Consider the following 51807-nt stretch of genomic DNA (forward strand, 5'->3'; position numbering starts at 1 on the left):
GGCGTTCGCGGCGGTCAGCGCACCGTCCTGGTAGGACGCGGTCGCCCGGGCGCCGGCGTTGCGGGCCAGGTTCACCGGCACGTCCGACGGCGGCGCCGGCGGCTTCGGCACGGTCTGCCCGGCGGGCGGCCACAGCGTGAACGTGTTGGCGCCGCCGCGCGCGTTCGCGAACGGGCCGGCCATCGTGTTGGTGGTGGCGACCGGCGCGCCGAAGAAGTCGGTGGTGACGTCGGCCGCGATGCTCTCGTTCGCGCGCGGGATGACGCCGACGCGGCTCCTCGTTGCCGGGGTCAGGCCCGAGATGCCCGTCGCGTTGAGATCGAAGCTGAGCGACATCTGGGTGTTCGTCGCGGTGTACCGCACGTTCGACAGCGCGCCGGTGAAGTTGCCCTCCTTGACGTGCGTCTTGCCGGTCGCGTTGTCGGGCAGCGTCGAACCCTGGACGAGGTTGTTGTACCAGAAGAACTTCTGCGGACTGGTGAGCGCGGTCGACTCGTTCATCGTGCCCGGCTGGAAGTAGTAGGCGTCGCGCCCGCTGCCGTCGATGTTGATGCGGCCGTTGTCGATGAAGAGGTTGTTCGCGAACACGACGCCGGTGGCGTCCAGCGTGCGGATGTCGCTGTTGCCGATGAACACGTTGTTGTCGACGAGGATCGGGCCGTGGATGGCCTCCGCGTAGTACCCCCACGGCGTGTTCATGACGATGTTGCCGGTGACGCGGACGTTCTGGTTGCCCCAGTCGGTCCAGATGCCGGCCGAGTTGCCGCCCTTCGAGCTCTTGATGTAATTGCCCTTGATGAGGCCCTCGTTCATGTAGTGGACCTTGATCGGGGCCGTCTCCGCGCCGCTGAACTCGTTGCGGTAGTTGGTGTCCTCGATCATGTTGTAGAGAATGTCGGAGTTCCACGAGAACACGCCGGCGATCCCGGACTGGCCGGCCTTGCCGATGTAGTTGTTGCGCACCACGTGCGAGCCGTATTTCGCGGTGTCGCGGAAGTGCGTGCGGGTGGTGCCGGGCCGGTTGCCCGCCCACTCGTCGCAGCCGAGGCCGATGTCGATGCCGATGGTCCGCGCGTTGAGCACGACGTTCTGCTCGATGATCCAGCGCAGGCCGCCGTACACGCTGATCGCGCCCGCCTGCCGCCGCGACGGGCTGCTCGGGAAGTCGGAGTAGGTGCCGGCCGCCTGGTTCATGGTGAACCCGCGGACGGTGATGTAGCCGAGGCCCCACACGTCGGGGGCGAAGATCTGCCGGCGCACGTTGATCTCGGCCAGCTTGGCGTTCGGGTCGGCGGTGCCGAAGTTCGCCCAGATGGTGGTGGTACCGCCGGAGACCTGCGAGTACCACGTGTTCGCCGCCGACTGGACGTCGCTCAGGGCCGGCTTCTCGTAGTACGCCTGCTCGCTCAGGTAGACGTCACCGGCGGTGTAGCCGGGGAACGTGGCGTCCCCGCCGCCCTGCGGCTGGCCGGTCGCGTACGGGTTGTACGCGCCGAAGAAGCTGCCGGGCAGGCTGACGCTCCACACGTTGCCGCTGGTGCGCACCCAGCTGTTGATCTCCTCGGATCCCTTGATGACGACGTCGCCGTCGCCGGCGTTGGTGTACGTGATGCGGGCGGTCTCGCCGGTGCCGCCGCGGGCGGGCTTGACGGTCTCGCGGTAGAGGCCGGCGTGCACGACGACGGTGTCGCCCGGCTGCGCGTCCTGGGCGGCGCGGTTGATCGTCAGGTAGGGCGCGGCCTGCGTGCCGGCGTTGGCGTCGTTGCCGTTCTTCGCGACGTGGATGGTGCGCACGGCGGCCGCGGCCGGCTGGGCCGCGAGCACCGGCACCGCGACCGCCACGAGGGCGAACGCACCGGCGACCGCGCACAGCGACGTGATCCTGCGGTGGGTCATGGGGCTCCTTCAGCGGAGGGGAGCGGGGGGCGGGGCATGCGTCGGCAACGTCTTGCCGAGCCGTCCTCGACGAGGCGCCCACGACGGACGCCCACGACGGGCGCCCACGACGGGACGACCTCGGCCGAGGTGTGCTCGACGAGGCGGTGGTGGGTGGCCCCGGTGACGTCAGCGCGCCGTCGCGTCGTCTGCTGCGCGGCCGCCGTGCACCGGCGCCGCGCCCGGAGTGCATCGCCCGCCGGCCCACGGATGGCGGCCGTGCCCGCGGCGCGATTGCAGACTTAAATAATTAATCTATGCTCTCGTACTTGCGAAGCAATCTAAGGGCGCTCCGCCCCCACGTCAACCGGGGGCCGAGGTCGGCATCGGCGCGGCGACCGGACGCCCACCTGCGCCTCGGGTCCGGATGAACGCCGCGACCCGCCGCGCACGGGGAGGCCCGGGGCGCGGGAGGCGGCGACCTAGATCAGGGCGGCGACCTGCGGGCCGTGGCCGGGAGCGACCGAACCCTGCAGGACCAGGGCCGCGCCGCCGATCGCGGCCGAGTCGCGCGGGTTGCTCGACAGGTCGACGTGGACCTCGTGCACGTCGCGGGCGAAGGCCTGGGCCGCCAGCCGGCGGCGGATCTCGGTCACGTAGATCGAGCCGGCCACCGCGAAGCCCGGGCCCGCCAGGACCAGCGTGTCGAGGTCCCACAGGTTGGCCAGGGTCACCGCGCCCTCGGCGAGCAGGGTCGCCGACTCGTCGATGAACGCGCGGGCCTCGGCGTCGCCGTAGATGGCCGCTCTCGCCAGGACGTCGAAGGCCCTCGCGTCCGGGTCGGCCGGGTGGATGCGCAGGCGGTCGGCCAGGCCCCGGGTGGCCCGGGCCCGGGCGACCAGGCGGTGCGGCGCGGCCACCTGCTCCAGGCAGCCGTGGCCGCCGCAGCGGCAGGGCTCGCCGGCGCGGACCACCCGCAGGTGGCCGATCTTGCCCGCGTTGGAGCTGGCGCCGCGGTGCAGGGCGCCGTCGAGCACGACGCCGGAGCCGATGCCCGAGTTCATGTACAGGCAGCCGAACGTGCGGTCGCGCGAGATCTGCCGGCCCCAGAACTCCCCGATCGCGGCGGCCGCGGCGTCGGTGTCGACGAGGACCGGCACGCCGAGCCGGCCGCTCAGCGCGTGCGCCAGGTCGAGGTCGGGCCGGGGCGGCAGGCCCGGCAGCGCCAGGAAGCGGCCCCGCGCCACGTCCACCGGGCCCGGGCCGACGACGGCCATGCCGGCCACGCTCTGCGGTGGCAGGCCGAGGCCGTCGGTGACGTCGCGGTACAGCGTGGCGAGCCGGTCGACCACGGACGCCGGCTTCCCGTCGGCCGGGCCGGCGACGAGCTGCCGGCCGACCGTGCCGCCGCGGGTGTCGGTGACGACGCAGGTCAGGGTGTCGGCGCCGACGTGGATGCCGACCCCGTACGCGGCGCGGGAGTTGATGACGAGCATGGTGCGCGGCTTGCCCCGCGTCGCGACCGTGTCGCCGGTCTCGCGCACGACCCCGTCGTCGATCAGCCGGCGCACGATGTTCGAGATCGTGGGCTGCGTGAGCCCGGTGGCCTTGACCAGCTCGACCCGGCTGATCGGCCCGGAGGAGCGGATGAGGTCGACGATGAGCGCGCGGCTGCCGGGCCCCGCGGCCGCCGCCTCCCGTCGTGCCACCGCCAACCGCCTCTCGTCTCGCCGTACGCTGTCGCACGACTACGGTACGGGGACGAGGCTAGACGATGCGGGAGGGATCATGGCGACAGCAGCGCCCAGGCCGGGGACGCCGGTCGGCCTCGCCCTCGTGCGCGACGCCGAGGTCCTCGGCGCGGAGCCGTTCTTCCACGAGTTCATCGCGGGCATCGAGCGGATCCTGGTGCCGTTGGGCGTTCCGGTGCTGCTGCAGGTCGTCGCCACCGTCGCCCAGGCCGGCGACCGGATGCGGGCCTGGGCCCAGCACGGCCAGGTCCAGGGCATGATCCTCATCGACCTGCTCCCCGACGACGAACGCGTGGCCCTGGTCCGCCGCCTGCGCATGCCGACAGTCGTCATCGGCGACCCGGTCACCGCCGGCGGCCTGCCGACGGTGTGGACCCAGGACGACGTGGCCATGCGCGACGTGGTCACGGCCCTGGTCCGCGGCGGCCACACGCACCTCGGCCACGTCGCCGGCCCGGCCCAGATGGCCCACACGATCATCCGCCGCGGCACGTTCGAGACGGCCGCCGCGTCGCTGGGCGCGCGCACGACGTCGTTCGACGGCGACTACTCGGAGGCGGCGGGGGTCCGCGCGGTCGCCTCCCTGGCCGCCCTCACCCAGCGCCCGACGGCCCTGGTCTTCGACAACGACGTGATGGCCCTGGGCGCCCTGCACGAGGCGGCCCGCCGCGGCCTGGCGGTGCCGGACGACCTGTCCCTGGTCGCGTGGGACGACTCGGCGCTGTGCCAGCTGGCCGCGCCACCGCTCAGCGCCGTGAGCCACGACGTCCAGGAGCTCGGCGAGCTGGTCGGCCACACGCTGGCCGACGCCCTGGCCGGCGCCCCGACCGCCACCGTCAACGCTCCCCCGGCCCGCCTGACGGTCCGCGGCTCCAGCCGCTAGCCGCCGCCCCGCCCCCGCCGAACGCCGCACCGCTCGGCGCCCAGCCCCGCCCCGCCCCCGCCCCGCCCCTGCCCCGCCCCGCCTTGCCCTGCCCCGCCTTGCCCTTTCCCGCCTTGCCCTATCCCGCCCCGCCTTGCCCCGCGTCGCGCCGCGTCTCGTCGCGCCGATCTTGGAGTTGTGGTCCCGGAAATATCCGACAAAGGGGATAAGTTCGGGACCACAAGTCCAAGATCGCGCGCGTCATGCGGCAGCCGGGCAACCCGGCCGACGGCTGCGGGGCGGGACACACCCGGCACGGCCGTTGCCCAACCCGTTGCATGATCACGGACGTTTCCCGTCCCCATACGAGACAAAAACGTCCGCGATCATGAAAGGCGGCTCGGTCGGCACCGCGCCGCCGCGCCATGGGCCGCGCACCGCCGCACCATGGGCCGGAGGCGCGCCGCCGCGCCATGGGCCGCGCGTCGCTGGGCGTGTCTTGCCGCGGCCTTCATCGCCAGCACTTTCATAGATTACTAATCTTTGTTATTGACTTCGGCGGGGGCGTCAAGGAGGCTGTCAGGCGAGCGACGCCGAACAAGGGCAACGAGCACAGCCGACGCGGCACCCCGCAGCGCCCCGAAGGCAGCACCGCGAAGGCAGCACAGCCGACGCAGCACCCCAAAGGGCAGCACCCCGACGACGAGCGGCAACCGCCGTCGACGGACGAGCAACGCCGACCAAAACGCAAGCAGCACCGCCGAAGTACGCACCTGCGGCGCGCGCCCGGTACACCCCAGAACGTTCGCCGCCGAGTACGTCCAGACCGGGTCACACCCTGCCCGGCGCACGCCCCACATGCATCAGCGCCGATCGACCCCGATCGACGGCGCTGCGCCCTGCCCTGCCCACTGACACCGCGTGAAAAGTTGAGGAAGCCCCATGGACCACCGCACCAGGCCACGGTCCCTGCGCACCGTGGCCGCGTTCGTCGTCAGTGCCCTCGCGCTCGCACCCACGCTCGTCGCCTGTGGCGGCGACGACAGCGCGGCCAGCAGCGACGCTATCGACATCGTCACCCGCTGGTCGGCCGGGAACTCCGCCGCGGCCGCCCAGAACCGGGTCCTCCAGGCGTTCACCGCCGAGACCGGGATCAAGGTGAACGTGACCGAGGGACTGGAGACCATCGACGACCAGGTCGAGAACGCCGTCGCCGCCGGCAAGTCGCCCGACGTCGTGATCGTCAACCTGTTCGACAAGACGCTCGGCTGGCTCGACGCGGGCGTCACCGTGAACGCCGACAAGTACGTGAAGGAATGGGGGCTCGAGGGCAAGCTCAAGCCCGCGGCGCTCGACGAGTGGCGGGTCGGCGGGGCCGCCGGCGGCGAGCTGCAGGGGCTGCCGTTCTCCGGGTTCAGCTGGCCGCTCTGGTACAACACCGACCTGCTCAAGCAGGCCGGCGTCGACAGGATCCCGGCCACCACCGACGAGCTCGTCGCCGCGGCGGGCAAGCTGCGCGCCGCGAACATCGGGCCGCTCGCCGTCGGCGGCAACGACTGGACCGGGCAGAAGCTCTTCTACCAGATCGCCCAGTCGTACACCGACGCGAAGACCATGCAGCAGGTCATGCAGAAGGGCGGCTACTGCAGCACGGAGAAGGTCCTCGACGGCATCAAGCTGTTCACGCAGCTGCGCGACGCCGGCGTGTTCGTCGACAACGCGGCCGGGCTCATCGCCGACGGCATGTACGCCGCCTACTACTCGGGCAAGGCCGCGATCATGCCGGCCGGCTCGTGGGCGTACACCGAGTCGACGGCGGCGGGCACCGGCATCGACAAGCGCACGACGCTGGGTGGCTTCCCCGTGCCGAGTGGCTCGACGTTCAAGAAGCCGACCGCGTTCCGCGGCTTCACCGGCGTCGGCTTCATGATCACCAAGCGCGGCGCCGAGCCGGACCGGATCGACAACGTGCGCAAGCTGGTGACGAAGTTCTACGCCGACACGGCGGTCGGCGACTTCGTCAAGGACTCGGGCATCCTGCCACCGACGACCGGCGACTTCGCCTCGTACGCCACCAACCCGCTGCTGTCCCAGTCGCTGGGTCTCGACAGCACCGTCGACTACGCCGTGCTGCCCGACGTCTGGATCGGCTCGGCGTCGGACCGGATCATCCAGGTCCTCACCGGCGCCTACGGCAAGTCGACGCCGCAGCAGATCTGCGCCGGCCTGGACACGGCCACCAAGGGCTGACACCGACGAAGCGGGGGCCGCACGACCCGCGGCCCCCGCAACAGCGAAGGAAAGCGATGTCATCCACCAGCACCCTCGCCCGTCCCACCGCAGTACGAACGCCGACCAGCAAGCGAAGAGGCCCGTCGCACGTCCTCTGGCTGACCGTCCCGGCCCTGGTCTGGTTCGCCGTCTTCGCCGTCGGCCCGCTCGCCGCGATGTTCGTCATCGCCACCCTGCGCTGGAAGGGCCTGCTGTACGAGCCGACCTACACCGGCACCGAGAACCTCCGCAAGGTCTTCGCCGATCCCACCTTCTACGACGCCGTCCGCAACAGCACGATCCAGGTCGCCGTCGTCATCCCGGTGATGATCCCGCTCGCCTTCATGCTGGGGTACCACCTGCACACCAGGCCGCGCGGATACCGCGTGCTGTCGGTGCTGTACTTCTCCCCCGGCCTCATCTCGATCTCCGTCACCGGCATGATCTTCTACGGGGTGCTGTCCCCGGACGGCGGCGTCAACGGCGTGCTGCGCCTGGCCGGGCTCGACAGCCTGGTCACCCCGTGGCTCGCCGACCCGGCCACGGCGCTGCCGAGCCTCATCGCCATCGACCTGTGGCGCGGCGTCGGCTGGACCGCGGTGCTGTTCGCCGCGCGCCTGTCCAGCCTGCCGCCCGACGTCATCGAGGCGGCGCGCATCGACGGGGCCGGGCGCCTGCGGGTCATGTGGCAGATCGCGTTCCCGATGGTCAAGGACTACGTGCGGACGCTCACGATGCTGCAGTACCTCTGGACGCTCTTCACCTCGGCCGCCCTGATCCTGCTGCTGACGAAGGGCGGGCCCGGCACCTCGTCGACGACGCTCTCGTACCTGGTGTACGCGAAGGCATTCGCCCAGCGCGACCTCGGCTACAGCCAGGTGGTCGGCGTCGTCCTCCTCGTCCTCGGCATCGCCGGGATGGCCCTCATCCGCACGCTGCTGCGCAGTTCCCTGGAGCACAACCGATGACCGCCCAACGTCAGCGACACCCGCTCGCGACCGTCCTGTCCTGGCTCTACGCGCTGCTGCTCGCGGCGCCGCTCTACTACCTCGCCGTCAGCGCGCTCAAGACCAACATCGAGATCTTCACGCGGCCGTTCGCGCTGCCGCAGCGCTGGCTGTGGGGCAACTTCGCCAACGCCTGGCGCAGCGCCGATCTGGGACAGGCGCTGTTCAACTCGCTGCTCGTCTCGGCCGTCGCGATCGCCCTCACGCTCGGCCTCGCGGTGCCGGCGGCGTATGCCCTCGCCCGCCGGGACAACCGCCTGTCGCGGGTCATCACCGGGACGTTCTCCGCCGGGTTCCTCATCCCGCCGTTCGCGGCGCTGATCCCGACCGTGGTCCTCGCCATCAAGCTCGACCTGTTCTACACCCGCGAGTTCCAGATGCTCTTCCTGCCGGCCAGCGCGCTGCCGCTTTCGGTACTGCTGCTGACCCAGTTCATGCGGACGGTGCCACCGGCGCTGGTGGAGTCGGCCGCCCTCGACGGCGCCGGTCACCGGCGGCTGCTCGCCAACGTGTACCTGCCCATCGCGATGCCCGGAGTGGTCAGCGTGACGATCCTGCAACTGCTCACCTTCTGGAACGAGTACCTGTTCTCCCTGACCATCACCGGTACCGCACCCGGCGTGCGCAGCGTGCAGGTGGCCCTGCCGACGCTCGTCTCCGACGCTACCAACTTCGGCGTGCTCACCGCCGGCACCGTGCTGACCCTGCTGCCGGTCTACGTCGCGTACGCGCTGGCCAGCCGCCGCATGCAGGAGGCGCTCACCGCAGGGGCGGTCAAGGGATGACGCTCACCACGCAGGCGACGGCCGCCACCGCCACCCGCCTCGACCTCGCGGGCGTCTGGGAGCTCAGCTGGGCGGGCGGCCCCGACGACGCGCCCCCGGCCGTCCGCGGGGCGGCCGTCCCGGCCCAGGTGCCCGGCGAGGTCCACACCGCCCTGCTCGCCGCGGGCCTCATCCCCGACCCGGACAGCGGATGGGGCGAGCTCGCCCAGTCGTGGGTCGGCCATTCGCAGTGGGTGTACCGCAGGAGCGTGCACTGGTCGGCGGCGGCGCCGGGCGCCCGCACCGACCTCGTCGCCGACGGCCTGGACACCGTCGCCGAGGTGCTGGTCAACGGGCGGCTGGTCGGCGCCGCCCGGGACCAGCACCTCGCGCACCGGTGGCCGGTCGGCGACGCGCTGCGGCCGGGCGACAACGTGGTCGAGGTGCGCTTCGCCTCGGCCTGGGACGCCGCCCGGGAGCACGAGCGCGCGCACGGGCCGCTGCCGAGCCCGTACGACGAGCCGTACGCGCACGTGCGCAAGGCCGCCGCGAACTTCGGCTGGGACTGGGGACCGCACTTCGTCACCGCCGGCATCTGGCGCGGCATCCGCCTGGAGACGTACACCGGCCGGATCGAGCACGTCCGGCCGCTCGTCCGGCTCGACGCCGACCACGGCGTCGCGCACGTCACCGCCCACGTCCGGGTCGACGCGCCGGCCGGGGCACGGGTGCGGGTCGAGCTGGCCGACCCGGCCGGCGGGCTGGCCGCGGCGGGCACGGGGGTCGTCGCGGGGGACGAGGTCGCCATCACGCTGCTCGTCGTCGGGCCGGAGCTGTGGTGGCCGGTCGGCCTCGGCGGCCAGCCCCGGTACCTCCTGCGGGCCGAGCTCGACCACGGCGGTACCACACTGGACACCGCGTCCGTCCACATCGGACTGCGATCGGTCGCGCTCGACGAGTCGCCGGACGACGCCGGCACGCGGTGGGCGCTCGTCGTCAACGGCCGCCCGGTGCGGGTGCGCGGGTACAACTGGATCCCCGACGACACCCTGCCCAGCCGCGCCACGCCGGCGCGGGTGGCGGCCCGCATCGACCAGGCCGTCGCCGGCAACGCCAACCTGCTGCGCGTCTGGGGCGGCGGGCACTTCGCCACCGAGGAGTTCCTCGAAGCCTGCGACGAGCGCGGCGTGCTCGTCTGGCACGACTTCCTCTTCGCCTGCGCCGCGTACTGCGAGGACGGCGACATGACCGCGCTCGTCACCGCCGAGGCCGAGCAGGCGGTGGCCCGGATGTCGGCCCACCCGAGCCTGGTGCTGTGGTGCGGCGGGAACGAGACCGTGCTCGGCCGGCACCACTGGGGCTGGGCCGACCAGCTCGGCACCCGCGGCTGGGGCGCCGCCTACTACCTCGACGTGCTCCCGAGCGTGCTGGCCCGCCTCGACCCGACCCGCCCGTACCTGCCGAACTCCCCGTGGTCCGGCACGCTCGATCGGGACCCACTCGCCGACACGCACGGCCCGTCGCACCTGTGGGACGCCTGGAACGCCGCCGACTACGTTCACTACCGCGACCACGACCCGGCGTTCGTCGCCGAGATGGGCTGGTGCGGCCCGGCGGCGTGGACGACCCTCGAACGGGTCCTCGGCGGCGAGACCCCCGGCCCGGACTCGCCGCTCACGCGCCACCACCTGCGCGCGATCGACGGCCTGCACAAGCTGACCCGCGGCCTGCAGCCGCACCTGCCCACCCCGGCCGCCGGGCCCGACTGGCACTTCGCGACCCAGCTCGTCCAGGCCCGCGCCGTCGCCGCCGGCGTGGAGTGGCTCCGCTCCCGCGACCGCTGCGCCGGCGTGGTGATCTGGCAGCTCAACGACTGCTGGCCGGCGATCAGCTGGTCCGCCGTCGACCACGCCGGCATCGAGAAGCCGCTGTGGCACGCGCTGCGCCACTCCTTCGCGCCGCGCCTGGCGACGGTGCAGCCGGTCCGCCCGGGACCGACCCACGACCCGGCCGGCGACGCGGGCCTCGTGCTGGCCCTCGTCAACGACACCTCGACGGCGTGGCAGCCGGACGTCGTGGTCCGCCGCGTCGGCCTGGACGGCCGTGAGCTGGCCCGGACCCGCCTGAGCGTCCCCTGCGAGCCGGGCGCGGTGGTCCGCACGGCGATCGACCCGTCGGTCGCCACGTGCGGCGACCCGGCCGCCGAACTGCTCGTCGTCGAGGCGGACGGCACGCGCACCACGTGGACGTACCGCCCCGACCGCGACCTGTCGCCCCTGCCCCCGTCCCGGCGCCTCGACGTGGCCGTGGTCGAGGGCGCCCTGCGGGTGGCGGTCACGGCGGTGACGCTGCTGCGCGACGTGTGCGTGTTCGCCGACCGGCTCGCCGAGCCGCTCGGCCTGCGACCGGCCGACCTGGTGGTCGACGACGCCCTCGTCACGCTCCTGCCGGGCGAGCGGCACGTCTTCCGGGTCACCCGCCGGGACGGCCGGCCGCTCCCGCCGGCCGCGTCGCTGCAGGACGCGGTGCTCGACCTGGCGGTCCGCTCGGCCGGCGAGCTGACCACCTGACCCGCCCTCGCCGCGGGGCTTCTCCGCGGCGCAGGGCACCTGAAACCGCCGGGCGTGGGGTGACCTCCACGCCCGGCACGGGCCGCTGACCCCGCCGCCACTGCGCCGGCCCCGGCCTGGTCGCCACGCGCTCCGGTGGCGCTGGCGTTCGTCGGGGCGAGCGTCTCGACGCCGCACGCCGCGCAGGCCCGGCTCTGCGCTAGCCCGTCACCGAGTGGCCGCCGGCGCTCAGCCCGACGAGCAGACCACGGCGTGGTCACGGCCGTCGGCGGTCAGGAACAGGTGCCTGAACCTCCCGAGGCCCGTCGTCCGCGACAACATAGCCCCCGGGTACGACAAGATCCCCGCTACTGCTGGTAGCCGTCGTTGTCGCAGGTCCGCCGCTGCTGGACGCAGTTCTTGGTGCGCTTGTTCATCGTCTCGACGTCCCACACGACGAACGCGTCGCCGTGCATCGAGGAGGCGCTCTTGCCCTCCTTGTCGGACGAGAGGTAGTAGCCCTCCGGGGTGCCCTTCGCGCCGTACTGGATGTCGAACGTGATCGCCGGGATCTTCACCGGGTGGCTGGCCGGGCAGGCGTTGCCCGAGCCGAACGCCACGTGGTCCTTGTGGTTGGGGCTGTCCAGGTGCTTGCCGTCCCAGCAGTCCGGGAACTGCATCATGAAGTGCAGGGTCGCGGTGCCGCCGCAGACGGGCCAGTTCCCGTTGGTGCTGCGGGCGATGCCGTCGAGGTCGCCGGGCCCGTAGAAGGCGCAGTAGAACTGGCCCTTCGCGCCCCGCGGGGTCGGCTGCCGCTTCTTCGCGTCGCCGGAGATCATGCGCAGCCCGGTCGGCATCGGCATCTGGCCCGCCGAGGTGTTCATGAGCGAGCGGTAGTACACCCGGAACCCGGTGGTCTCGACCGGCTTGCCGGTGGCGTTGTCGTAGAGCGTCGGCACCCAGTACGCGGAGTGGTCCTGGACCGGCTTGCAGGTCGTGGCCGTGAACTTCATGAGGTCCTCGGGCACCGTGCCCGCGTCGGCGGCCTTGTTTCCGACGAACGAGTGCATGTGCGACGCGCCCGGCAGGCCGGGGAAGACGATCGGGTCGTCGGCCAGCGAGTGGCTGTACTGGCAGTCGGCCCGGAACTCCGGCAGGTTGCCCACCCCGGCCGGCACGGGGTCGGCGGCCAGGGCCCGGTAGGCGTCGGCCTGCGCCTTCCAGGCCGCGGGGTCGACCGGCACCCAGCCGCCGGCGGCGACGGGCGCCTTCGTCGTCGCCGCCGCCGCCGAAGAGGGCGCCACGGAGGCCGGGGCACCGGCCGCCGACAGGGCTGCCGCATCGGACGGCGTGGCAGCGGAAGCGATGCCTTCGAGCGCGCCGGCGGGACGGGGCTCGGCGGTACCGCCGGAGAAATACACCGCGCCGACGACAACGACGACCGCCACGACGGCGGCGACGCCGGCCACCAGGGCCCGCCGTCCGAGCACGCGCGGGCGCGACGGTTCGTGGAACGAGGCGTGCGACACGGACAACTCCCCCAACGGCGGAAACACCACGGCCGCGGGTGATCGTAGGCGGCTCCCGGGGTACCCCCTAGCGTTCTAAAGCAGCCTTAAAACGCGACCCTGAAAAAGTGGCGAAGCGGTGCCACGAATCGCGGTGTGAGCGCCTTCCGCCCGAAGGCGTCGTCCTACTTCCTGCTCGCCCTGCTGCCCCCGGCCGCCGGCGTCGTGGTCGGCTACTACCCGGCGCTGCTGTAGCACCCGTCACATTCCGGAACGATCACCGTTCACGTGCCGGGGGCGTATTCTGACGGTGATCGTTCAGGAATAGGGTGATGGCGATGCGCGCAGCGGCCCCGGGCCGGCCCCGCGACCCTGCGGTGGACCGCCGGATCGCCCAGGCCGCCCTGGACGTGTTCGGCGACGGCGGGTGGGCCGGGTTCGCGATGGAGACCGTGGCGCGGCGCGCCGGGGTCGGCAAGGCCTCGCTGTACCTGCGGTGGAACACCAAGGAGGCGCTGCTCACCGACGCGCTGACGGCCGGGCTGGTCCGCATCAGCGACGTCGACACCGGCACCCTGCACGGCGACCTGGTCGAGCTGGCGACGCAGATGCTCGACCTCTACGCCGGGCCGTCCAGCCGCGCCGCGCTGCGCCTGTCGCTGGAGGCCGGCGGGATCCCCGGCGTCGGCGAGCACTACGAGGCGATGCGGATGGCGCAGATCAGGGCCGCCCGGGCGATCGTGCGCCGGGGGATCGACCGGGGCGAGCTGCCCGCGACGGCGTCGGTGACCCTGCTGCTGGACACGCTCATCGGCGGGGCGATGATGCACGCGCTGAGCACGCCCCCCGACCGGCGGGCCGCGCTCGCCGCCGACACCGCCGGGCACGCCCGGCGCCTCGTCGACTTCCTGCTGCACGCCGTCACCGCGCCGACCGGGGCCGGCGCGTGATCGTCACCGGCACCGCACAGCATCAGGCCTGGCAGGAGCGCGTCCTGCCGCCGGTCGAGCGGGTTCGGCCGGACGTGTGGTCGATTCCCGTGCCGATACCGGACAATCCCCTGCGGTACACCCTGTGCTATGTGTTCCTCGACGACACCGGCGCGGTCGTGGTGGATCCCGGCTGGGACACCGGCGAGGGGCGGGCGGCGCTGACCGCCGGGCTGCGGGCGGCGGGCGCCGGCCTCGGGGACGTCGGCGGCGTCGTCGTCACCCACGTGCACCCCGACCACCACGGGCTCAGCGGCTGGCTGCGCGAGCGCAGCGGGGCCTGGGTCGGCATGCACCCGGCCGAGGCGCAGACGCTGCCCGGCCGGGTGTGGCGCGACCGCGGCCCGGACACCGACCGCGCCTGGCTGGTGCGCCACGGCGTGCCCGCGGCCGACACGGCGGGGCTCGCCGTCACCGAGGAGCGCATCGACGACATGCTCGCCATGGCCGAGCCGGACCGCGCGATCGAGGACGGCGACCTGCTGCCCCTCGCGCGGCACGAGGTGCGGGCGGTCTGGACCCCCGGCCACACGCCCGGCCACCTCTGCCTGCACGAGGCGGGCGCCGGCATCCTGCTCACCGGCGACCACCTGCTGCCCCGGATCAGCCCGAACATCGGCGTGCACGCGGGCACCGACGGCGACCCGCTGGGCGCCTACCTGGCGTCGCTGGAGCACGTCGCGAAGTTCGCCGCGGACGAGGCGCTGCCGGCGCACGAGTACCGTTTCCGGGACCTCGACCACCGCGCCGCCGACCTGGTCCGCCACCACGACGAGCGCGGCGAGGAGATCCTGCGCGCGATCGACGACCTCGGGCCGGCGACCGCCTGGGACATCGCCGCCCGGCTCACGTGGTCGCGCGGCTGGCCCGCCCTGCGGGGCATGCTGCGCCGGATGGCCCTGGCGGAGACCCTCGCCCACCTGCACCACCTGGCCGCCACGGGCGCCGTGCTGGGCACCGGCACCGCGCCGACGCACTGGTCGCACCGCCCGGGCGCCCGCTGACCGGGCGCCCGGGCGGTCCCGGCCACTACCCGAGGGTCAGCGTCGGCCAGCCCGCGAGGTCGGCGGCGGTCGTGGGTGGCGACGACGACCGCCGCCGACACCCCACTCCGGGCCGCCCGCAGCGCCCCCTCCGCGTCGATCTTGCAGTTGTGGTGCCTGACAAACCCGGACATCGTGGGAGGGTCGCGGCACCATAACTGCAAGATCGACGCGGAGGGGGCGGCGGCGCGCGGGGCTGAGGCCTACGCGTGCGCGGCGAGCTCCGACGCGTAGTGGCGGGCCTCGAACGCGACCACGATCTCAGCCACGCCGATCACGAGGGCCGTGATGCCCGTCAGCAGGACCAGCGCCGTGAGCGTCAGGCCCGGCCAGGCCAGGAACAGGATGCCCATGGCGGCCGACAGGGCGCCGATCAGCAGGAGCCAGGTGCGGGTGCGGCCCTCGGCGAACATCCCGAGCAGCAGCTCGGCGAAGCCGCTCATCAACCAGGCCAGGCCCAGGAGCACCGCCACCGCGGTGACGCCGGCGGCGACCTCGCGCAGGCAGGCCAGGCCGATGACGACGAGCAGCACGCCGAAGGCGCCGTCGACGAGCTGCCGCGTCGTGACACGGTGCTCGGCGTCGGCCGGACGCCGGAACATGCCGACCACCCGGGTCAGGCCGATGGCGAGCAGCCAGATGCCGGCCAGCACGCCGAGCAGCCGCAGCGTCCCCTGCGGCCAGACCAGGACGGCCACCCCGAACAGCACGGTCAGCACCCCGGCGGCCAGCAGCTGCCAGAAGGGAAGGGTCACCCGCCCGCGGGCGAGGGTGGCCCGGCTCGGAACTGTGGTCATCAGCGACGACCTCCCAAGAGGAGAGGGCGCGGGAACCCTGCGGGAGCCCGCGCCCCGGTCAGTGTGACTGGTCTGTGTGACTGGTCAGGCCCGCTGCGGCACGTTCCCGTTCGAGCCGAGCAGCACCGCCTTGGCCCGTTCGAACTCGGGCTGGGTCAGCACCCCGCGCTGCCGGAGGTCGGCGAGCTTTTCGAGGTCGTCGCCCGGGCTGGCCGCGGCGGTCGCGGCCGGTTCGCTCGCCACCTCGCGCACGTACTGCCGCACCCGCGCCTCCTGCTGCCGGGCCCGTTCCGCGGCCCGCTCGTTCATCGACCGGCCACGCGCGATCAGGTAGGTCAGCGCGCCGATCCACGGCAACACGATGAGGAACAACGTCCACGCCGCCTTGCCCCATCCAGACATCGACGGATCCCGGAACAGATCCGTCAGGATGCTCACCATCAGCCAGATCCAGGCGAACACCAGCATGAACCACACCGTTGACAGCAGGATCTCGCCGAACGAAATGTCCATCGCCTACCTCCGGGTTCCGAAGTGCGGGCTAGCCCGTGCCTTCAGCGTGGTACTCCCCGCGCCGCCGGGCATCCCCCGCCGTGGGTGACGTGAACGTTTCGCGGGGCGAGGAGGCGGGCGACGTCCGGCGCTTCGTGGCGTCGATCCAGCGCGGGCAGGTGACGGGGCCGGGTGGTCGGCCGGGCGGCGCGGGTGGCGGGCCGTGGCGCGGGTACGTTCCGGGCCGTCGCTCACCCGAGGAGGCGGTCGCCCATGGGCACGTCCGTGTTGCCGGAGACGCAGGAGCCGCCGTTCCACGCGCTGTCGGTCGGCGAGGCGCTCGCCGCCGAGCGCGTCGAGCCGCAGGCCGGGCTGTCCGGCGACGAGGTCGAGCGGCGGCGGGCCGGCTACGGGCCGAATCGGTTCACCGAGGGCAAGCGGGAGCCGCGGTGGCGGGCGTTCGCCCGGCAGTACGCCGACCCGATGCAGATCGTGCTGCTCGTGGCCGGGCTCGGCAGCATGTTCCTGCTCCGGCAGTACGGCACCGGCCTGCTGCTCGTCGCCCTCACCCTGCTCAACGCCGTGCTCGGGCTGCGGCAGGAGGGCAAGGCCGCCGCCGCGGTCAGCGCGCTGCAGCAGGCGATGATCACCCGGGCGCGGGTGCGGCGGGACGGGCGCGCCGACGAGGTGCCCGCCGAGGACCTCGTACCGGGGGACGTCGTGCTCGTCGAGGCCGGCGACCGGGTGCCCGCCGACGGGCGGCTCGTGCGCAGCGCGCGGCTCGAGGTCGACGAGTCGGCCCTCACCGGCGAGAGCGTGCCGGTCGGCAAGGACGCCGCGGTCGTCGCCGCGGTCGCGGCGCCGCTCGGCGACCGGACCGACATGGCATACATGCACACGAACGTCACCCGCGGCACCGGCGAGATGGTCGTCACGGCGACGGGCATGGCCACCGAGGTCGGACGCATCTCCGGGATGCTGCAGGAGGGCAAGGAGCCGCCGACGCCGCTGACCCGGCAGCTGTCCCGGCTGACCAACCAGATCCTGCTCGTCGCCGGCGTCGCCCTGCTGCTGTCGGTGGCGCTGAGCCTGGCCCGGGGCAACACCCTCGACGTCGTCCTCACGGCGGCCATCGCGTTCGCGATCTCGGCGATCCCGACCGGGCTGCCGGCCGTGGTGACCACGATCCTGTCGCTCGGCACGCAGCTGCTGGCCCGGTCCAACGCGATCGTCAAGCGCCTGCGCTCGACCGAGACGCTCGGCTCCACGTCGGCGATCAACTCGGACAAGACCGGGACGCTGACGCTGAACCAGATGACGGTGACGGAGCTGGCGATCCCGGGCCGGCGATACACGGTGAGCGGCACCGGCTACGCCGCCGAAGGGGACATCCGGCGGGTGGCCGGCGATCCCGACGTACCGCTGGAGCCCTTCCTGCTGCCGATGGCGCTGGCCGGCGACGCGGTCGTCACCGACGGGCGGCTCGTGGGTGACCCGACCGAGGGTGCGCTGGTCGTCCTCGCCGGGAAGGGGCACCTCGACGTGGCGGCGACGCGGCAGCGGTACCCCCGCGTCGCCGAGGTGCCCTTCGACGCGGCCTACAAGCTCATGGCCACATTCCACCACCTGGACGGCGTGGTGCGCTGCTTCGTCAAGGGCGCCCCGGACCAGCTGCTCGCCCGGGCCGGCACCGTCGTGACGCCCGACGGCGGGACCGTGGAGCTCGACGACGAGCTGCGCCGGCGGTACCTCGCCGAGAACGAGCGCATGGCCGGCCAGGGCCTGCGCGTGATGGCCACCGCCCGCAAGGACCTCGACCCGCGCAGCTTCGACCCGCACGACGACCTCCTCGGCCAGCTCGACGGGCTCACCCTGCTCGCCCTCGCGGGCATCGTCGACCCGCCGCGCCCGCAGGCGAAGGACGCGATCGCGCGGGCGCACGCGGCCGGCATCGAGGTCCGCATGATCACCGGCGACCACGCGGTCACCGCCGGCGCGGTGGCGCGGCAGCTCGGCATCCCCGGCCGGGCCATCACCGGCGCCGAGTTCGCCGCCATGGACGACGACGAGGCGCTGCGCGAGATCGGCGGCATCGGCGTCATCGCGCGGGTGACCCCCGAGCACAAGGTGCGCCTGGTCGAGGTCCTGCGCCGCAAGGGGCACATCGTCGCGATGACCGGCGACGGGGTCAACGACGCGCCGGCGCTCAAGCACGCCGACATCGGCATCGCGATGGGCATCACCGGCACGGACGTGTCGAAGGAAGCCGCCGCGATGATCCTCACCGACGACGACTTCGCCACCATCGTCAAGGCGGTCGCGATCGGGCGGGCGCTGTACGACAACCTCAAGCGGTACGTCTACTTCCAGATGGGCGCCCTCATCGGCTTCATCGCCACGTTCCTCGGCGCCGGCATCTTCGGCGTCGTGGCCGGCGTGCCGTTCCTGCCGCTGCAGACGCTGTGGGTCAACTTCACCACGCAGGTGTTCCAGGCGATCGGCCTCGGCTACGGCCGCCCCGAGCCCGACATCATGCGGCGCCCTCCCCGCGGCGCCGACGAGGCGCTGCTGCCCGGGCGCACCCTGGCCTGGCTGGCGGTGCTCGGCGTCGTCCTCGGCGGCACCACCCTCGCGGTGCTCGCCTGGGCGGACGCCGCCCACGGCCGCCAGACCGCCCGCACCATGGGCCTGACCACGTTCTCGCTGCTCAACCTCTACCTCTCGGCGACCGTGCGCAGCCAGACCCGCTCGGTGTTCAGCCTCGACACCTTCGACGACCGTCGCTTCGTGGTCGCCAGCGGCCTGTCGCTGCTGGCCATCGTCCTCGCCACCGAGCTCGGCCCCTTCCAGCGGCTCCTCGGCACCGTCCACCTCGACCTGGCCCAGTGGCTGGTCTGCGTCGTGGCCGCCGCGTCCGTCCTCGTCGTGACGGAGGTGCGCAAGGCGGTGCTGCGCCGGTGAGCTCCGGCTGGCTCGCGCGGCTGGGCCGCACCGGGTGGTCGGTCGCCGGCGCGATCGGCGGCGCGGCGCTGCTCGCGGTGGCGGTGGGAGTGCTGGTACCGCTGGTCATGCCCGTCCTCATGATGATCGTCATCGCCGCAACGGTGCAGCCGCTCGTCGCCCGGCTGCGCCGGCTCGGCCTGGCCACGTCGCCGGCGTCGCTGCTCGGCGCGATCGTCGTGCCGCTCGCCCTGGCGATCGTCGGCGCCCTGCTGGTGTGGGTGCTGGTGCAGCAGGCCTCCGACTGGAAGCCCGCCCTGGCCGAGGCCGGCCGCCGGCTGCACGACGCGATCGGCGCCGACCCGGTGCAGACCATCCTCAAGTCCACGACCTGGCGCACCGCGCTGCTCGGCGTCGGCGCCGCGTTCGCCAACGGCGCGATCCTCATCGGTCAGGTCGCGATCGGCATCCTGGCCGGCGTGTACCTGCTGTACTACATGCTGCGCGACGGCCCCCGCTGCGTCGCCGCGATCGAGCGGCGGCTGCCCGCCGCGGCCGGCCCGCCGCACGACCTCGTCGAGCGCGCCGCGACGCAGCTGCGGCGGTACATGCTCGGCACCACGGTCGTGGCGGTCATGGACGCGGCCGTCATCACCCTCGGCGCGGCGATCCTGCGGGTGCCGTTCCTGCTGACCATCGCCATCGTCACCTTCGTGACCGCCTTCGTGCCCTACCTGGGCGCCTGGATCGCGGCCATCTTCGCGGTGCTGCTGGCCCTCGGCGCGGGCGGCGTGACCACGGCGGTGTGGATGGTCGTGATCGTGCTCATCACCCAGAACGTCCTCGAAGGCATCCTGCGCCCGTTCGTCTTCGGCCGCGCCCTGAACCTCCACCCCGTCGTGGTGCTGGCGGCGACCGTGCTGGGCGCGGCGCTGGGCGGCCTGTGCGGGGTCTTCCTCGCCCCGCCGCTGGCCGCCATCGCCCGCTCGTGGTGGTCGGCGCGCCACCAGGCCTGAGCCGGCAGCTGTGCGCGCGAGTGGACCTCCGGCGGCAAGCCCGACCAGGAGGACGGCGGGCGCGTCTGCTGAGCCGGCCGGGGCGGACGGTCGCGGACGCCGCCCGCGTCCAGCGGCCCGGTTCGTAGACCGGCCGGGTGCCCGCGTTGCCGTTGCCCGATCCGTCGCTCGGTGACGGGGTCGTGCTGTTGCGGGCCTGGCGGGACGCGGACGCCCGGCAGCGCTACGAGGCGTTCTCCGACGAGCTGTGCCAGCGGTTCTCGTGGCCGCGGGTCGAGCCGGTCACCGAGGCCGACGTCGCGGCCGGGCACGAGCGCAACGAGCGGGGAGCGGCGGGCCGGGCAGGCGATCGGCCTCGCCGTCGTGGACCATGCCGAGCCGGGGCGGGTCTGGGGCGCGGTCTCCCTCTACGACCTCGCCGAGCGCTGCGGGTTCCGCCGGGAGGGCGTGCTGCGGTCGCACCTGTGGTTCAAGGGGGCGCGCCGCGACACGGTGATGTTCAGCCTGCTGCCGGGCGAGCTCAGGCGTTGAGCTTGGCCGCGATGCGGATCACCCGCTCCGCCAGATGGTCGAGGGCGGCGAGCTGCGCGTCACCCAGGGGGATGTCGTTGGCGCCGCCCGTCACGTGGGACACGCCGTACGGGTTGCCGTCGACGAACTTCAGCGGGTCGGTGTAGCCGGGTGCGGCCAGCACGCCGCCGAAGTGGTGGATCGTGTTGTACAGCGCGAGCAGCGTCGACTCCTGGCCGCCGTGCATGGTCATCGACGCGGTGAAGCCGGCGTAGACCTTGTCGGCCAGCAGGCCCTGCAACCACTGCGGGCCGAGCGTGTCGAGGTACTGCTTGAGCTGGCTGGCCACGTTGCCGTAGCGGGTGGGCGAGCCGAACAGCACGGCGTCCGCCCACACCACGTCGTCCGGCACCGCCTTCGGCTCGTCCTTGGTGCGCTCGAAGTGCCTGCTCCAGGCCGCGTTCGAGGCGATGGCCGCCGCGGGCGCGAGCTCGGCGACCTGGCGCATCCGCACCTCCGCCCCGGCCTTCTCGCCGGCCGCGGCCAGCCGCTGGGCCATCGCGTGCACGGTGCCGGTCGCGGAGTAGTAGACGACGGCGAGCTTGGGCTGGGTCATCACCCGGGTCCTCTCGGTCAAAGCGGCGATCCGCCACCTACCCGCCCGTTCGCCGGAGAAACGGGCCGGCCCGCGGCGCGGCAGCCGCCGCCCGGGGACCGGTCAGCCGGCGATCGAGCGCAGGCGCACGGCCAGCCACAGTTCGGCGCGGACGTCCGGCGAGTCCAGGTCCCGGCCGGTGAGCTCGGCGACCCGGCGGATCCGGTTGCGGACCGTGTGCCGGTGCACCCCGAGCTCGGCCGCCGCCGGGTCCCACTGCCCGTGGTGGCGCAGCCAGACGGCGAGGGTGCCGGTCAGGTCACCCAGCGGCGCCAGCAGCGCGTCGGCGAACGCCCGCCCGGCGGCCCCGGGCAGCAGCCCGAGCAGCCCGCCGCCGGCGAGGTCGGCGAACCGCACGAGCCGCGTCCCGGCCCGCCTCGCGGCATCGGCGGCGACGAGTGCCTGCCGGTGCCCGTCGGCGAGGAACTCCAGCGGTACCGCCTCGGAGACCCCCACCGAGAGTCCCGCCACCGGGTCGCGGGGCACGGCGCCGAGCACGACGAGGTGGTCGTCCAGCTCGGCGAAGAACCCGTCGAGCTGCTCCAGCTGGGCCTCCCGGGCGGCGGCCGGCCCGGTCAGGACGGTCACCGGGCCGGGCGCCGGCGGCGCCTCCCACACGGCGAGCGCGACGTCGGTGGCGAGCGCCGTGTGCCCGTCGAGCAGCAGCCGCAGCAGCCCGGTGCGCAGCCGCCGGTGCGCCCGGTCGAGCGCGGTGGACCGGGCCACGGCCAGGGTCAGCACCGACGCGGCGGCGCCGATGATCTGCTGCGCGGTCCGGTCGAGGGGGTCCGGCCGCCCGACGACGAGCACCCGGCGCCCGACGACCTGCGCCACGACGTGCTCCCCGCCCGCCTCGAAGGCCGCGCTGGCGAGCCGCCCCCGGCGCAGCCGGTCGAGGGCCGGCCCGACACCGGCCCGCCGCAAAGGCGCGGACGTGGCAGGGCGCGCGGGCGCCGCGTGCAGGACCGTGCCCGAGCGGTCCAGCAGCGCCGCCCAGCCGCCGAGGAGCTGGGCCAGCCGGCGGACCACTCCCGCCGGGCCCTGCGCGCCGAGCGCGACCCGGGTCAGGGACTGCTGCGCCGAGTTGGTCGCGACGACCTCCGCGTAGGCGTCGGCGGCCTGCGCGGCCGACACCGCCTTGCTGATCGCGATGAAGGGCACCTCGCGCGGCACCTCCAGCACCGGCAGCCCGGCGGCGTCGGCCGCCGCGAGCAGCCCGTCCGGCGGGGCCGCGTGGCTGAGGCCGGTGCCGAAGCCGAGGCCGCTCACCCCCCGCCCGGCCAGCCGCGCCACGAACGCGGTGAGGTCCGAGCCCGGCGCCAGCCCGAGGCCCGTCGTCAGCAGCAGCTCGCCGCCGTCGAGGAACGGCGTCGGGTCGGCCAGCTCGCTCACGTGCACCCAGCTGACGACCCGGTCCAGCGCGGCGCCGCCGGCCACGACCCGCAGGTGCAGGCGGGCGTCGGCGGCGAGGTCGGCCAGGGTGAGCGGCACGGGCGGGAGCCTCCTGGACAGTTCGGCGAAGTCTCACTGTCAGGTTATCCAGATCGGCCATGCCGCCGGCGGGCGAGGGCACCGATGCTGGCTGCGTGACCAGAGGAATCGGCGCCGCGGCCGCCGGCGAGACGACCCCGTACCGGGTGGCCGGGCGCCCGGCGTCCAGCAAGGACATCGTCGAGGTGCGCAGCCCCTACGACGGCAAGCTCGCCGGGACGACGAGCAACGCCACGGCGGCGGACATCGAGGACGCCGTCGCGGCGGCGGCGACCGCGGACCGGGCGCTGCCGGCGCACGCCCGGGCCGCGGCCCTCGACCACGTGTCGCGCCGGCTGGCCGAGCGGGCCGCCGAGGTCGCCGCGCTCGTCACGGCCGAGTCGGGCAAGCCGGTCAAGTGGGCGGCGGCCGAGGTGACCCGCGCGGTGTCGACGTTCCGCTGGGCGGCCGAGGAGGCCCGCCGGGACTCCGGCGAGCTGCAGCGGCTCGACACCGACCCCGCGTCGACCGGCCGCCTGGCGCTGGTCCGCCGGGCGCCGCGCGGCCCGGTGCTCGGCATCACGCCGTTCAACTTCCCGCTCAACCTGGTCGCCCACAAGGTCGCGCCGGCCATCGCCGCCGGCTGCCCGATCATCGTCAAGCCCGCGCCCGCGACGCCTCTCACCGCGCTGCTGCTCGGCGAGCTGCTCGCCGAGACCGGCCTGCCGGAGGGCGCCTGGTCGGTGCTGCCGATGACGAACGCGACCGCCGCCGAGCTGGTCGCCGACCCCCGGCTGCCGGTGGTGTCGTTCACCGGCTCGGTGCCGGTCGGCTGGTCGATCCGCGACCGGGTGCCGCGCAAGCACGTGACCCTCGAACTGGGCGGCAACGCGGCGGCCGTCGTCTGTCCTGATTGGACGGACCTGGCGGGGGCGGCCCGCCGGATCGCGACGTTCGCGATGTACCAGGCCGGCCAGTCCTGCATCTCGGTCCAGCGGGTCTACGCCCACCGGGCGGTCTACGCCGAGCTCGCCGACCGGGTGGTCGCCGAGGTGCGCGCGCTGCGCACCGGCGACCCCACCGACCCGGCCACCGACGTCGGCCCGCTCATCGACGAGGCGGCGGCCGGCCGGGTCCAGTCGTGGGTGCAGGAGGCGGTCGCGGCCGGCGCCAGGATCCTCACCGGGGGCGAGCGCGACGGCGCGACGATGGCTCCGACGGTACTGGCGGGAGCGCCCGACGACTGCCGGGTCAACGCCGACGAGGTGTTCGGCCCGGTGCTGACCCTGGCCCCGGTGGACGACGTCGACGAGGCGTTCGCGCGGATCAACGCGTCCCGGTTCGGCCTGCAGGCCGGCGTCTTCACGCACGACCTGCGCACGGCGTTCCGCGCCTCGGCCGACCTCGACGTCGGCGGCGTGATCGTCGGGGACGTGCCGAGCTACCGCGCCGACCAGCTGCCGTACGGCGGGGTCAAGGACTCCGGCACCGGACGCGAGGGCGTCCGCGCCGCGATGGACGACCTCACCGAGGCGCGGACCCTGGTCCTCACCGGCATCCGGTGGTGACCGAGCCGGCGTCGGCCGACCTCGGCGCGGCTCCCGCCTCGGCCATCCGGCCATGGTAGGCGGCGGCCGACTCAGGCGGTCTCGCTCCGCGGCCCGAGCAGGGCGCGGGCGAAGCCGGCCTCGACGCGGGCGGCGGCGCGGGTCACGGCGGGCAGGGTGACCGCCAGGACCGCGGCGACGACCAGGTAGAAGACCACGGCCGTCAGGTAGGCGTCGCCGAGGCCGATGAGCTCGGGCAGCTCGTGGTCGTCCGGCCCGTCCGGCAGCGCCCAGCCCCACAGCGACCAGGTGAGGCTGCCGAGCGCGGCGGCCCACCAGCTCACGACGATGCAGAAGGCGACGGTGCTGGGGATCCACCGCAGCAGCGCGTGCGCCAGGTCCCGCCACGACTGCGGGTCGGCGAACATCCGCCACGTCCCGGTGCGGTACACGGGCCGTGGCACCGCCTCGCCGAGCACGTCGGCGACCCGCGCACGCTCGGCGGTGGCGAAGGTGCGCGCCAGGGTCAGCGCGGCGACGGCGAGCGGCACGCCGACCCACACCACGGCCAGCCCGACCCCCATGGTGACGGTGGTGAGGCACAGCACGAACGCGGCGAGCGCGACGGGGAACCCGGTGAGCACGTAGCGGGTGTCGGCGGCGAGGCGCGGCAGTGTGCGGGGGGCCTCGATGTAGGTCGTCGTCGTCATGGCTACGACGCTATGGATCGACGCCCCCGAAACCGATCCGGCGAGCCGCCCGAGGCCGGGTAGGGCCAGCCCCACCCCGGCTCCGGCCGGGGCTCAGTCCAGGCCGCGCTTGCCCGGGGCCCAGAACGGCTTGACGAGGACCGACGTGCGGGGCCAGCCGCGCTCAGCGGTCAGGTGGCGGCGCACCGCCTGGCAGGTGCGGGCCTCGCCGGCGACGTAGGCGGCGCCGGGCTCGGCCGGCAGGTCCAGCTCGCGCAGGGCGGCGACGATCCCCTCGGTACCGCCGCGATCGACCCACCGCAGGTCGTCCGCGCGCGGCAGCGGCATGCGGTCGGCCGGGCCGGCGACCTCGATGACGCCGTGGACGGGCGCGGCGGCCGGCAGGGCCCGCAGCATCGCGCCGAACGCCGGGCAGGCCGTCTCGTCGCCCACGAAGAGGTGGTATGGGGCGCCCTCGCGCAGCACCATGCGGCCCTGCGGCTTGGTGAACGCCACCGGCTGGCCGACGCGCACGTCCCGGGACCAGCGCGCGCCCGGCCCGCCGGCGGGCTGGTCGAACACGCACAGATCCAGGTGCTCGCCGTCGAGGTAGTCCCAGACGGAGTACGTGCGCAGCGTCATGCCCTCGATGCGCACCCGGACGTGCTGGCCCGGCGACCAGTCCAGCCCCCGCAGCGCGTCCCCGGCGAAGCGGATCCGGCGCATGCGCGGCGTGACGCGGTCCGTCTCGGCGACCGTCGTGCGCACCAGGAAGTAGTCCATGAGGTTGCTCATGCGCGCCAGCCTGCCGCATCCCGCCCGCGTCGTGACGACCGATCGGGGGATGCCACTCCGTGTATGCCATCGGGCACGGTGAGCGATGTGCCGCCTCAACGCGAACGGACGTCGGCGTAGCGCAGCAGGGCGGCCACGCCGCCCTCGGCCGGCACCTCGTCCGGCGCGGCGAACACGAGGCCGGCGTCGGAGCACACGACGGCCCGCACCAGCGCCGCGTCCGCACGGTCCCGCTGGGGCGCGGCGACGCCCATGGCCTCGAGCTGGGCGCGGTCGAAGGACAGCTGCGCCGGCCCGGGGCCGACCCACAGCCGCGCCGTGGAGGACGGGTCGTCGGCGATGAGCAGGGTGTCGACCTGACCGCGCTGCAGCGCCCGCACCACGGCCGGGAGGCCGCCGGCGTCGGTACCGCGGAACCGGTTCACGGCGTCCTGCGCGTTCGCGGTGGCCCGCTCGGCGATCGCCCGGACGGTCGCGTCGTCGAGCGTGGCGCCGGCACCGGCGTCGGTCGGTACCACCCGCTCCTGCCAGTACTCCGGCAGCCGCCCGATCAGCAGCGGACGCGCCTGCGGATCGCCGGCCACGACGACGATCTCCGCGTCGCACTGCCGCGCGGCCGCCGTGACCGCCTCCGCGACGTCGCCGGCGTTGCGCTCCCACGACACGTGCGCGGCGCGCTGGTACCGCGGCTGGGACCACCCACCGACCTTGACCCGGTGCAGCGGGAAGACCTCGTGGCCCTCGACCGACGCCGAGTGGACCAGCCGGTCGGCGTCGACCGCCTCGATCCGGCCGCCGGTGCGGTCGACCAGCACGCGGACGTACGGGATCGACTCCCCCAGCTGGGCCAGCAGCGGCATGACGTGCGGCAGCGGACCGAACGCGGCGATCGCGCGCCGGGGCGGGGCCGGCAGGTCGCGCACCAGCACCGCCTGTCCGCCGGTGGCGAAGCCGGCCAGCCCGTACGGCCCGCCCCGCACGGGATGGCCGAGGACGGCGGCTTCGAGGGCGTCGGCCGTGCCCGGGCCACAGCCGTCCTCCTCGATCACCGCCCGGGCCGCCTGCCAGCGCAGCTCGAGCGCGGCGGCGGCGTGCTCGGTGTTGCGGGACGCGTCGAGGTACACCGACGCCCAGGGTCCGGTGCGCTCGTACAACGGGCGAAGGAATGCCACGTGCATGCTGGACTCCTTTCCGCTCACCCCGTCGACTACCCGTTCCCGGGCGGGAAACGCATCCGTGTGGGCAGCCGCCGACCGGTGTCGTCGCGCTGGTGGCGCACGGGAAGCCGCCTGGCTGCCCGGACCTCGGCTGCCACCCGGACGCGACCCTCGCGGGGTGACTCCGTCGTGGAACGAGACGAGCCGCAGGGCGAGTGGCAAGACTGGAAGTCAGCGGAGGTGTCCCATGGACGTCGACATGGTTGTGGAGATCCCGGCCGGGTCGCGCAACAAGTACGAGATGGATCAGGAGTCGGGGCGGATCCGGCTCGACCGTACGCTGTTCACCGCCACCGCCTACCCGGCCGACTACGGCTACGTCCTCGAGACGCTCGCCGAGGACGGCGACCCTCTCGACGCGATGGTGCTGCTGGACGAGCCCACGTTCCCCGGCTGCAGCGTCCGGGTGCGGCCGATCGGGGTGTTCTGGATGCACGACGAGCGCGGCCCGGACGCGAAGCTGCTGTGCGTGCCGGCCGCCGACCCCCGCTGGCAGGCGATCGGTGACCTCGCCGACCTGCACAAGTACCAGTTGAGCGAGATCGGCCACTTCTTCGAGATCTACAAGGACCTGGAACCCGGCAAGTACACCGACGTGCGCGGCTGGCGAGACCGGGCCGAAGCCGAAGCGGAACTGACCGCGGCACAGGACCGGTACCAGGCGTCACGCCGGACGCCGGCTGACACCGCCCGGCACGACCGGTAGCACGGCTCAAGCCCGGCCGGCCCCGCGGCCTAGGATCGCCAGCATGAGCACCTCCCTCGCCGAGCACGTCGACGCGCTGTACTCCGCCGTGGAGCGCGCGGGGCCCGACGCGTTCCAGGCCGCGCTCGAAGGCATCGTCGAAGCCACCCAGCGGTCCGAGCCGGCGGAGGTGAGCGCGGCGCTGGAGCGGCTGGAGCCGATGCTCGCCCGCATCCCGCTCGGCATGGGGCCGGACCTGGCGCAGGTCGCCGGCGCCATGACCGACTTCGGCGGCGACCCGGCGAGCGTGCTGGCGACGCTCGTCGAGCGGGCCGCCGGGGCCATGGAGCAGGCGGCCCGCTTCGCCGAGCTGCACCGCGCGGCCGGCCTCGCGCTGCCCGACCCGGGCGACTTCGACGCGGTCGGGGAGACCCGCGACCGCTTCACCGCCGCCGTCCAGGTCCGCGGCCTGGCCGGCGAGGAGGAGGCCGAGGACCTCCTGCAGGCCTGGTACTGCGGGGACTCCTGGGTCCAGCCGGTCCTCTTCATGAACCAGCGCCGCGACGTGCGCCGCGCCCTGCCGCAACGCGCCCGCCTCCTGAACGGCGTGCGGGCGACCCGCGAATACCTCGGCACCGCGGGCTGGCTGGAGGGCCTCCTCCTGGTCCTGGACGACGAGCCCCTGATCGTCCTCGACCGCGGCTTCGCCGGCACCGGCCGCGGCTTCCGGGTGACGATCGGCGGCATCGGCGACAACTTCCAGCTCCACACGATGCTGGCCGCGGCCCTGATCGGCCACCACCTGCCCGGCCGCGCCCCGGCCCCGGCGGAGGTCGCCGCCGCGACGGACGGCCCGGACCTGACGCCGGAGGGCGGCATCCGCGGCAGCTGGAACCTCGTCGACCACGGCGGCAAGTGGATCTGGAACGAGGGCCGCCCGTCCGACATCCCCCACCTGGACGGCGTCCGCGTGGTGGTCCTGGAGCCGGAGCCGTACCAGCGCTCGTGGAACGCGGGCCGCGCCTACCCGCACATGGCGCCCCTGCTGCGCATCGACGAGCCCCTGTCCCCGCAGGAGGCGGCCGCCTGGCTGTCCCGCTGCACCACCTCCTCATGATCGGTGGAGCGTTCCGGCTGCCATGACGACCGGAACGCTCCATCGATCGTGCGGAGCAGCGGCGTCAGCGCAGCAGGCGGCGGACGACCGACCACTGCGGGTGCGGGGCGAAGCCCAGGCTCTCCTTCGGCCCCGCCTGGCCCTTGCCCGCGACCACGAACGGCCGGCCGGCGGCGATGGTGCGGCGTATCAGGCGGTCCAGGTGGTCGAACCACAGGCCGCTGCGGCGGTCGGGGCCCGGCGGGCGGGCGCCCCACGGGCCGAGCACCGGCGCCACCGGGTGGTCGAAGACGACGCCCGCCGCGACCAGGCCGCCGTCGGCGTCGGTGTAGCGGATCACCTCGACGTCGGGCAGGGACAGCACCGCGGCGAACTTCTCGCTGCTCCAGTACCGCAGCGGCGGCCAAAGCGTGCGGTGGTTGCGCCGGGCGGTGTCGCGGCAGAGCCGGTAGAGCGCCTCGACGTCGATCGCCGCGCCCGCGGCCGGGCCGACCCAGGCGGACAGTCCGGGGTCGGCGTCGATGCGGCGGGCCAGCCGGCGCTGGTCGACCCGGCGGGACTTGGTGAGCGAGCGCAGGTACGCCTCGTGGTCGGCGAACCGGTTGTGCAGCACCGCCACCGGCGCCCCCTCGCGCACGACGGTCGCGCCGCGCAGGACGGCCGGCAGCCCGTCCGACCAGACCTGCCGGTAGGCGACGAACGGCAGCCGGCGGCCGAACTCGCGGCGCAGCGCCGACTCGAAGGCCGCCACCGCGGCCGGGAACAGCGCCGGGTCCACGGCGTCCGGGCGCAGCGCCGCGGGGAGCCCGCCGGCCAGCCCGAGGCCGGTGAACGAGCTGGTGCCGAAGCACTCGACGTCCGCGAGAACGCCACGCACCCGCGCGGTGGCCACGCCGACGGCCTTGTCGCCGTCGCGGAGGATCCCCGCGAAGCACCGGCCGGGGGCGGTCCGCACGAGCGGCCAGGCCCACGCCTGGTGCAGGCCGAGGTCGTGCACGGCGTCCGCCCAGGCCGCCGGCGCCGGGTCCGCCGACGGGTCGAACGGCTCGAACTCCAGGTCACCACTCACCCGATCAACGGTACCGACGGCGCAGTGATCAAATGCCCGGAAAGGTACCCTCGATCATTCCCCTTCATCAATGTTGATCGCTTTCGCGGCGCATTCGATCACGTACGATTCGCGAAACGGTCGAGCCGGGGAGTGAGCCCATGAACCAGATCCTGCGCCGCAATGCGACGTTCCTCGTCCTGGTGGCCCTGGCCGCCGCTTGCGCCGCGGTCGTGTGGTTCGCGCTGCCCCACGACCGGGAGGTCAAGTCGCTGGGGATCTTCCTGTTCAAGCTGGTGCCGTTCGTGTTCGCGATCGAGGCGATCGCCCGGCTGGACCTGGAGCTGGCCCGCCGGCTCCACCTGGTGCGGATCCTGGTCCCGGCCGCGTTCTGCGTGTTCTTCCTGTACTTCGTGCCAAAGATCTTCTTCTATCTGGACGATTTCCCCAGCGTCTACTACCACATTCTCGTGCTGACGCCGATCATCATCTCGGCGCTCGTCCTGGCCTACCGGCTCGGCGGGGGCGGCGCCGGCGAGGTGCGGCGCCTCGGCTACGCGATGCTGCTCGTCATGCTCTCCGGCCTGGAGGACTTCGCATTCCTCACGGTCAATGACCACACCGAGCCGCCGTGGAACACCATCCCGGCGGTGTGGGACTGGGCGTCGCACATGACGGTGTTCCTCGGCCACCCGCCGACCCGGAACGAGGCGTATGCCTTCATCGCCGTGCATGTCGTGCTCGCCCTTTTCATCCTGATCGCCCCCGCCCGGTGGTTCGAGCGACTTCGACCCCGGCGCAGTCAGCCGGAGCAGGAGCCCGCGATCCGGGCCTGATGCCGGCGGAGAGGAGGTGTGCCATGGCGACGTCGACCGTGCTGGTCACCGGCGGCGCCGGATTCATCGGCGCCAACGTGACCCGCTCGCTGCTGGAGGACGGCCATACGGTCGTCGTCCTCGACGACCTGAGCGGCGGCTCGATCCACAACGTCCCGGACGACGCGCTGTTCCGGCAGGGCAGCGCGTGCGACCCGGCCGTCGTCGACGGGCTGTTCGCCGAGTTCCGGTTCGACTACGTGTTCCACCTCGCCGCCTACGCCGCGGAGGGGCTGAGCCACTTCATCAAGCGGTACAACTACATCAACAACGTGCTCGGCAGCGTCACCCTGATCAACGCGGCGGTCAACGCCGGCACCGTGCGGTGCTTCGTGTTCACCTCGTCGATCGCCGTCTACGGCGCCAACCAGGTGCCGATGAGCGAGGACCTGGTGCCCTCGCCCGAGGACCCCTACGGCATCGCCAAGCTCGCGGTCGAGCAGGAACTACGCGTCACGCACGAGATGTTCGGCCTGCCGTACATCGTCTTCCGGCCGCACAACGTCTACGGCGAGTACCAGAACATCGGCGACCGCTACCGCAACGTCATCGGCATCTTCATGAACCAGGCGCTGCGCGGCGAGCCGTTCACGATCTTCGGCGACGGCTGCCAGGTCCGCGCGTTCACCCACATCAGCGACGTGGCCCCGGTCCTGGCCCGCTCGGTGACGAACCCGGCCGCGTACAACGGGACCTTCAACATCGGCGGCGACACGGTGTACACGCTCAACGCCCTCGCCCGGGCGACCGCCGACGCCATGGGCGTGCCGCTGCGGGTCACCCACCTGCCGGCCCGCAACGAGGTCCGGCGCGCCTACGCCAACCACGAGAAGGTGCGCAAGGTCTTCGGGATCACCGGCGACGAGGTACCGCTGGAAGAAGGCCTGGCCGCGATGGCCGCGTGGGTCCGCCGGCAGGGCCCGCGGGAGCCGTCGGTGTTCGAGGCCGTCGAGGTGCGCCGCAACCTCCCCCCGTCGTGGCTGGCGGTGCTGCCCGATGCGCACTGACAGCGAGCTCGGGGGCATGCCGTCGCTCACCGCGTTCATCCCCTGCTACAACGAGGTCGCGCAGGTCGACGCCGTGCACGCGGCGATCGACGCCGAGCTGTCCCGCTACCCCGACCTGGAGATCCTGTTCGTCGACGACGGCTCGACCGACGGCACCCTCGCCAAGGTGAAGGCCCTGTGCGACCGGGACCCGCGCGTGCGGTACGTCTCCTTCTCCCGCAACTTCGGCCTGGAGGCCGCGCACGGCGCCGGCTTCCGCTACGCGAGCCGCGACTGGGTCGTGCAGCTCGACGCCGACCTGCAGTCGCCGCCGGCCGAGGCGCACAAGCTCATCGCCAAGGCCCTGGAGGGCTACGACGTGGTGTACGGCATCCGCCGCGAGCGCCATGACCCGCTGTTCCGCCGCCTCGGCTCGGCGGTGCAGCAGCGGCTCGCCCAGCGGCTGTTCGGCGTCGACCTCGTCTACGGCTCGTCGGTGTTCCGGGTGGTCCGGGCGGGCGTCGCCCGGCGCGCGGTCGACCTGCGGCTGGCCACGCCGTACTTCGTCGCCACGATGCCGCTGCTCGGCGCCCGCTGGGCCACCGTCGACGTCGAGCACCGCCGGCGCCAGGACGGCGGCTCCCGGTGGGCGGTGTGGCGGCTGTTCGCGCACAGCGGCGAGCTGTTCTTCGGCTTCTCCGTCCGGCCGCTGACGTGGATCTATCTCGCGGTCGCCCTGGTCCTGCCGTTCGTGGTGGCGGCCGGGTCGCCCGGTGCCGTCGCGGGTCTGGTGGTACTGCTGGGATCCGTGGCGATCCTCGCCGCCTACGTGCACCGCCTGGTGCGCGGCGGCGTGCGCCCGGCGCTGTACTACGTGCGCGAGGCGAACATTCCGATCGCGGCCGAGGACTCGCTGTACGCCGGCGAGCCGCTGACCCGGGAGCCGGTCCGATGATGCTCATTCTCGGCGCCAGCGAGGACCAGCTGCCGGTGTATCTGGAGGCACGCCGCCGCGGCATCGCCACCATCGCCGTCGACCAGCGCCGCGACCGCCCCGCCCTGGCCCACGCCGACGCCTGGCTGCCGGTCAGCACCCGCGACACCGCCGGCATCGTCGCCGCGCTCGACGGCCGGCGGCCCACGTCGGTCGTGGCCGCGGCCAGCGACGCCGGGCTGCGCAGCTGGCACGAGCTCGGCGAGCTGTTCGAGCTGCCGTACCGGTTCCCGGCCACCGCCGCCCGCGCGTCGCTGGACAAGGCGGTGTTCCACGAGGTGGCCCGCGCCGCCGGGGTTCCGGGGTACCGCTGGTACCAGGGCGCCGACCGGGCCGCCCTGACCCGCGCCGCCCACGAGTTCGGCTTCCCGGTGGTGGTCAAGCCGCCGGACACGTCGGGCAGCAAGGGCGTCACGCGCGTCGAGCACCCGGAGGCGCTGGCGGGCGCGCTGCGGTACGCCGGCGGCTTCACCACGGGCGACGAGCTGCTCGTGGAGGAGTACGTGGCCGGGCGGAACCTGACCGTCGACGTGTTCATGCAGGCCGGCCGGGCCGGCTTCGCCGGCATCACGGAGAAGCGCATCGTCCCCGGGCCGCACTTCGTCATCGGCGGGCACACCGGCCCGGCCCGGCTCGCCGACGCCACCCGCAACGCCCTCGTCGCCGCCGCCGAGCGGCTGTGCCGGGCGATCGGCCTCACCGACGGCCCGGCCAACTTCGACGTCGTGCTGCGCGGCGACGGCACGTTCGCCGTGCTGGAGGTCAACGCGCGGCTGTGCGGCAACGCGTTCCCGCGGCTCATGCACCACATGTACGGCGTCGACACCGTCGCCGCGCTCGTCTCGCTCGCGCTCGGCGAGCCGTTCACGCTCACCCCGACCCGCAGCGACGCCGGCGTCATCCACGTGCTCGCCTCGCCGCTCGCCCACGACAGCGTCCTCGCCGCCGTCCGCGGCCTGGACGAGGCGCGGGCGCTGCCCGGCGTCGTGTGCTGCGAGGTGTACTCGGCGCCCGGCGACCCGGTCCGCCCGTTCGACCAGGCCGCGAACAAGCTCGGCTACCTCATCGTCACCGGGCCCGACCGGCGGGCGGCGCAGGAGCGCCTGGCCGCGGCCCTGGACGTGCTGCGCATCGACTACGAGGAGCCTCAGGGCGCGTACTCGCTCACGACCAGCTGACCCTTGCCGCCGGGCGTGAGCGGGATGCGCTCGCTGAGGTGCAGCTCCAGCGGCATCCCGCCGCCCGCCCGGCGCAGCAGGGTGCGCTCGGTGCCGGCCAGGACGTCCCCGGCCGGCATCGAGCCGTCCGGCACGACGAACACCCGGATCGTGCCGGCGGCGTCCTGGCGCACGTACAGCTCGGCGACCCCCGGCTCCAGCATCGCCACGCCCAGGAACACGTCGCCGAAGACCTTCCGGCCGTCGGGCAGCACGACCGCGTCGTTGGACCGGCCGGTGGTCAGCGTCATCGTCCGGAACCGCCGCCCGCACGGGCACGGGTCCGGCGAGATCCGCCCGACGTCGCCCAGGGCGTAGCGGACCAGCGGCATCGCCCGCTCCTGGAACGCCGTCACGACAAGCTGACCCTCCTTGCCGTCGGGCAGCGGGTGCCCGGCGTCGTCGAGCACCTCGGCGAAGACCCGGTCCTCGGCCAGGTGGCGGCCGCCGCGGTGGCACTCGAAGTAGATGTTCAGCGTCTCGTAGGCGGAGTACTCGTCGCGGACCGGCACGCCGAAGCCCTGCTCCAGCGCGGCCCGGTTCTCCGGCACCAGCAGCTCCGACTCGGTCAGCAGCAGGCGCAGGTGCCGGCGCAGGGCGGCGAGCTCGGCGGCGGTCAGCGTCCGCAGCAGCTCCCGCAGGTGCACGGGATATCCGATGAGTACCTTGGGGCGGTACGCGAGCAGGTCGGCGACCCACTGGCGGGGTGGCTGCGTGGTGAGCACGACGTGCCGGCGGAACAGCCCGACGCGTTCGACCAGCCGGCCGGGCATCGGGAACGGCTTGAGGTGCGCCAGGCGGTCCGTGGGCAGGTACCGGCGGGTGGCGAGGAACCGGCGCACGCAGGCGGCCATGTGGTAGTCGTGGGCGTTCATGTCGTGCCAGCCGGTGACGCGGTGTCCCGTGGTACCGCTGGAGGAGAACGACACGCACGCGTCTGTGTCCACGCCGTCGGCGACGAACTCCCGGTTGGGGGTGGCCCGCATGATCACCTTGGTCAGCAGCGGGACCGACGCGAGGTCTTCCAGTGTCGCGAGCCGCGGCAGCCGGCCGCGGTAGTACGGGACGTACGCGTTGGCGTGGGCGAGCATCCCGTTCAGGCCGCGCAGCTGGTGCCTGCGCAGCCCGGCTCGGCTGCCGTACTGGCGGGCGAGCGCCAGCGGTACATAGGCGATCTCACGCGGCAACATGGACATCCTCCTCGACGGGGGCCGGCGCCGGGCGGCGGGCCAGCCGGTGCCAGAGCGTGGCCGCCTGCGCGACCTCGGCGACGGCGAGCGCGGCGAGCAGGCCGACGCCGCCGGCGAGCGGCACCGCGACCACCCCCGACAGCGCGGCCGCCGCCAGCCCCACGGCCGCCGCCAGGCCGGTGATCCGGGTCGACGCCGCGTCCGAGTTCTCCACCAGGTACCCGGCGAGGATCACGGCCATCAGCATCGGCGTGCGGGCCAGCAGCAGCACCGCCCACACCACCGGCGCGGCGGGGCCGCGGCTGGCGGCGAACAGCTCGGCGCCGGCGGCGCCGAGCACCGCGAGGTACGCCAGGTCGGCGGCGACGACCCAGCGCACGACCCGCAGCGCCGTGCGCCGCCCGCTCGCGCCGCCCGCGCCGACGAGCCGGACCGACACCCACGGCGTGTAGACGCGCAGCACGTACAGCAGGAGATTGACGCCGGCCGACCACACGACGTCGACGACGACCAGCGGGCCCACCTGGTCGCGGAACGCCGACGCGGACAGCAGGGCCACCAGGACGCTCGTGCAGAGGTACAGGCAGACCTCGGGCGTGCCCATGAGCGCGACGGTGCAGGCGATGCGGCGCACGAACGCCGGCCGGTGCCGGATGACCAGCGAGGGCCGGCCGAGCCGCAGCAGCAGCGGCACGCAGAGGGCGGTCTGGGCGGCGGCGAGCGCGGCGAGGTACCCGAGCGGCCCGAGCCCGGCGGCCGCCAGCCCGAGCAGGCCGAGCTGGACGGCGGCGAGCGCGAGGAAGGTGCGCGAGTCGTACCACGGCCGCCCCATGGCCCGGTGCAGCCCGACGAGCAGCAGCACGACCCCGGTCATGGTGGCGGTGGTGGCCGCCCCGAGGTAGACGGCGACGGCGCCGTGCGGCGCGACCAGCGCGCTGACCGCGAAGGCCGCGAGCACGGGCGCCGGCACGGCCCACAGCACCGCGGCCGCGGCCCGGACGATGAGCGGCCCGGTGCGCGGCGCGCGGGGCAGCAGCTTGAGGACGGTCTTCTCGGGCCCGGCGACGAGCAGCGCGACGATCCACGAGAAGGTGGCGACGGCCCCGCCGAAGATCCCGTACCGCGCGGTGCCCCACACGGGCAGCAGCGCCACGGTGGCGAGCAGCTGCGAGGCACGGTAGGCGGAGCGTCCGGCCAGCAGCGAAGCAAGCGTCCGCGGCCGGACCCGGCCGGGGGCATCCACGCCCTTCAGTGTTCCATCGCTGGACGATCGTCAATGTCTCACGACGTTCGGCAAGGGCCAGGAGTAGGGCCGCCCCGCCGGGCCGACCTCCCCCGGCTCCGCACAGATCGATGGAGCGTTCCGGCTGCCATGACGACCAGAACGCGCCATCGATCATGAGGCGGGAGCGGCCGGCGGGTCGGGACGTGCTGCCCGGCCGGCGCTGCGCCGGCGGCGCAGCAGCAGCCAGGCCACGGCCGCCGCGGCGAGCAGGACCGTCGTCGCCGTCAGGAGGCGCAGCCAGAGCGGCCACGGGCCGCGCTGGGCGGAGCCGGCGTCGGCGGACCGGAGGTCCGGGAGCTGGCCCGCGGCGAGTTGCAGGTCGTACGTGGTGCTCGAGCCGGCGAAGCGGGACAGCGGGCGCGGGTTGCCCGGCAGCGGGACTGCCGACACCGTGCGGCCGACCGTCGAGCTGCTCTCGCTGAGGAGCAGCTCGTCCGTGGCGCGCCAGCCCAGCAGGGAGATCTCGGTCGATCGCTCGAGGCCCGGCGGTACCGCCGAATCCCCCGACACCGCGACGAACGTCAGCGTGCAGGGGATCTTGCCCACGCCCGCGTTGTCGACGAGCGCGATCCAGCGACCGTCCGGCGACCATGCGTTCGGGCCGGCGATGCGGGCGCCGAACGGGATCGAGCCCACGGTCACCGGCGCGCCGCCGGCGACGTCGACGATCCGCAGTTCGCTGCGGGTCTCGAGTTGTTCCTGCACCGCCACCCGCCGCCCGTCCGGCGCGAAGGCCGCCTCGGCCGCGCGGACCGGCAGGGTCGCCGACGCGCCGGAGCGCAGGTCGAGCAGGGCCGAGTCGGCGCCCGCCTCGTAGACCAGCCGGGTGCCGTCCGGCGACCAGGCGCGCGGGTGGATCACGCCCGTCGTCGGGGCGGCGAAGTGCCGGGTGTCGCCCGTGGCCAGGTCGACCACGGCCACGTCGCCGGCGTCGCCGAGGCTGCCGACGGCGACCGCCGTGCCGTCCGGGGACAGCAGCGCGGGCGCGTCCTGCCAGGTGCCCAGCTCGACCTTGCCGCCGCGGCGCTCGGCCTCGTCGAGCCGGCGGTACGTGCGCCCGTCCGCCCCGACGACGATCGTCTGCAGCGTATGGAGCACCCGGGGGCCGTTGCTGCCCTGCACGTACACGGCGACGGCCCGCCCCGGCGGCGCGTCCGACACGGTCGCGGTGAGCAGCGACAGGCCGGCGAACGTCCGCGGCAGGACCGGCGCGGCGTCCTTCGGCTGGGCGGTCTGGGCGAGCAGCCCCGGGCCGGCGACCGCGCCGAGCAGCACGGACAGTACGGCGACGGCGCTGAGCACGGGTCGCCAGCGCGCGGGCCGGGCCTCCGCCCGGGCCAGGAGCGCGCCCGGCTCGGGCGGGACGACCGGCAGGGTGTCGGCGACCTCGCGGAGCGCCGCGCCGAGGCGGGTGTGCGGGTCAGCCGGCATCGAGCTCCTCCTTGACCGCGGCCAGCCCGCGGTGCAGCAGCGACTTGACCGTCCCCGGCCGGCAGCCGAGGGCCTCGGCGATCTCCGCCTCGGGCAGGTCGAGGTAGTACCGCAGGAACACGGCCGCCCGCTGGCGCGGGTTCAGCCGGTGCAGGGCCGCCCGCACCGCCTGGGCGTCGGCGCTGTCGGCCGTCCACGCGGGCTCGGCGACGCCGGCGTGGCGGCGCTCCAGCCGGCGCCGCCGCACCCACGACGTGCACCGCGACACGACGGCGCGGCGCAGGTAGGGCACCGGCTCGCGGACGGTGGCGCCGCGGCGGTACCACTCGATGAACGCCTCCTGCACGACGTCCTCGGCGGCGGGCCGGCTGCCGGTCGTCACGTACGCGAGCCGGACCAGCGGCGCGTAGTGCGCGGCGTACACCGCCCGGAAGGCCCCATGGTCGAGCCCTTCCGGCGCGGGTCGGTCGGTCAGCACGGTCACATGGTCCAGGGCGCACGGGTCCCGCGATCGGTTCCACCGACTTCTTGTCAGGCGGCCGACAGCGCTCCGGCCGGAGCGGGGGTGACGTCGTCCAGCGCATCCCACAGCGCCGGGACGCCGGCCAGCGCGGCCGCCGCCACCTCGTCGCGCTCGCGCAGCCAGGCCAGGTGGCGCAGGGCGTGCGCCGCCACCGCGTCCACGGGGACCTGCGCCGGGCTCGGCGCGGCCGGGTCGCCCGAGTGGGCGAGGGCGCGCGACACCAGCGGTGCCGAGTCCGCGGCCGCGGTGCCGTCGAGCACGGCGAGGTAGGTCAGCACCACCGCGCCCGCGTCGAAGCGCCACGACGTCGAGTGCAGCAGCGTGAGCGGCGCCCAGCCGGGGTGAGGACCATCGCGCTGGACGCCGCGAGCCGGCGCGGCCAGGCCGGCCGCCGCCGCGTCCGGGTGCGTGTCCCGCGGCAGCGCCGCGCAGACGCGCCGGTAGTGCACGGTCGCGTCGCGGACGCCCACGACCAGCACCTCAACCCGGACCGGCACGGCCCCGAGATCGTCTCGCCACACCACTGCCACTGTGCAGTATTTGCCACTAAGTTGCAACAACCGCCAGCGCGGCGGCCGGGCGCAACCCCTCCCCCTCGGCGTGGGCGGCGGCGAAGGCCTCCCCGCCCAGCGCCGCCGCGAGGCCGGCGCGCAGCCCCTCGTCCGGCGGGCCGAGGGGGTGACGGCCGGCCGCCGCGCGCTCGCCGTGCGCCGCGCCGAGCAGGACCGCCGCCTCGCGCGGGCGCCCGCGGGCGGCGAGGACCGCGGCGAGCGACTCCAGGGCCGAGACGAGCACGATCGACTGGCCGGCGACGGCCACCGCCTCGGCGCTGCCGCGCAGCAGGCTCTCCGCCCGGTCCAGGCGGCCGGCCGAGCGGGCCTCCTCGCCGAGCATCAACAGGGCCCGGCCGGTGCACCGGCGGTCGCCGAGCCGGCGCAGGGTGGGCAGCAGCGACCCCATGAGCCCGGCGGCCCGGCCGGTCTCGCCGCGGACCCAGGCCAGCTGGGCGAAGCCGACCGCCGCGTGGGCGATGTCGGTCTCGCTGCCGGCCGCCTCCGCGAGCTGCCGGCTCTCGCTGAGCCAGCCGCGGACCTCGTCGTCGCCGATGCCCGCGTTCATCGCCCGCTGGGCCATCATGAACAGGGTGTTGGCGGCGTACACCGGGTCGCCCACCCGGCGGAACAGCGTCACGCCGTCGCGGCCCCACTGCAGCGCCTCGCTGAGCGTGCTGGAGATCGAGACCAGGCCCTGCATGACGAGCGCCCGCTCCCACGCGTGGCCGGCGCCGAAGCCGGCGAGCGCCTCGAGCAGCGCGGGCCGGCTCAGCTCGGGCCGCAGCCAGGTGGCGCTCACGCCCAGCGCATGGGCGGCCCGGGCGCGGCTGACGTCGTCGAGTCCGGCGGCGAGCCGTCGTGCCCGCTCGGCCAGGTCGAGCGCGGTACGCCCGTCGGAGGCGTGCAGCAGCGCGCTCGCGGCGGCCAGGCCGGCGACGACCGCGGGCGACGCGGGCGGCTCGCCGGCGGCCATGGTCCGGTGCAGCCATTCGCTGGCCTCGCGGCGCCGGCCGGCGAGGTCCCAGAACCGCTCCAGGGCGGCGATCCAGCGCCACGCCGCCTCCAGGTCGCCGGCCGCGACGCAGTGGGCCAGCGCGGCCCGGAGGTTCGGCTGCTCCGCGGTCAGCACGTCCAGCCACCGGCGCTGGCCGGGGCCGCGCAGGCGCCCGGCGGCATCCTCGGCGAACGCGAGGTAGTGGGCGGCGTGGTCCCGGCGCGCGGCCTCGGCGGCGCCGCCGTCCTCCAGCCGCTCGGCCGCGTAGGCGCGGAGGGTCTCCAGCAGCCGGTACCGCCGGGCGTCGGCGCCGACCGCGGTGACGAGCGACTTGTCGACCAGCGTCGGCAGCAGCGACACGACCGCGCCCGGGTGCACGGCCCGCACCGCGGCGTAGTCGAAGTCGGCCGGGAACACGCCGAGCCGGTCGAACAGGGCGCGCTCGTCGTCGTCGAGCAGCCGGTAGCTCCAGTCGATCGCGCCGCGCAGCGTGCGGTGCCGCGCGCCGGTGGTGCGGGCGCCGGCGGAGAGCAGGTCGAACCGGTGGTCGAGGTGCTCGACGAGCTCGGCCGGCCCGAACGTGCGGATCCGCGACGCGGCCAGCTCGATCGCGAGCGGCAGCCCGTCGACCCGCCGGCACAGCGCCGCGACCGCGGCCGCGTTGGCGTCGGTGAGCGCGAAGCCGGGTGACGCGGCGGCGGCCCGCTCGACGAACAGCCGGACCGCGGTGCTGTCCCCGACGGCGGCGCCGGCCTCCGGCACGTCGAGCGGCGGCACGGGGTACACCACCTCCCCGGGCACCCCGAGCGGCTCCCGGCTGGTCGCGAGCACCCGCACCGGGCCGCTGCCGAGCAGCTCGGCGACGACGGCCGCGGCCTCGGCCACGACGTGCTCGCAGTTGTCGACCAGTAGCAGGCCGGACAGCTCGGCGGCGGCGCCGCGCAGGATCTCGGCGAGCGACCAGCCGGGCTCCGGCACGACGCCGAGGGCGCGCGCGACGACGTCGCCGACCAGGTCGGCGGTCACCGGCGCGAGGTCGGCGAAGTAGGCCGCCCCGGCCGCGGCGTGCAGCGCCAGCCGGGTCTTGCCGACGCCGCCCGGCCCGACGAGCGTCACGAGGCGGTGGGTACCGAGGCGGTCGCGGACCTCGCCGGCCTCCCGCTCCCGCCCGACGAGGCTGGTCAGCGGGGCCGGCAGCGCCGGGCGGCCCGGGACCGGCCGGCGCAGCAGCCGCTCACCCGCCTCGACCAGCCCGGCCCGGTCGGCGACGCCGAGCTTGCGCAGCAGGGCGGCGATGTGGCTCTCCACGGTGCGGACCGAGACGTGGAGCCGCTCGGCGATCTCGCGGTTGCGCAGCCGCTCGCCGACCGCACGCAGGACGTCGGTCTCGCGGTCGGTGACCCCCGCCCGGGCCAGCTCGTCTGCCATGCACGCATTCTCCACGGCCGCACGCACGCGGCGTCAGTGCGAAGTTCCGTGCGCCGCACGGATGTCCCCGGGCGCCCGGGCGGCGAGGCTCGACGGCGTGAACAACCGCTCCGACGTCGTGATCGTGGGCGCCCGCGCCGCGGGCGCCGCGACCGCGCTGCTGCTGGCCCGGCTGGGCCACGACGTGGTCCTGCTGGACCGGGCCGTCTTCCCCGCCGACACGCTGTCGACCCACCAGATCGCCCGGACCGGCGTGGTGCAGCTGCGCCGCTGGGGACTGCTCGACGCGGTCCTCGCCAGCGGCGCGCCCGCCATCCGGCAGGTGTCCTTCACCACCGGCGACGAGACGGTCACCCACACCATCAAGGACAAGGCCGGGGTGGACCTGCTCGTCGCGCCCCGCCGGCACGTGCTCGACACCCTCGTCGCCGAGGCCGCGGCCGACGCCGGCGCCACCGTCCGGTTCGGGGTGACCGCCACCGGGCTGTGCCGCGACGGCAGCGGCCGGGTGGTCGCGGTCACCGGCCACGACCGGCGGGGCGAGCCGGTGCGCTTCGACGGGCGGTTCGTCGTGGGCGCCGACGGCCTGCGCTCGATGGTCGCCCGCGCGACCGGGGCCGCGGTCGTCGAGGAGCACGCCGCCGGCGGGGCCGCGCAGTACGCCTACTACGACGGCGTGCCCTGGAACGGCGTCGAGCTGGTCATCGCCGACCGCTCGCTCACCGGCGTCTTCCCGACCCACGACGGCGCGGCCTGCGTGTGGATCTGCGGGCCCTCGGAGGACGCGCACCGGGCCCGCCGGGCCGGCGCCTCGCGGGCCGAGGCGTTCACCGCCTACCTGCGCCGGACCGCGCCCGAGCTGGCCCGGCGGCTGGAGCGCGGCCGGCGGGTCTCGCCGGTCACCGGCATGCTCCGGACCCCGAACGTGCGGCGCGCCGTGCACGGCCCGGGCTGGGCCCTGGTCGGCGACGCCGCCTACCACCGCGACGCGGTGACCGGCCACGGCATCAGCGACGCGTACCGCGACGCCGAACTGCTGGCCACCGCCCTCGACGCGGCGCTGCGCGGTACGGCCGACGAGCGCGTCGCGCTCGCCGGCTACCGGCACCGCCACGAGCTCGCCCTGCGCGAGCTGTTCGACCTGACCCTCGCCCTGGCCGCGTACCCGCCGGTGCCGCGCTTCGTCGAGCTGCAGAAGCGGCTCGCCGTGGCGATCGACACGGCGGCGGCCGACCTGCTCGCCCTGACCCACTGATCCGAGAGGACCGTCATGTCCACCGCACTCAACGACTCGACCCGCAACGGCGTCGACACGGCCACCCTGTTCGCCACCATCGACGCGGTGAAGGCCGCGCCGGAGGCCGCCCGCTTCCAGTTCCGGGCGCACAACGAGTGGCTCAGCGGCACGCACAACCGCAGCACCATCCACGACTACTTCGGCGTCGGCGACGAGCGCACCCACGAGCGGACGTTCACCTTCGAGGCCGACCACCCGGCGGTGCTGGTCGGGCGGGACAACGGCCCGACGCCGGTGGAGTACGTCCTGCACGCCCTGGCCGCCTGCCTCACGGCCGGCCTGGCCAACATCGCCGCCGCCCGCGGCATCCGGCTCTCCGAGGTCCGCTCCACGGTGAGCGGCGACATCGACCTCAACGGCATCCTGGGCCTCGACCCGGCGGTCCGCAACGGCTACCAGGGCATCACCGTCCGCTTCACGGTCAAGGGCGACGCCCCGGCCGAGGACCTGCGCCGGCTGGTCGAGCAGTCGCAGGCCCGCTCCGCGGTCCTCGACGTCATCACCAACCAGGTCCCCGTCACCGTCGAGGTCACCACCGCATGAAGACGACCGCGCTGGTCGCCGCCGCCGTCCTGTTCCCGGCGACGGCGACCGCCTCGGCCGGCCCGGCCCACGCCGACCCGGCCGTCCAGCCGCCCGCCGGAGCCGTCCGGGTCGCCGCCTACCGGGTCACCACCGGCTTCCAGATCTACCGCTGCGCCGCCGGGGCCTGGACGCTCAAGGGCCCGGCCGCGATGCTCCGCGACGGCCGCCGCACGGCCTACCACTCGGCCGGCCCGTCGTGGCAGTCGATGACCGACGGGTCGTCCGTCACCGCGGCGAAGAAGGCCGAGTCGCCGGTGCCGGGGGCCATCCCGCAGCTGTTGCTGGAGGTCACCGGCCACGGCGGCACCGCCGGCGGCGAGCTGGCGGCCGTCCGGTACATCCAGCGGCTGCACACGAGGGGCGGCCTCGCCCCGACCGGTGCCTGCACGGACGGCGCCGAGCAGCCGGTCCCCTACGACGCCGACTACGTGTTCTGGGCCTGAGCCAGCCGGCGGGCCGCCAGCTCGGCCAGCAGGACCGCACCGTCATGGAGGACGGCGTCGTCGAACCGCGCCCGCGGTGAGTGGTTCGCCGGCATGGCCAGGTGGTCGTCGCCCGCGGCGGCGCCCAGGAACAGGTAGGCGCCGGGCACGCGCTGGAGCACCCGGGAGAAGTCCTCGGACCCCGCATCCGGGTGCTCCATGAGCCGGAACCGGTCGGCGCCGAAGAGGTCGCCGACCGTGTCGGCCACGAACGCGTACTCGGCGCCGTCGTTGACCGTCACGGGGTACTCCATCTCGAACCGCACGTCGGCGCGCAGCCCGTGGGCCGCGGCGATGCCCTCGCAGAGCCGCACCGAGTCGCGGGCGACCTGCTCGGCCGCGGCGGCGCTGAACGTGCGGACCGTGGCCTCGAAGACGGCCTCGTCGGGGATGATGTTGCGCAGCGTCCCGGCGTGGAAGCTGCCGACGGTGAGCACGATCGGCTCGAACGGGCTGAAGCGGCGCCCGACCATCGTCTGCAGCGCCGTCACCATCTCGCAGGCGGCCGGGATCGGGTCGTGGGCGTCCTGCGGCGCCGAGCCGTGGCCGCCCGCGCCGACGACCCGCACGAACAGGCCCGCCGCGGCCGACATCAGCGGGCCGGGGCGGCTGGCGAAGACCCCGCGCGGGAAGTCGGCCGACGTCACGTGCAGGCCGTAGGCGAAGTCCACCGGGCGACCGGCGGCGTCCAGCACACCCTCGTCGATCATCAGCCCGGCGCCGTTGTGGCCCTCCTCGCCCGGCTGGAACATGAAGACCACGTCGCCGGCCAGCTCCTCGCGCCGCGCGGCGAGCAGCCGGGCCGCCCCGACCAGCCCGGCCGTGTGCAGGTCGTGGCCGCAGGCGTGCATGACGCCCGGGACCGTCGAGGCGAACGGCACGTCCGCGGCCTCGTACACCGGCAGCGCGTCCATGTCGCCGCGCAGCAGCACGACCGGGCGGGAACCCCCGGGCCGGCCCCCGCGCAGCACCGCGGTCACCGACGACAGCGCCGTGCCGGTGGTCACCTCCAGCGGCAGCCCGGCGAGGGCGTCGAGCACCCGCCGCTGCGTGCCCGGCAGGTCCAGGCCGATCTCCGGGTGGCGGTGCAGCTCCCGCCGCAGCTCGATCAGGTCTTCACGCAGTCCCATCCACGGAACGGTACCGGCGGAGCCGCTCGCAGGCCTCCAGGGCCTGATGGAGGGCGTGCTCGGCGGCGCCGAGGTCGTGCCGGTCGAGGGCGTGCCGGACCCGGGCCAGGCAGGTCGCGAGCAGCCGGGCGTCGCCGCGCTGGCCCGGCGACCGGGTGGCGCCGCCCCGGATCCGGGTCAGCGCCCCCGACGTGGCCAGGCGGGCCAGGTCGCGCTGGGTGGTGGCCAGCGACGCGCCGGTCGCGTCGCTGACCTCGGTGACCGTCACGTACTCGCGCTGGGCCAGCAGTTCGAGGATCCGCCGGTGCCGGACCGCGGGGAGCATCGCCTCGTCGTGCCTCACGGACATGCCTTCAGGAGATCGGGTACAGCTGGTCGCCGGTGTCGGCCGCGACGGCCGGGCCGAAGTCGACCTCGCGGCCGTCGACGGTGAACCGGTAGCGGCTCAGCCGCCGGATCACCGGCGTTGCGTCGAGGTACTCGCGCAGGTCCTCCAGCTCGGCCGGGGTCAGCCAGCTCGGCGGGTCGGAGACGGCCCGGAAGCCGCACACGTCGGCGAGGTCCCGCAGCCACCGCAGCTGCTGCGCGGTGAGCAGGTTGAGCTTGCTGCGGAAGTAGACGACGTCGGGGTCGACCTCGACGAGCGGCGACTGCCAGAGCCGGTGGACGCTGTTGACGACGGCGTTGCGGGCGGTGGCGTCGGACGGGTCGACCGAGGCGTAGTTGTCCCACATCGGGGCCACGTCCGGGCCGCTGCGCAGGCCGTCGAGCAGGCCGAGCGAGGGCAGCAGGATCGCGCCCGAGCCGAGCAGGTAGACGTCGTCGCCGGCGACCTCGCGGATGAGGGCGAGCCCGTCGCGGTAGACCTGTTCGCGGTGGCGCCCCGGGAGGTACGCGGCCGCGGCGTTGACGAAGTCGAGCTTGAGGTACCGGAAACCCCACTCGTGCACGACGGTCCGGATCATGCCGGACACGTGCTCGCGCGCGTCCTCGCGGGTGAGGTCGAGCGCGTAGTAGGGGCCGCCCCAGTTGTAGCCGGCGACGACGGGCTCGCCGCCCGGGGAGCGCAGCAGCAGCTCCGGGCGCTCGGTGGCGAGGCGCGAGTCCGGCAGCGCGATGAACGGGGCGAGCCACAGCCCGGGGGTGAACCCGGCGTCGGCGATGCGGTCGGCGAGGCTGCGCATGCCGCTGGGGAACTTCGCATTGGGCCGCCAGTCGCCGACCCGCTCCTCCCAGCCGTCGTCGATCTGCACGACGTCGAAGGGCAGCCCGGCCAGGTCGGCGACGTCCTTGGCGAGCTGGGCCTCGGTGATGTTCTCGTAGTAGGCGTACCAGCTGCACCAGACGTTGCCGGCCCGGCGGCCGCGCACGCCGAAGCGCTCGGCGAGCTGGTCGGTGTACGCGGCGAACACGTCCTCCTCGGCGCCGTAGGCGAGGAACCAGTCGGCGCCGCCCGTCGCGTACCAGCCGGTGAGCGTGTCGCGGTCGGCGACCAGCCGCGGGGTGTCCAGGCCCAGCGCGCCCAGCAGCAGCGTGTTCCCGTCGGCGCCGTGCAGCGCGGCGACCGCCGACGAGTGGTGCCGGGACGCGTCGTCGAACGCGGGGTCGTCCGCGGTGACGAGCCGGGACGGGTTCGGTACACGCAGCGGAGGTTGGCTCAGCGGCCGCCAGCCACAGGGGCTCCACGAGTTCTGCCCGTGCCGGTAGAACGATGCGTCGTCGAGTCCGTGCAGGACCGCGACCCGGCCCGGGGGCAGCAGGACGCCGCCGGGGACCGGCCGCGGTGCGGCGTGGCCGGAGTGCTGGAGGGCGAACGAGCGTCCGCCGAGCTCCACGAGCTGTGCCATGGTTCTCCTTCGCAGCGGTGGGGGCGCCCGGGGACGCCCCCACCAGGTGGTCTACTTGAACAGGGCGTTGACCTGGTCGTTGGCCTTCTTCAGGGCGTCGGCCGGGGCGGCCTGGCCGAGGGCCACGGACTGGATGGCGTCCTGCACGATCTGGCTGACCTCGTTGCCGTGGTCGCTGATCGGCAGGAAGAAGGTCCCGCCGGGGGCCGCCGCCTCGTCGGTGAAGACGTGCACGTCCCGGCCGGCCGCCTTGTGGGCGGCGAGGGCCTTCTCGGCGCCGGACTTGATGGCGGGGAACACGACCGCCTTCTCGCCGACGATGTCCTGGCAGGCGGACGAGCCGAGGAACTTCACCCAGGCCCACGCCTGGTCGGGGTGCTTGGTGCCGGCGTAGATCGCGTCGGACAGGCCGTTGATGGCGGTCTTGCGCCCGGCCGGGCCGGTGGGCAGCGGGGCGAACGCGTACTGCTGCTTGGCGCCGGTGCCGAGGTACGTGCTGATCGTCCAGGAGCCGACGATGGTGAACGCGGCCTGCCCGGCGTCCATCACGGCGTCCCGGCCGAGGGTGGACTGCTTGTCGAACTTCGGGGCCCAGCCCTTGTCGATGAGCTTCCTGAACCAGGCGACGGTCTCGGCCAGCTTCGGGTCGTCGTACTTGTACTTGGTGCCCCACGGGTTCTTGTCGAGGTACGTGAACCCGTTGCTCACCGCCAGGTCGCCCCAGCCGTTCTGGCCCTGCGAGCCGTCGGCCCACTCCGGCAGGAAGCCGTAGACCTTGACGTTGTTCTTGTCGAAGGCCGGGTCGAGGCCGTTGCGGCCCTGGGCGTCGACCGTCGCCTTGGCGATCGCCTGCTCGAACGTGCCGCCGTCGGTGGGGTTCCAGGTGAGCTTGTCCAGGCCGGCGGCGTCCGACACCAGCTTGGTGTTGTAGACGACGGCCATGGTGTCCCAGTCCTTCGGCAGGCCGTAGCGCTTGCCGTCCTTCACGAAGAGGTCGGCCAGGCCACCCGCGTACTGCGACAGGTCCACCTTGTCGCGGTCGACGTACGGCTGGATGTCGAGGATCTGGTTGCTGGAGACGAACTGCGGGTAGTACGACGCGTGGTCGGTCCAGACGTCGGGCGCGGCGCCGGCGGCCAGCTGGGTGGTGAGGTTCTGCCAGTACTGCGCCCACGCGGTCTGCGTGAACTTGATCGTGACGCCGGGGTTGGCCTTGGTGAACTCGTCGGCGCAGGCCTGGTAGGCCGGCTGCTGCTTGTCGTCCCAGAGCCAGTAGTTGAGCACGACGTTGCCGCCGTCGTCGCCGGACTCGCCCGAGCAGGCGGCGAGCGGCAGGGCGAGCGCCGCGACGGTCAGCGCCGCCACGGAACGGAGTCGTCTGGACATCGGGTTCCCTTTCACGGATGAGGTCAGGGGTGTCACAGGGGGGGTGTCATTTGATGCCGGTGAAGTTCAGCGACTGCACCAGCCGCTTCCCGAGGAAGATCAACAGGAGCAGGACGGGCAGGACGGACAGCGTCGAGCCGGCCATGAGGCCGGTCCAGTCCGGCCGGGTGTTGGGTGACTGCTGCAGGAACACGCCGAGCGCCACGGTGAGCACCCGGTTCTCCTCGCCGCGGCCGACGAGCAGCGGCCAGAGATAGTCCTTCCACGCCCACACCGAGGTGGTGAGGGCGATCGTGATGAGCGGCCCGCGGCTCATCGGCACGATGACGCGCCAGAAGATGCCCCAGCGGCCGGCGCCGTCGATGACCGCCGCCTCCTCGACCTCCCGCGGCACCGAGAGGAAGAACTGGCGGAGGAAGAACACCGCGAACGGCGTCATGAGCAGCGACGGCGCGACCATGCCGGCGAAGGTGTTGACGAGCTCGAGGTTCTTGACGAGGGCGAAGTTCGGCAGCAGCGTGAAGATCGGCGGCACCATGAGCGCCGCGATCATGACCCCGAAGACGAGGTCGCGGCCGGGGAAGCGCAGGCGGGCGAAGGCATACCCGGCCATGGCGCAGCAGAACGTCTGCACGACCGCGATGAGACCGCTGTAGATGAGGGAGTTGACGGTGTACCGCCAGAAGTTGATCTTCGCACCGGACCCTCCGGCGGCGCGGGCGGTCTCGTCGTCGACGAAGCCGAGGACGCGCCAGAAGTTGATGAGCGTCGGGTGCTGCGGCACCAGGCCGGTGCTGTCGGTGTAGAGGTCGGCGGCCGGGGTGATCGCGGTGCGGATCATCCAGTAGAACGGCAGGATCGTGACGACGAGGAACACGACGAGGACGGTCCAGGCCAGCAGCCGGCCGGGCGTCAGGCGGCGGGACATGTGACGGCCCTTCTCAGGTGAGGTCGGAACGTGAGGCGCGCAGCAGCCACATCTGCACGGCGGTGAGCACACCGAGGACGAGCACCAGCACCATGGCGACCGCCGAGGCGTAGCCCATGTGGAAGTACGAGAAGGCCTGCTGGTAGATGTAGAAGTAGATGACCCGGGCCGCCCCGACCGGCACGAACCGGTCGCTGACGGCGACGGTGTCGAAGATCTGGAACGAGCCGATCAGCGACACGACGAGCACCAGCGCCAGGATCGGGCGCAGCAGCGGCAGCGTGATCCGGCGGAACATCCGCAGCTCGCCGGCGCCGTCCAGGGCGGCGCTCTCGTAGAGGTGCGACGGGATCTGGAGCATGCCGGCGTAGAGCAGCAGCGCGGTGTACCCCGTGTAGGCCCAGGTGTTGATCAGCGCGATGGTCGGCAGCGCCTGGCTGGGCGAGGTGAAGAAGCCCTGGCTGTCCAGGCCGGCGGCGGTCAGCAGGTGGTTGACGAAGCCGAGGTTGGCGTCGAGCATCCACATCCACAGCAGGGCGACGGTCACGTTGGGCACCAGCCACGGCAGCAGGAGCGTGGCCCGCAGCACGACCGACCGGGTGAGCCGGTGCATCAGCGCGGCGATGACCAGCGCGAGCAGCGTCTGCGAGCCGATGTTGACGACCACGTAGTAGGCGGTCAGCCGCAGCGACTTCCAGAACTGCGCGTCGGTCGCGAGCTTGGCGTAGTTGTCGGTCCCGACGTACGACGGGGTGTTGAGCAGGCTGTAGTCGGTGAACGAGTACCAGACGCCGCGGACCGTCGGGTACAGGTAGAACACGGCGAAGCCGGCGAGCACGGGCAGCAGGAACAGCCAGGCGACCCGGCGGTCGTCGCGATGGCGGCGGCGCGGGCCGGCGACGGGCGGCCCGCCGGGCGGGTCCGCTGTCGGCGGCGCGGTCACCGCCACGGAGTTACGCATCGTCACGATCCGGCCTCGTTTCATTGATCGACCGCTGTCGAAATTTGCGTCTTGCGGCTGGGGGTGGATGGCCGCTAATAATGATGAAGCTCAGGGAAAGTTTGTCAACACCTCCTCGTATCAGGCATCCCAACTTCCCGGAGGTCCATCCCATGCGCACCGCCCCGCGGCGGCGTCGCCTCGCGCTCGCCGCCGCACTCTGCACGGTCGCCGCCAGTGCCGTGCTCGCCCTCGCGCCGCCCGGCGCCCTCGCCGCGCCCGCGGGCCCGCCGGCCCGGCCGGCCGCGCCCGGCAGCCCGAGCCCGTCCCTCACCGACCACCCGCTGACCGCCGCCCCCAGCCCGCTCGACAACCCGCTCAAGGGCTTCGCCCGGTTCTACTTCCCCGGCGACAACCAGAACCTCGGCTACCCGCGGTCACTGGCCTGGAGCTACTTCGGCCTCTCCGAGGTGATGACCAGCACCACCAACTGCGGGACCTACGACTGGTCGATCGTCGACAACGCGCTGAACGAGATCGCCTCGTACGGCAACCAGGCCGCCATCCGCTTCTACCTGGAGTACCCGGGCGGCACCGGCAGCCACCCGGGCAACGCGATCCCGCACTGCTTCGACGGCCACGTCACCTACCGCACCAACACGTTCTGGGGCACGGTCTCCCCCGACTACGACAGCCCCTACCTGCTCACCGCCGTCACCAACTTCATCGCCGCGTTCGGCGCCCGCTACGACGGCGACCCGCGCATCGGCTTCATCAACCTCGGCATCGTCGGCCTGTGGGGCGAGTGGCACACGTGGCCGTTCGACACCGACACCGCCGACGGATACCCGAACCTGATGCCCACCGACGCGCACGGGGCGCAGATCATCCAGGCGTTCGACACCGCGTTCAACACGACGAAGCTGGAGATCCGCTACCCCGACTCGGCCGGCGGCGCCGCCAACGCCCGCCGGATCGGCTACCACGACGACTCCTTCTGCTACCGGGAGGGCTCGCCGCTGGCCGGCGTGACCCTGCCGCAGTCCATGGGCGGCGCGAGCTACTCGCAGCTGCAGCGCGCGCTGAACCTGGGCGTGGAGAACAAGTGGATCACCGACTCGATGGGCGGCGAGGTCCGTCCCGAGATCCAGAGCTCGGCGTTCACGGCGTGGCCCGGCGGCTCCGGCCAGGTCGACAACATGAAGGCCTGCATCGAGCTCGAGCACACCACGTGGAAGATCAACCAGACCAGCCAGGGCTACTCCGCGTCGGACCCGAACGTGGCGGCCGCGGTGCGGCTCATGGGCTACGACCTCACCGCCACCCACGCCTACTTCACCAACACCGCCTCCGGCAGCGCGACGGTCGGCGTCACCGTCGTCAACAACGGCGTCGCCCCGTTCTACTACCCCTGGACGACGACCCTCGGGCTGAAGAACTCAGCCGGCACGGTGGTGAAGACCTGGGACACGCCGTGGGACCTGCGCACGGTCATGCCGCTGAAGATCCGCGCCTTCCCGGACTGGGGCGTCGGCGCCGACCCGGCGTACCGGGACTTCGGCTACCCGCAGTACTTCCAGTCGAACGTCAGCCTGGCCGGCGTGGCGTCCGGCTCGTATCAGCTCGTCCTGCGCGTCAGGAACCCCCTGGAGGCGCTCAGCCCGGCCGCGAAGAAGCTCCGCTTCGGCAACGCCACCCAGAACGCCGACGGCTGGCTCGGGCTCGGCGCGATGAGCGTCGGCACCGGCGGTGGGACCGACACGACGCCGCCGTCCACGCCGACCGGCCTCGCGTCGCCCGCGAAGACGGCGAACTCCGTCTCGCTCACCTGGAACGCCTCGACCGACAACGTCGGCGTGACCGGCTACCGGGTGCTGCGCGGCGGCACGCAGGTCGGCACCACGGCGACCACGTCGTACACCGACAGCGGCCTCACGCCGTCGACCGCCTACACCTACACCGTGCAGGCGTACGACGCGGCCGGCAACAGCTCGGCCGCGTCGGGCCCGCTGGCCGTCACGACCTCCGCGGGCGGCGGTGGCGGCGGCACCGGCCTGGTGGTCGACGACTTCGACGGCTCGCCCGCCTACCCGTCCGCGGCCCAGAACGACCTCGGCAAGTGGACCGGCGGCAACTGC

The 51807-nt window shown here is 73.9% G+C and carries 44 protein-coding genes; 21 read left to right on the forward strand and 23 right to left on the reverse strand.

Annotation, left to right across the window (positions count from 1 at the left end; all coding sequences use genetic code 11):
* Positions 1 to 1896 (reverse strand): DUF1565 domain-containing protein (locus tag IEZ31_RS26465; RefSeq protein WP_229835863.1); only part of this gene is annotated, 1896 nt, incomplete at its 3' end.
* A gap of 461 nt (positions 1897 to 2357) precedes the next feature.
* Positions 2358 to 3584: an ROK family transcriptional regulator gene (locus IEZ31_RS26470; RefSeq protein ID WP_229835864.1), complete on the reverse strand. Its 1227-nt coding sequence runs from the start codon at positions 3582 to 3584 to the stop codon at positions 2358 to 2360.
* 79 nt (positions 3585 to 3663) lie between these two features.
* On the opposite strand from IEZ31_RS26470, the gene IEZ31_RS26475 reads away from it, so the two are divergent.
* From IEZ31_RS26475 to IEZ31_RS26495, 5 genes are all read left to right on the forward strand, one after another.
* On the forward strand, positions 3664 to 4509 hold the full coding sequence (locus IEZ31_RS26475) for a LacI family DNA-binding transcriptional regulator (RefSeq protein ID WP_190252683.1): 846 nt from the start codon (positions 3664 to 3666) through the stop codon (positions 4507 to 4509).
* Between the two features lie 921 nt (positions 4510 to 5430).
* Positions 5431 to 6738, forward strand: a complete 1308-nt coding sequence (locus tag IEZ31_RS26480; RefSeq protein WP_190252684.1) for an ABC transporter substrate-binding protein — start codon at positions 5431 to 5433, stop codon at positions 6736 to 6738.
* 56 nt (positions 6739 to 6794) lie between these two features.
* Positions 6795 to 7727: a carbohydrate ABC transporter permease gene (locus IEZ31_RS26485; protein WP_190252685.1), complete on the forward strand. Its 933-nt coding sequence runs from the start codon at positions 6795 to 6797 to the stop codon at positions 7725 to 7727.
* Positions 7724 to 8551: a carbohydrate ABC transporter permease gene (locus tag IEZ31_RS26490; protein ID WP_190252686.1), complete on the forward strand. Its 828-nt coding sequence runs from the start codon at positions 7724 to 7726 to the stop codon at positions 8549 to 8551. Before IEZ31_RS26485 ends, IEZ31_RS26490 begins: the two co-directional genes overlap by 4 nt.
* On the forward strand, positions 8548 to 11100 hold the full coding sequence (locus tag IEZ31_RS26495; protein WP_190252687.1) for a glycoside hydrolase family 2 protein: 2553 nt from the start codon (positions 8548 to 8550) through the stop codon (positions 11098 to 11100). Before IEZ31_RS26490 ends, IEZ31_RS26495 begins: the two co-directional genes overlap by 4 nt.
* 347 nt (positions 11101 to 11447) lie before the next feature.
* On the opposite strand, the gene IEZ31_RS26500 is transcribed toward IEZ31_RS26495, so the two are convergent.
* Positions 11448 to 12608, reverse strand: coding sequence for a DUF1996 domain-containing protein (locus IEZ31_RS26500; protein WP_190252688.1), 1161 nt, complete (start codon positions 12606 to 12608; stop codon positions 11448 to 11450).
* A 317-nt stretch (positions 12609 to 12925) separates the two neighbouring features.
* Between IEZ31_RS26500 and IEZ31_RS26505 the strand changes: the two genes are divergently transcribed.
* The gene (locus IEZ31_RS26505; RefSeq protein ID WP_190252689.1) at positions 12926 to 13537 is read left to right on the forward strand and encodes a TetR/AcrR family transcriptional regulator; all 612 of its coding nucleotides are present in this window, start codon (positions 12926 to 12928) and stop codon (positions 13535 to 13537) included.
* Positions 13534 to 14580, forward strand: coding sequence for an MBL fold metallo-hydrolase (locus IEZ31_RS26510; RefSeq protein WP_190252690.1), 1047 nt, complete (start codon positions 13534 to 13536; stop codon positions 14578 to 14580). Before IEZ31_RS26505 ends, IEZ31_RS26510 begins: the two co-directional genes overlap by 4 nt.
* A gap of 242 nt (positions 14581 to 14822) precedes the next feature.
* On the opposite strand, the gene IEZ31_RS26515 is transcribed toward IEZ31_RS26510, so the two are convergent.
* Positions 14823 to 15416 carry an HdeD family acid-resistance protein gene (locus IEZ31_RS26515; protein WP_190252691.1) on the reverse strand — a complete coding sequence of 198 codons (594 nt, stop codon included), beginning with the start codon at positions 15414 to 15416 and terminating at the stop codon, positions 14823 to 14825.
* Positions 15417 to 15500: 84 nt separating this feature from the next.
* The gene (locus IEZ31_RS26520) at positions 15501 to 15929 is read right to left on the reverse strand and encodes an SHOCT domain-containing protein (RefSeq protein WP_190252692.1); all 429 of its coding nucleotides are present in this window, start codon (positions 15927 to 15929) and stop codon (positions 15501 to 15503) included.
* 252 nt (positions 15930 to 16181) lie between these two features.
* Between IEZ31_RS26520 and IEZ31_RS26525 the strand changes: the two genes are divergently transcribed.
* The 3 genes from IEZ31_RS26525 (at position 16182) to IEZ31_RS56840 (ending at position 20395) form a co-directional block, all read left to right on the forward strand.
* Positions 16182 to 18869 carry a cation-translocating P-type ATPase gene (locus IEZ31_RS26525; protein ID WP_190252693.1) on the forward strand — a complete coding sequence of 896 codons (2688 nt, stop codon included), beginning with the start codon at positions 16182 to 16184 and terminating at the stop codon, positions 18867 to 18869.
* The gene (locus tag IEZ31_RS26530; protein WP_190252694.1) at positions 18866 to 19864 is read left to right on the forward strand and encodes an AI-2E family transporter; all 999 of its coding nucleotides are present in this window, start codon (positions 18866 to 18868) and stop codon (positions 19862 to 19864) included. Before IEZ31_RS26525 ends, IEZ31_RS26530 begins: the two co-directional genes overlap by 4 nt.
* Before the next feature lie 363 nt (positions 19865 to 20227).
* Complete coding sequence (locus IEZ31_RS56840; protein ID WP_229835865.1) at positions 20228 to 20395, forward strand: GNAT family N-acetyltransferase; 168 nt, start codon at positions 20228 to 20230, stop codon at positions 20393 to 20395.
* On the opposite strand, the gene IEZ31_RS26540 is transcribed toward IEZ31_RS56840, so the two are convergent.
* Positions 20385 to 20990 carry an NAD(P)H-dependent oxidoreductase gene (locus tag IEZ31_RS26540; protein ID WP_190252695.1) on the reverse strand — a complete coding sequence of 202 codons (606 nt, stop codon included), beginning with the start codon at positions 20988 to 20990 and terminating at the stop codon, positions 20385 to 20387. The two genes, IEZ31_RS56840 and IEZ31_RS26540, sit on opposite strands and share 11 nt — an antisense overlap.
* A gap of 102 nt (positions 20991 to 21092) precedes the next feature.
* On the reverse strand, positions 21093 to 22520 hold the full coding sequence (locus IEZ31_RS26545; protein WP_190252696.1) for a helix-turn-helix domain-containing protein: 1428 nt from the start codon (positions 22518 to 22520) through the stop codon (positions 21093 to 21095).
* 95 nt (positions 22521 to 22615) lie between these two features.
* Here IEZ31_RS26545 and IEZ31_RS26550 point away from each other — a divergent pair, with 95 nt between their 5' ends.
* Positions 22616 to 24067 carry an aldehyde dehydrogenase family protein gene (locus IEZ31_RS26550; RefSeq protein ID WP_229835866.1) on the forward strand — a complete coding sequence of 484 codons (1452 nt, stop codon included), beginning with the start codon at positions 22616 to 22618 and terminating at the stop codon, positions 24065 to 24067.
* A 71-nt stretch (positions 24068 to 24138) separates the two neighbouring features.
* Here IEZ31_RS26550 and IEZ31_RS26555 read toward each other — a convergent pair whose 3' ends face one another.
* The 3 genes from IEZ31_RS26555 to IEZ31_RS26565 all read right to left on the reverse strand — a co-directional run bounded on the left by IEZ31_RS26555 (position 24139) and on the right by IEZ31_RS26565 (position 26708).
* Positions 24139 to 24756, reverse strand: coding sequence for a sensor domain-containing protein (locus IEZ31_RS26555; protein WP_190252698.1), 618 nt, complete (start codon positions 24754 to 24756; stop codon positions 24139 to 24141).
* 93 nt (positions 24757 to 24849) lie between these two features.
* Complete coding sequence (locus tag IEZ31_RS26560) at positions 24850 to 25530, reverse strand: siderophore-interacting protein (RefSeq protein WP_190252699.1); 681 nt, start codon at positions 25528 to 25530, stop codon at positions 24850 to 24852.
* A 95-nt stretch (positions 25531 to 25625) separates the two neighbouring features.
* Positions 25626 to 26708 carry a baeRF2 domain-containing protein gene (locus tag IEZ31_RS26565; RefSeq protein ID WP_190252700.1) on the reverse strand — a complete coding sequence of 361 codons (1083 nt, stop codon included), beginning with the start codon at positions 26706 to 26708 and terminating at the stop codon, positions 25626 to 25628.
* 226 nt (positions 26709 to 26934) lie between these two features.
* Between IEZ31_RS26565 and IEZ31_RS26570 the strand changes: the two genes are divergently transcribed.
* Together IEZ31_RS26570 and IEZ31_RS26575 are read left to right on the forward strand one after the other, a co-directional pair.
* Positions 26935 to 27453, forward strand: a complete 519-nt coding sequence (locus IEZ31_RS26570; protein ID WP_190252701.1) for an inorganic diphosphatase — start codon at positions 26935 to 26937, stop codon at positions 27451 to 27453.
* Positions 27454 to 27496: 43 nt separating this feature from the next.
* The gene (locus tag IEZ31_RS26575) at positions 27497 to 28549 is read left to right on the forward strand and encodes a hypothetical protein (RefSeq protein ID WP_190252702.1); all 1053 of its coding nucleotides are present in this window, start codon (positions 27497 to 27499) and stop codon (positions 28547 to 28549) included.
* A 64-nt stretch (positions 28550 to 28613) separates the two neighbouring features.
* On the opposite strand, the gene IEZ31_RS26580 is transcribed toward IEZ31_RS26575, so the two are convergent.
* Positions 28614 to 29618 carry a hypothetical protein gene (locus IEZ31_RS26580; protein WP_190252703.1) on the reverse strand — a complete coding sequence of 335 codons (1005 nt, stop codon included), beginning with the start codon at positions 29616 to 29618 and terminating at the stop codon, positions 28614 to 28616.
* A gap of 140 nt (positions 29619 to 29758) precedes the next feature.
* Between IEZ31_RS26580 and IEZ31_RS26585 the strand changes: the two genes are divergently transcribed.
* Genes IEZ31_RS26585 through IEZ31_RS26600 form a run of 4 tightly spaced genes read left to right on the forward strand, consistent with a single transcriptional unit; the run spans position 29759 to position 33630 of the window.
* A complete protein-coding gene (locus tag IEZ31_RS26585; RefSeq protein WP_190252704.1) occupies positions 29759 to 30433 on the forward strand; it encodes a hypothetical protein in 675 nt (224 codons plus the stop codon).
* A gap of 23 nt (positions 30434 to 30456) precedes the next feature.
* Entirely contained in the window at positions 30457 to 31479 is a 1023-nt protein-coding gene (locus IEZ31_RS26590) for an NAD-dependent epimerase/dehydratase family protein (protein WP_190252705.1), read from the forward strand.
* Positions 31469 to 32413: a glycosyltransferase family 2 protein gene (locus IEZ31_RS26595; RefSeq protein WP_229835867.1), complete on the forward strand. Its 945-nt coding sequence runs from the start codon at positions 31469 to 31471 to the stop codon at positions 32411 to 32413. Before IEZ31_RS26590 ends, IEZ31_RS26595 begins: the two co-directional genes overlap by 11 nt.
* Positions 32410 to 33630, forward strand: coding sequence for an ATP-grasp domain-containing protein (locus IEZ31_RS26600; RefSeq protein WP_190252706.1), 1221 nt, complete (start codon positions 32410 to 32412; stop codon positions 33628 to 33630). The genes IEZ31_RS26595 and IEZ31_RS26600 overlap by 4 nt, the downstream gene beginning before the upstream one ends.
* Here IEZ31_RS26600 and IEZ31_RS26605 read toward each other — a convergent pair.
* The 6 genes from IEZ31_RS26605 to IEZ31_RS26630 form a co-directional block, all read right to left on the reverse strand.
* The gene (locus tag IEZ31_RS26605) at positions 33600 to 34859 is read right to left on the reverse strand and encodes a phenylacetate--CoA ligase family protein (protein ID WP_190252707.1); all 1260 of its coding nucleotides are present in this window, start codon (positions 34857 to 34859) and stop codon (positions 33600 to 33602) included. The two genes, IEZ31_RS26600 and IEZ31_RS26605, sit on opposite strands and share 31 nt — an antisense overlap.
* On the reverse strand, positions 34846 to 36102 hold the full coding sequence (locus IEZ31_RS26610) for a hypothetical protein (RefSeq protein WP_190252708.1): 1257 nt from the start codon (positions 36100 to 36102) through the stop codon (positions 34846 to 34848). Before IEZ31_RS26610 ends, IEZ31_RS26605 begins: the two co-directional genes overlap by 14 nt.
* Before the next feature lie 153 nt (positions 36103 to 36255).
* Positions 36256 to 37575: a WD40 repeat domain-containing protein gene (locus tag IEZ31_RS26615; RefSeq protein ID WP_190252709.1), complete on the reverse strand. Its 1320-nt coding sequence runs from the start codon at positions 37573 to 37575 to the stop codon at positions 36256 to 36258.
* Complete coding sequence (locus IEZ31_RS26620) at positions 37565 to 38053, reverse strand: RNA polymerase sigma factor (protein WP_229835868.1); 489 nt, start codon at positions 38051 to 38053, stop codon at positions 37565 to 37567. Before IEZ31_RS26620 ends, IEZ31_RS26615 begins: the two co-directional genes overlap by 11 nt.
* Positions 38054 to 38106: 53 nt before the next feature.
* On the reverse strand, positions 38107 to 38619 hold the full coding sequence (locus IEZ31_RS26625; protein ID WP_190252710.1) for a hypothetical protein: 513 nt from the start codon (positions 38617 to 38619) through the stop codon (positions 38107 to 38109).
* 25 nt (positions 38620 to 38644) lie between these two features.
* A complete protein-coding gene (locus IEZ31_RS26630; protein ID WP_190252711.1) occupies positions 38645 to 41074 on the reverse strand; it encodes an ATP-binding protein in 2430 nt (809 codons plus the stop codon).
* 97 nt (positions 41075 to 41171) lie between these two features.
* On the opposite strand from IEZ31_RS26630, the gene IEZ31_RS26635 reads away from it, so the two are divergent.
* The 3 genes from IEZ31_RS26635 to IEZ31_RS26645 are packed head-to-tail and all read left to right on the forward strand — an operon-like array spanning position 41172 to position 43399.
* On the forward strand, positions 41172 to 42329 hold the full coding sequence (locus IEZ31_RS26635) for an NAD(P)/FAD-dependent oxidoreductase (protein WP_190252712.1): 1158 nt from the start codon (positions 41172 to 41174) through the stop codon (positions 42327 to 42329).
* A 15-nt stretch (positions 42330 to 42344) separates the two neighbouring features.
* Positions 42345 to 42914 carry an OsmC family protein gene (locus tag IEZ31_RS26640; RefSeq protein ID WP_190252713.1) on the forward strand — a complete coding sequence of 190 codons (570 nt, stop codon included), beginning with the start codon at positions 42345 to 42347 and terminating at the stop codon, positions 42912 to 42914.
* Complete coding sequence (locus tag IEZ31_RS26645) at positions 42911 to 43399, forward strand: DUF3455 domain-containing protein (RefSeq protein WP_190252714.1); 489 nt, start codon at positions 42911 to 42913, stop codon at positions 43397 to 43399. Before IEZ31_RS26640 ends, IEZ31_RS26645 begins: the two co-directional genes overlap by 4 nt.
* Here the strand turns inward: IEZ31_RS26645 and IEZ31_RS26650 are convergent.
* Genes IEZ31_RS26650 through IEZ31_RS26675 form a run of 6 tightly spaced genes read right to left on the reverse strand, consistent with a single transcriptional unit; the run spans position 43381 to position 49690 of the window.
* Entirely contained in the window at positions 43381 to 44568 is a 1188-nt protein-coding gene (locus IEZ31_RS26650) for a M20 metallopeptidase family protein (RefSeq protein ID WP_190252715.1), read from the reverse strand. The two genes, IEZ31_RS26645 and IEZ31_RS26650, sit on opposite strands and share 19 nt — an antisense overlap.
* Positions 44555 to 44917 (reverse strand): DeoR family transcriptional regulator, encoded by a 363-nt coding sequence (locus tag IEZ31_RS26655; RefSeq protein ID WP_190252716.1) that lies wholly within the window; start codon positions 44915 to 44917, stop codon positions 44555 to 44557. Before IEZ31_RS26655 ends, IEZ31_RS26650 begins: the two co-directional genes overlap by 14 nt.
* Positions 44918 to 44921: 4 nt before the next feature.
* Positions 44922 to 46415 carry a glycoside hydrolase family 36 protein gene (locus IEZ31_RS26660; RefSeq protein WP_190252717.1) on the reverse strand — a complete coding sequence of 498 codons (1494 nt, stop codon included), beginning with the start codon at positions 46413 to 46415 and terminating at the stop codon, positions 44922 to 44924.
* A 51-nt stretch (positions 46416 to 46466) separates the two neighbouring features.
* The gene (locus IEZ31_RS26665) at positions 46467 to 47801 is read right to left on the reverse strand and encodes an ABC transporter substrate-binding protein (RefSeq protein ID WP_190252718.1); all 1335 of its coding nucleotides are present in this window, start codon (positions 47799 to 47801) and stop codon (positions 46467 to 46469) included.
* Between the two features lie 46 nt (positions 47802 to 47847).
* Positions 47848 to 48729 (reverse strand): carbohydrate ABC transporter permease, encoded by an 882-nt coding sequence (locus IEZ31_RS26670; RefSeq protein WP_190252719.1) that lies wholly within the window; start codon positions 48727 to 48729, stop codon positions 47848 to 47850.
* Positions 48730 to 48742: 13 nt separating this feature from the next.
* Positions 48743 to 49690 carry a carbohydrate ABC transporter permease gene (locus IEZ31_RS26675; RefSeq protein ID WP_190252730.1) on the reverse strand — a complete coding sequence of 316 codons (948 nt, stop codon included), beginning with the start codon at positions 49688 to 49690 and terminating at the stop codon, positions 48743 to 48745.
* 152 nt (positions 49691 to 49842) lie between these two features.
* Between IEZ31_RS26675 and IEZ31_RS58920 the strand changes: the two genes are divergently transcribed.
* Positions 49843 to 51807: fibronectin type III domain-containing protein (locus tag IEZ31_RS58920; protein ID WP_190252720.1), on the forward strand; the 1965-nt coding region annotated here is incomplete at its 3' end.

Source organism: Dactylosporangium sucinum, from assembly GCF_014647515.1.
Classification (GTDB): domain Bacteria; phylum Actinomycetota; class Actinomycetes; order Mycobacteriales; family Micromonosporaceae; genus Dactylosporangium; species Dactylosporangium sucinum.

What these genes read in the sequence shown, in the direction of transcription:
- IEZ31_RS26475 (WP_190252683.1), top strand. Translation starts at nt 3,664, where the DNA reads ATGGCGACAGCAGCGCCCAGGCCGGGGACGCCGGTCGGCCTCGCCCTC.
- IEZ31_RS26480 (WP_190252684.1), top strand. Translation starts at nt 5,431, where the DNA reads ATGGACCACCGCACCAGGCCACGGTCCCTGCGCACCGTGGCCGCGTTC.
- IEZ31_RS26485 (WP_190252685.1), top strand. Translation starts at nt 6,795, where the DNA reads ATGTCATCCACCAGCACCCTCGCCCGTCCCACCGCAGTACGAACGCCG.
- IEZ31_RS26490 (WP_190252686.1), top strand. Translation starts at nt 7,724, where the DNA reads ATGACCGCCCAACGTCAGCGACACCCGCTCGCGACCGTCCTGTCCTGG.
- IEZ31_RS26495 (WP_190252687.1), top strand. Translation starts at nt 8,548, where the DNA reads ATGACGCTCACCACGCAGGCGACGGCCGCCACCGCCACCCGCCTCGAC.
- IEZ31_RS26505 (WP_190252689.1), top strand. Translation starts at nt 12,926, where the DNA reads ATGCGCGCAGCGGCCCCGGGCCGGCCCCGCGACCCTGCGGTGGACCGC.
- IEZ31_RS26515 (WP_190252691.1), bottom strand. Translation starts at nt 15,416, where the DNA reads ATGACCACAGTTCCGAGCCGGGCCACCCTCGCCCGCGGGCGGGTGACC.
- IEZ31_RS26520 (WP_190252692.1), bottom strand. Translation starts at nt 15,929, where the DNA reads ATGGACATTTCGTTCGGCGAGATCCTGCTGTCAACGGTGTGGTTCATG.
- IEZ31_RS26525 (WP_190252693.1), top strand. Translation starts at nt 16,182, where the DNA reads ATGGGCACGTCCGTGTTGCCGGAGACGCAGGAGCCGCCGTTCCACGCG.
- IEZ31_RS26540 (WP_190252695.1), bottom strand. Translation starts at nt 20,990, where the DNA reads ATGACCCAGCCCAAGCTCGCCGTCGTCTACTACTCCGCGACCGGCACC.
- IEZ31_RS26555 (WP_190252698.1), bottom strand. Translation starts at nt 24,756, where the DNA reads ATGACGACGACGACCTACATCGAGGCCCCCCGCACACTGCCGCGCCTC.
- IEZ31_RS26560 (WP_190252699.1), bottom strand. Translation starts at nt 25,530, where the DNA reads ATGAGCAACCTCATGGACTACTTCCTGGTGCGCACGACGGTCGCCGAG.
- IEZ31_RS26565 (WP_190252700.1), bottom strand. Translation starts at nt 26,708, where the DNA reads ATGCACGTGGCATTCCTTCGCCCGTTGTACGAGCGCACCGGACCCTGG.
- IEZ31_RS26570 (WP_190252701.1), top strand. Translation starts at nt 26,935, where the DNA reads ATGGACGTCGACATGGTTGTGGAGATCCCGGCCGGGTCGCGCAACAAG.
- IEZ31_RS26575 (WP_190252702.1), top strand. Translation starts at nt 27,497, where the DNA reads ATGAGCACCTCCCTCGCCGAGCACGTCGACGCGCTGTACTCCGCCGTG.
- IEZ31_RS26585 (WP_190252704.1), top strand. Translation starts at nt 29,759, where the DNA reads ATGAACCAGATCCTGCGCCGCAATGCGACGTTCCTCGTCCTGGTGGCC.
- IEZ31_RS26590 (WP_190252705.1), top strand. Translation starts at nt 30,457, where the DNA reads ATGGCGACGTCGACCGTGCTGGTCACCGGCGGCGCCGGATTCATCGGC.
- IEZ31_RS26595 (WP_229835867.1), top strand. Translation starts at nt 31,469, where the DNA reads ATGCGCACTGACAGCGAGCTCGGGGGCATGCCGTCGCTCACCGCGTTC.
- IEZ31_RS26600 (WP_190252706.1), top strand. Translation starts at nt 32,410, where the DNA reads ATGATGCTCATTCTCGGCGCCAGCGAGGACCAGCTGCCGGTGTATCTG.
- IEZ31_RS26605 (WP_190252707.1), bottom strand. Translation starts at nt 34,859, where the DNA reads ATGTTGCCGCGTGAGATCGCCTATGTACCGCTGGCGCTCGCCCGCCAG.
- IEZ31_RS26615 (WP_190252709.1), bottom strand. Translation starts at nt 37,575, where the DNA reads ATGCCGGCTGACCCGCACACCCGCCTCGGCGCGGCGCTCCGCGAGGTC.
- IEZ31_RS26630 (WP_190252711.1), bottom strand. Translation starts at nt 41,074, where the DNA reads ATGGCAGACGAGCTGGCCCGGGCGGGGGTCACCGACCGCGAGACCGAC.
- IEZ31_RS26640 (WP_190252713.1), top strand. Translation starts at nt 42,345, where the DNA reads ATGTCCACCGCACTCAACGACTCGACCCGCAACGGCGTCGACACGGCC.
- IEZ31_RS26645 (WP_190252714.1), top strand. Translation starts at nt 42,911, where the DNA reads ATGAAGACGACCGCGCTGGTCGCCGCCGCCGTCCTGTTCCCGGCGACG.
- IEZ31_RS26650 (WP_190252715.1), bottom strand. Translation starts at nt 44,568, where the DNA reads ATGGGACTGCGTGAAGACCTGATCGAGCTGCGGCGGGAGCTGCACCGC.
- IEZ31_RS26655 (WP_190252716.1), bottom strand. Translation starts at nt 44,917, where the DNA reads ATGTCCGTGAGGCACGACGAGGCGATGCTCCCCGCGGTCCGGCACCGG.
- IEZ31_RS26660 (WP_190252717.1), bottom strand. Translation starts at nt 46,415, where the DNA reads ATGGCACAGCTCGTGGAGCTCGGCGGACGCTCGTTCGCCCTCCAGCAC.
- IEZ31_RS26665 (WP_190252718.1), bottom strand. Translation starts at nt 47,801, where the DNA reads ATGTCCAGACGACTCCGTTCCGTGGCGGCGCTGACCGTCGCGGCGCTC.
- IEZ31_RS26670 (WP_190252719.1), bottom strand. Translation starts at nt 48,729, where the DNA reads ATGTCCCGCCGCCTGACGCCCGGCCGGCTGCTGGCCTGGACCGTCCTC.
- IEZ31_RS26675 (WP_190252730.1), bottom strand. Translation starts at nt 49,690, where the DNA reads ATGCGTAACTCCGTGGCGGTGACCGCGCCGCCGACAGCGGACCCGCCC.